55 protein-coding genes (2 of these 55 running past the window's edge) are annotated in these 56,401 nt (G+C 62.7%); 24 read left to right on the top strand and 31 right to left on the bottom strand.

The window, feature by feature from the left end; all coding sequences use genetic code 11:
* On the bottom strand, positions 1 to 1,233 hold the 5' portion of the coding sequence (locus tag CXQ94_RS01025; RefSeq protein ID WP_146070194.1) for a choice-of-anchor A family protein. 177 nt of this gene lie to the left of the window's left edge; 1,233 of the gene's 1,410 nt are visible here — the first part of the coding sequence; its start codon is at positions 1,231 to 1,233; its stop codon lies beyond the left edge, outside the window.
* A 349-nt stretch (positions 1,234 to 1,582) separates the two neighbouring features.
* Here CXQ94_RS01025 and CXQ94_RS01020 point away from each other — a divergent pair, with 349 nt between their 5' ends.
* The 3 genes from CXQ94_RS01020 to CXQ94_RS01010 all read left to right on the top strand — a co-directional run bounded on the left by CXQ94_RS01020 (position 1,583) and on the right by CXQ94_RS01010 (position 4,699).
* Positions 1,583 to 2,539: a 1,4-dihydroxy-2-naphthoyl-CoA synthase gene (locus tag CXQ94_RS01020; RefSeq protein ID WP_104086774.1), complete on the top strand. Its 957-nt coding sequence runs from the start codon at positions 1,583 to 1,585 to the stop codon at positions 2,537 to 2,539.
* 22 nt (positions 2,540 to 2,561) lie between these two features.
* Positions 2,562 to 3,728: an AMP-binding protein gene (locus CXQ94_RS01015; protein ID WP_104086364.1), complete on the top strand. Its 1,167-nt coding sequence runs from the start codon at positions 2,562 to 2,564 to the stop codon at positions 3,726 to 3,728.
* Positions 3,729 to 3,820: 92 nt separating this feature from the next.
* Entirely contained in the window at positions 3,821 to 4,699 is an 879-nt protein-coding gene (locus CXQ94_RS01010) for a 1,4-dihydroxy-2-naphthoate polyprenyltransferase (protein ID WP_104086363.1), read from the top strand.
* On the opposite strand, the gene CXQ94_RS01005 is transcribed toward CXQ94_RS01010, so the two are convergent.
* Both CXQ94_RS01005 and CXQ94_RS01000 read right to left on the bottom strand, forming a co-directional pair.
* On the bottom strand, positions 4,696 to 5,337 hold the full coding sequence (locus tag CXQ94_RS01005; RefSeq protein ID WP_104086362.1) for a TIGR03085 family metal-binding protein: 642 nt from the start codon (positions 5,335 to 5,337) through the stop codon (positions 4,696 to 4,698). The two genes, CXQ94_RS01010 and CXQ94_RS01005, sit on opposite strands and share 4 nt — an antisense overlap.
* Before the next feature lie 9 nt (positions 5,338 to 5,346).
* Entirely contained in the window at positions 5,347 to 5,667 is a 321-nt protein-coding gene (locus CXQ94_RS01000) for a DUF4229 domain-containing protein (protein ID WP_104086361.1), read from the bottom strand.
* 72 nt (positions 5,668 to 5,739) lie between these two features.
* On the opposite strand from CXQ94_RS01000, the gene CXQ94_RS00995 reads away from it, so the two are divergent.
* Positions 5,740 to 6,183, top strand: coding sequence for a PLD nuclease N-terminal domain-containing protein (locus CXQ94_RS00995; RefSeq protein ID WP_104086360.1), 444 nt, complete (start codon positions 5,740 to 5,742; stop codon positions 6,181 to 6,183).
* A 109-nt stretch (positions 6,184 to 6,292) separates the two neighbouring features.
* On the opposite strand, the gene ccsB is transcribed toward CXQ94_RS00995, so the two are convergent.
* The 5 genes from ccsB to CXQ94_RS00970 form a co-directional block, all read right to left on the bottom strand.
* Positions 6,293 to 7,378 (bottom strand): c-type cytochrome biogenesis protein CcsB, encoded by a 1,086-nt coding sequence (ccsB, locus tag CXQ94_RS00990; protein WP_104086359.1) that lies wholly within the window; start codon positions 7,376 to 7,378, stop codon positions 6,293 to 6,295.
* Positions 7,378 to 9,015 (bottom strand): cytochrome c biogenesis protein ResB, encoded by a 1,638-nt coding sequence (locus tag CXQ94_RS00985; protein WP_104086773.1) that lies wholly within the window; start codon positions 9,013 to 9,015, stop codon positions 7,378 to 7,380. The genes ccsB and CXQ94_RS00985 overlap by 1 nt, the downstream gene beginning before the upstream one ends.
* An 89-nt stretch (positions 9,016 to 9,104) precedes the next feature.
* Complete coding sequence (locus CXQ94_RS00980) at positions 9,105 to 9,860, bottom strand: cytochrome c biogenesis CcdA family protein (protein ID WP_104086358.1); 756 nt, start codon at positions 9,858 to 9,860, stop codon at positions 9,105 to 9,107.
* Between the two features lie 16 nt (positions 9,861 to 9,876).
* A complete protein-coding gene (locus tag CXQ94_RS00975; RefSeq protein WP_104086357.1) occupies positions 9,877 to 10,464 on the bottom strand; it encodes a TlpA disulfide reductase family protein in 588 nt (195 codons plus the stop codon).
* Between the two features lie 137 nt (positions 10,465 to 10,601).
* Positions 10,602 to 11,264 carry a histidine phosphatase family protein gene (locus CXQ94_RS00970; protein WP_104086772.1) on the bottom strand — a complete coding sequence of 221 codons (663 nt, stop codon included), beginning with the start codon at positions 11,262 to 11,264 and terminating at the stop codon, positions 10,602 to 10,604.
* Between the two features lie 187 nt (positions 11,265 to 11,451).
* Here CXQ94_RS00970 and CXQ94_RS00965 point away from each other — a divergent pair, with 187 nt between their 5' ends.
* The 3 genes from CXQ94_RS00965 (at position 11,452) to CXQ94_RS00955 (ending at position 13,689) form a co-directional block, all read left to right on the top strand.
* Complete coding sequence (locus CXQ94_RS00965; RefSeq protein WP_104086356.1) at positions 11,452 to 12,009, top strand: YceI family protein; 558 nt, start codon at positions 11,452 to 11,454, stop codon at positions 12,007 to 12,009.
* 108 nt (positions 12,010 to 12,117) lie between these two features.
* Positions 12,118 to 12,882: a hypothetical protein gene (locus CXQ94_RS22375; RefSeq protein WP_181034019.1), complete on the top strand. Its 765-nt coding sequence runs from the start codon at positions 12,118 to 12,120 to the stop codon at positions 12,880 to 12,882.
* A 105-nt stretch (positions 12,883 to 12,987) separates the two neighbouring features.
* Positions 12,988 to 13,689: a hypothetical protein gene (locus CXQ94_RS00955; protein ID WP_104086355.1), complete on the top strand. Its 702-nt coding sequence runs from the start codon at positions 12,988 to 12,990 to the stop codon at positions 13,687 to 13,689.
* Here CXQ94_RS00955 and CXQ94_RS00950 read toward each other — a convergent pair.
* Both CXQ94_RS00950 and CXQ94_RS00945 read right to left on the bottom strand, forming a co-directional pair.
* Positions 13,686 to 14,384, bottom strand: a complete 699-nt coding sequence (locus CXQ94_RS00950; RefSeq protein WP_104086354.1) for a redox-sensing transcriptional repressor Rex — start codon at positions 14,382 to 14,384, stop codon at positions 13,686 to 13,688. The genes CXQ94_RS00955 and CXQ94_RS00950 overlap by 4 nt on opposite strands.
* Positions 14,385 to 14,506: 122 nt before the next feature.
* The gene (locus tag CXQ94_RS00945; RefSeq protein ID WP_104086353.1) at positions 14,507 to 14,791 is read right to left on the bottom strand and encodes a glutaredoxin family protein; all 285 of its coding nucleotides are present in this window, start codon (positions 14,789 to 14,791) and stop codon (positions 14,507 to 14,509) included.
* A gap of 152 nt (positions 14,792 to 14,943) precedes the next feature.
* On the opposite strand from CXQ94_RS00945, the gene CXQ94_RS00940 reads away from it, so the two are divergent.
* A complete protein-coding gene (locus tag CXQ94_RS00940) occupies positions 14,944 to 15,756 on the top strand; it encodes an HAD family phosphatase (RefSeq protein WP_104086352.1) in 813 nt (270 codons plus the stop codon).
* Between the two features lie 135 nt (positions 15,757 to 15,891).
* Here the strand turns inward: CXQ94_RS00940 and CXQ94_RS00935 are convergent, their stop codons facing one another.
* The 8 genes from CXQ94_RS00935 to CXQ94_RS00900 form a co-directional block, all read right to left on the bottom strand.
* Positions 15,892 to 15,990 carry an AURKAIP1/COX24 domain-containing protein gene (locus CXQ94_RS00935; protein WP_074712200.1) on the bottom strand — a complete coding sequence of 33 codons (99 nt, stop codon included), beginning with the start codon at positions 15,988 to 15,990 and terminating at the stop codon, positions 15,892 to 15,894.
* 112 nt (positions 15,991 to 16,102) lie between these two features.
* The gene (locus CXQ94_RS00930) at positions 16,103 to 16,339 is read right to left on the bottom strand and encodes a helix-turn-helix domain-containing protein (protein ID WP_104086351.1); all 237 of its coding nucleotides are present in this window, start codon (positions 16,337 to 16,339) and stop codon (positions 16,103 to 16,105) included.
* 120 nt (positions 16,340 to 16,459) lie between these two features.
* Complete coding sequence (locus CXQ94_RS00925) at positions 16,460 to 16,861, bottom strand: phage holin family protein (protein WP_104086350.1); 402 nt, start codon at positions 16,859 to 16,861, stop codon at positions 16,460 to 16,462.
* Positions 16,862 to 16,970: 109 nt separating this feature from the next.
* On the bottom strand, positions 16,971 to 18,083 hold the full coding sequence (locus CXQ94_RS00920) for a 3-deoxy-7-phosphoheptulonate synthase (protein WP_104086349.1): 1,113 nt from the start codon (positions 18,081 to 18,083) through the stop codon (positions 16,971 to 16,973).
* Positions 18,084 to 18,311: 228 nt separating this feature from the next.
* Positions 18,312 to 19,775, bottom strand: a complete 1,464-nt coding sequence (locus tag CXQ94_RS00915; RefSeq protein ID WP_104086348.1) for a rhamnulokinase family protein — start codon at positions 19,773 to 19,775, stop codon at positions 18,312 to 18,314.
* Positions 19,772 to 21,811 carry a bifunctional aldolase/short-chain dehydrogenase gene (locus CXQ94_RS00910; RefSeq protein WP_258066604.1) on the bottom strand — a complete coding sequence of 680 codons (2,040 nt, stop codon included), beginning with the start codon at positions 21,809 to 21,811 and terminating at the stop codon, positions 19,772 to 19,774. The genes CXQ94_RS00915 and CXQ94_RS00910 overlap by 4 nt, the downstream gene beginning before the upstream one ends.
* A gap of 44 nt (positions 21,812 to 21,855) precedes the next feature.
* Complete coding sequence (gene rhaI, locus CXQ94_RS00905) at positions 21,856 to 23,022, bottom strand: L-rhamnose isomerase (RefSeq protein WP_181034018.1); 1,167 nt, start codon at positions 23,020 to 23,022, stop codon at positions 21,856 to 21,858.
* Positions 23,019 to 23,378 carry an L-rhamnose mutarotase gene (locus tag CXQ94_RS00900; protein WP_104086346.1) on the bottom strand — a complete coding sequence of 120 codons (360 nt, stop codon included), beginning with the start codon at positions 23,376 to 23,378 and terminating at the stop codon, positions 23,019 to 23,021. The genes rhaI and CXQ94_RS00900 overlap by 4 nt, the downstream gene beginning before the upstream one ends.
* Positions 23,379 to 23,498: 120 nt before the next feature.
* Between CXQ94_RS00900 and CXQ94_RS00895 the strand changes: the two genes are divergently transcribed.
* Positions 23,499 to 24,509, top strand: a complete 1,011-nt coding sequence (locus CXQ94_RS00895; RefSeq protein WP_104086345.1) for a LacI family DNA-binding transcriptional regulator — start codon at positions 23,499 to 23,501, stop codon at positions 24,507 to 24,509.
* Between the two features lie 109 nt (positions 24,510 to 24,618).
* On the opposite strand, the gene CXQ94_RS00890 is transcribed toward CXQ94_RS00895, so the two are convergent.
* Complete coding sequence (locus CXQ94_RS00890) at positions 24,619 to 25,659, bottom strand: LacI family DNA-binding transcriptional regulator (RefSeq protein ID WP_104086344.1); 1,041 nt, start codon at positions 25,657 to 25,659, stop codon at positions 24,619 to 24,621.
* Positions 25,660 to 25,880: 221 nt separating this feature from the next.
* Between CXQ94_RS00890 and CXQ94_RS00885 the strand changes: the two genes are divergently transcribed.
* From CXQ94_RS00885 to CXQ94_RS00860, 6 genes are read left to right on the top strand one after another with little or no spacing between them, the layout of a single operon-like run.
* Positions 25,881 to 27,212 carry an extracellular solute-binding protein gene (locus CXQ94_RS00885; protein WP_104086343.1) on the top strand — a complete coding sequence of 444 codons (1,332 nt, stop codon included), beginning with the start codon at positions 25,881 to 25,883 and terminating at the stop codon, positions 27,210 to 27,212.
* Entirely contained in the window at positions 27,209 to 28,135 is a 927-nt protein-coding gene (locus CXQ94_RS00880; RefSeq protein WP_104086342.1) for a carbohydrate ABC transporter permease, read from the top strand. The genes CXQ94_RS00885 and CXQ94_RS00880 overlap by 4 nt, the downstream gene beginning before the upstream one ends.
* Positions 28,136 to 28,137: 2 nt before the next feature.
* The gene (locus tag CXQ94_RS00875; protein WP_104086341.1) at positions 28,138 to 29,031 is read left to right on the top strand and encodes a carbohydrate ABC transporter permease; all 894 of its coding nucleotides are present in this window, start codon (positions 28,138 to 28,140) and stop codon (positions 29,029 to 29,031) included.
* 28 nt (positions 29,032 to 29,059) lie between these two features.
* The gene (locus tag CXQ94_RS00870; RefSeq protein ID WP_104086340.1) at positions 29,060 to 30,265 is read left to right on the top strand and encodes a Gfo/Idh/MocA family protein; all 1,206 of its coding nucleotides are present in this window, start codon (positions 29,060 to 29,062) and stop codon (positions 30,263 to 30,265) included.
* Positions 30,262 to 30,960 carry a ThuA domain-containing protein gene (locus CXQ94_RS00865; RefSeq protein ID WP_104086339.1) on the top strand — a complete coding sequence of 233 codons (699 nt, stop codon included), beginning with the start codon at positions 30,262 to 30,264 and terminating at the stop codon, positions 30,958 to 30,960. Before CXQ94_RS00870 ends, CXQ94_RS00865 begins: the two co-directional genes overlap by 4 nt.
* The gene (locus tag CXQ94_RS00860; protein WP_104086338.1) at positions 30,945 to 32,063 is read left to right on the top strand and encodes a Gfo/Idh/MocA family protein; all 1,119 of its coding nucleotides are present in this window, start codon (positions 30,945 to 30,947) and stop codon (positions 32,061 to 32,063) included. The genes CXQ94_RS00865 and CXQ94_RS00860 overlap by 16 nt, the downstream gene beginning before the upstream one ends.
* A gap of 16 nt (positions 32,064 to 32,079) precedes the next feature.
* Here the strand turns inward: CXQ94_RS00860 and CXQ94_RS00855 are convergent, their stop codons facing one another.
* Positions 32,080 to 33,288, bottom strand: a complete 1,209-nt coding sequence (locus CXQ94_RS00855) for an ROK family transcriptional regulator (protein WP_104086337.1) — start codon at positions 33,286 to 33,288, stop codon at positions 32,080 to 32,082.
* A gap of 27 nt (positions 33,289 to 33,315) precedes the next feature.
* On the bottom strand, positions 33,316 to 34,593 hold the full coding sequence (locus CXQ94_RS00850) for a D-arabinono-1,4-lactone oxidase (protein WP_104086336.1): 1,278 nt from the start codon (positions 34,591 to 34,593) through the stop codon (positions 33,316 to 33,318).
* A 214-nt stretch (positions 34,594 to 34,807) separates the two neighbouring features.
* On the opposite strand from CXQ94_RS00850, the gene xylA reads away from it, so the two are divergent.
* Both xylA and xylB read left to right on the top strand, forming a co-directional pair.
* Positions 34,808 to 35,998, top strand: coding sequence for a xylose isomerase (gene xylA, locus CXQ94_RS00845; RefSeq protein WP_104086335.1), 1,191 nt, complete (start codon positions 34,808 to 34,810; stop codon positions 35,996 to 35,998).
* A 3-nt stretch (positions 35,999 to 36,001) separates the two neighbouring features.
* Positions 36,002 to 37,486 (top strand): xylulokinase, encoded by a 1,485-nt coding sequence (xylB, locus tag CXQ94_RS00840; protein WP_104086334.1) that lies wholly within the window; start codon positions 36,002 to 36,004, stop codon positions 37,484 to 37,486.
* Positions 37,487 to 37,557: 71 nt separating this feature from the next.
* Here the strand turns inward: xylB and gdhA are convergent, their stop codons facing one another.
* The 3 genes from gdhA to CXQ94_RS00825 form a co-directional block, all read right to left on the bottom strand.
* Positions 37,558 to 38,898, bottom strand: a complete 1,341-nt coding sequence (gene gdhA, locus CXQ94_RS00835; protein WP_104086333.1) for an NADP-specific glutamate dehydrogenase — start codon at positions 38,896 to 38,898, stop codon at positions 37,558 to 37,560.
* A gap of 172 nt (positions 38,899 to 39,070) precedes the next feature.
* A complete protein-coding gene (locus CXQ94_RS00830) occupies positions 39,071 to 39,643 on the bottom strand; it encodes a helix-turn-helix transcriptional regulator (protein WP_104086332.1) in 573 nt (190 codons plus the stop codon).
* Between the two features lie 88 nt (positions 39,644 to 39,731).
* Positions 39,732 to 40,880, bottom strand: a complete 1,149-nt coding sequence (locus tag CXQ94_RS00825; protein ID WP_104086331.1) for an acetoin utilization protein AcuC — start codon at positions 40,878 to 40,880, stop codon at positions 39,732 to 39,734.
* Between the two features lie 163 nt (positions 40,881 to 41,043).
* Here CXQ94_RS00825 and CXQ94_RS00820 point away from each other — a divergent pair, with 163 nt between their 5' ends.
* From CXQ94_RS00820 to CXQ94_RS00800, 5 genes are read left to right on the top strand one after another with little or no spacing between them, the layout of a single operon-like run.
* On the top strand, positions 41,044 to 42,450 hold the full coding sequence (locus tag CXQ94_RS00820) for a TrkH family potassium uptake protein (protein WP_104086330.1): 1,407 nt from the start codon (positions 41,044 to 41,046) through the stop codon (positions 42,448 to 42,450).
* Positions 42,443 to 43,129: a TrkA family potassium uptake protein gene (locus CXQ94_RS00815; protein WP_104086329.1), complete on the top strand. Its 687-nt coding sequence runs from the start codon at positions 42,443 to 42,445 to the stop codon at positions 43,127 to 43,129. Before CXQ94_RS00820 ends, CXQ94_RS00815 begins: the two co-directional genes overlap by 8 nt.
* A gap of 44 nt (positions 43,130 to 43,173) precedes the next feature.
* Positions 43,174 to 43,689, top strand: a complete 516-nt coding sequence (locus CXQ94_RS00810) for a methylated-DNA--[protein]-cysteine S-methyltransferase (RefSeq protein WP_104086328.1) — start codon at positions 43,174 to 43,176, stop codon at positions 43,687 to 43,689.
* Complete coding sequence (locus tag CXQ94_RS00805; protein WP_104086327.1) at positions 43,686 to 44,213, top strand: RNA polymerase sigma factor; 528 nt, start codon at positions 43,686 to 43,688, stop codon at positions 44,211 to 44,213. The genes CXQ94_RS00810 and CXQ94_RS00805 overlap by 4 nt, the downstream gene beginning before the upstream one ends.
* The gene (locus CXQ94_RS00800) at positions 44,213 to 44,830 is read left to right on the top strand and encodes a methylated-DNA--[protein]-cysteine S-methyltransferase (protein ID WP_104086326.1); all 618 of its coding nucleotides are present in this window, start codon (positions 44,213 to 44,215) and stop codon (positions 44,828 to 44,830) included. Before CXQ94_RS00805 ends, CXQ94_RS00800 begins: the two co-directional genes overlap by 1 nt.
* 162 nt (positions 44,831 to 44,992) lie before the next feature.
* Here CXQ94_RS00800 and proC read toward each other — a convergent pair whose 3' ends face one another.
* The 5 genes from proC to CXQ94_RS00775 form a co-directional block, all read right to left on the bottom strand.
* The gene (gene proC, locus CXQ94_RS00795) at positions 44,993 to 45,829 is read right to left on the bottom strand and encodes a pyrroline-5-carboxylate reductase (RefSeq protein ID WP_104086325.1); all 837 of its coding nucleotides are present in this window, start codon (positions 45,827 to 45,829) and stop codon (positions 44,993 to 44,995) included.
* A gap of 497 nt (positions 45,830 to 46,326) precedes the next feature.
* A complete protein-coding gene (locus CXQ94_RS00790; protein ID WP_104086324.1) occupies positions 46,327 to 47,184 on the bottom strand; it encodes a sugar phosphate isomerase/epimerase in 858 nt (285 codons plus the stop codon).
* Positions 47,185 to 47,190: 6 nt separating this feature from the next.
* The gene (locus CXQ94_RS00785; RefSeq protein WP_104086323.1) at positions 47,191 to 48,177 is read right to left on the bottom strand and encodes a Ppx/GppA phosphatase family protein; all 987 of its coding nucleotides are present in this window, start codon (positions 48,175 to 48,177) and stop codon (positions 47,191 to 47,193) included.
* A gap of 90 nt (positions 48,178 to 48,267) precedes the next feature.
* Positions 48,268 to 51,018, bottom strand: a complete 2,751-nt coding sequence (gene topA / locus CXQ94_RS00780; protein WP_104086322.1) for a type I DNA topoisomerase — start codon at positions 51,016 to 51,018, stop codon at positions 48,268 to 48,270.
* A 148-nt stretch (positions 51,019 to 51,166) separates the two neighbouring features.
* Entirely contained in the window at positions 51,167 to 51,820 is a 654-nt protein-coding gene (locus CXQ94_RS00775; RefSeq protein WP_104086321.1) for a winged helix-turn-helix domain-containing protein, read from the bottom strand.
* 79 nt (positions 51,821 to 51,899) lie between these two features.
* Here CXQ94_RS00775 and CXQ94_RS00770 point away from each other — a divergent pair, with 79 nt between their 5' ends.
* Positions 51,900 to 53,204: an MFS transporter gene (locus CXQ94_RS00770; RefSeq protein ID WP_181034017.1), complete on the top strand. Its 1,305-nt coding sequence runs from the start codon at positions 51,900 to 51,902 to the stop codon at positions 53,202 to 53,204.
* Here the strand turns inward: CXQ94_RS00770 and CXQ94_RS00765 are convergent.
* A complete protein-coding gene (locus CXQ94_RS00765; protein ID WP_104086319.1) occupies positions 53,173 to 54,810 on the bottom strand; it encodes a methyltransferase in 1,638 nt (545 codons plus the stop codon). The genes CXQ94_RS00770 and CXQ94_RS00765 overlap by 32 nt on opposite strands.
* Positions 54,811 to 54,975: 165 nt before the next feature.
* Entirely contained in the window at positions 54,976 to 55,869 is an 894-nt protein-coding gene (locus tag CXQ94_RS00760) for a rhodanese-related sulfurtransferase (RefSeq protein ID WP_104086318.1), read from the bottom strand.
* A 76-nt stretch (positions 55,870 to 55,945) separates the two neighbouring features.
* On the opposite strand from CXQ94_RS00760, the gene CXQ94_RS00755 reads away from it, so the two are divergent.
* Positions 55,946 to 56,401 carry the 5' portion of a GNAT family N-acetyltransferase gene (locus CXQ94_RS00755; protein ID WP_104086317.1) on the top strand. The gene runs 261 nt beyond the window's last position, so only the first 456 of its 717 coding nucleotides appear in the window; it begins with the start codon at positions 55,946 to 55,948; its stop codon lies beyond the right edge, outside the window.

Here is a 56,401-nt window from a genome sequence, read left to right as displayed (position 1 = left end):
GACAAGGACGGGCTCTTCGGTCGTTTCCGGCTTGATCTCAGGCTTCGTGTCCGGCTTGATCTCAGGCTTCGTGTCCGGCTTGATCTCAGGCTTAATCTCTGGCTTGGTGACTTCTTCTGTCGGCAAGCCGGGCACCTTGCACCCGAACAGCTCATGCCCGATCAACGGGTAGGCGTGCATTTCACTGCCACTGCCGTTGCCCACGTGGGTAAGGTCCCCTGCAACCAAGATTCGCCCATTGGTCCCAGGCGCGGATATTTCGGTGACGCCACCGGCGGTCGGGACCAAAATGGAGCCCGGAACCTGTGCCAGGCCGCCAATCGTCACATTGCTGGCTGTTTCAAAATTCCACACCAGATTGGCAGCGATGGCGCCAAAGGCAGACTCGGCAGGAGCCGTGGCACCGGTGTCCATGGGTGTGCCGACGCCATCAAGCAAAGAGTTAAAGAACAGGCCGGCCGTCGGGCCACCAGTCACGTTGACCACCACGCGGGCACCAGAGGGAACCCCCTTCAGCTGCAAGGAAACGCTGGTCGCAGAGGTGCCCAGCGTGCTGCCGTCAACTGTGAAAACCTGTGTTGAGGACACACCGTCACCGTGCAACACCACAGACCATTTGTCCAGAACAACTGCGCCAGTGTCCGTCAATGTGGAGAACTGCGCAGAGCTTCCAATCAATGCCGTGGCCACCCCCGAGTGCTCGGATACTGCTGCGGCGTCAGGAACAGTCAGGGCGCCACCGTTGGTGACCAGTTTTCCCGTGGGGACATTGTTGGCGCCCTTGATACGTACGGCACCACCTTGGGCCGTGCGGAATCCGACGTCGATGGTTGTGCCATTGCTGCTCACATTGCCGCCCACCAGAAGCATTTCAGACCCGGGTGTGGGAACCATCCAGGACCCAACCCCCACTTCGCCAACGTTGTAGTGGCTCTGCTCCGTCTTGCTGAAATCGGCGTTGCCCATAACAACAATGCGGCCTTCGGCCTCGGCTGCAGTTCCCTTCACGGCGAAGTTGCCGCCCACAAAGATATTTGTATTGTTATCAAAGCCGGCAACGGTGCTGTTTCCCAGCCCCGGCATCAATTCGGCGCAGGAAAAGCTTCCCTCGGCATTAGCTGCTGGAACCATGGACAGAAAGCCGGCCAGGGTCAGCGCCCCGGCAAGGGTCGACGCCGTGAGGACGCCTACCCGTCGGGAGGAACTGCGTGCTGCTCGTGTACTACTTTTCAAAGAAAACTACCTAACCCTAGTGCCTTGACAATTTCGCCACCCCCAATAGACGTTGGGCAACAGCCCTCACGCTATAAGGGGGACAACCTGGCACATACTCCAAAGAATTCACGCAAGACCTGCGCTGAAATTTAGCCAAATGGACAGGACCTAGTCCGAACGGTGCATGATTGATCTTGATTTTTTCGCGCACAATGTCACGAACAACCATCAGGTACGGGTTACTTCGTTGACTAGCGATCCCGGCGATCATGAAAATGAAAATGAAAATCGCTCACGTCATTTTTCGTAACAATTGCCCTAGTTGGCGAGCAGGGCAACGCACCACCCGCCAGCTATTATCGTGAGGGTGACTAGCGAACAAAATCTCCCCGATCAGGTATCCGACATCTTCGACCCCACCAGGTGGCGCGTGGTGGAGGGTTTCAACTTCGCCGACATGACCTACCACCGCCAGGTTGAACGGGATGCCGACGGCGCCGTCACAAGGGACCTGCCCACGGTGCGCATCGCATTCAACCGTCCGGAGGTGCGCAACGCGTTCCGCCCCGGCACCGTCGATGAGCTGTACCGGGCCATGGACCACGCCCGCATGACCCCGGATGTTGCCACCGTCCTGCTGACCGGCAACGGCCCCTCCCCCAAGGACGGCGGCCACTCCTTCTGCTCGGGTGGTGACCAGCGGATCCGCGGCCGCGACGGCTACAAGTACGCAGAGGGTGAAACCACCGAAACCATCGACCCCGCCAGAGCCGGCCGCCTGCACATTTTGGAAGTCCAGCGGCTCATGCGCAGCATGCCCAAGGTGGTCATCGCCGTCGTGAATGGCTGGGCGGCAGGTGGCGGGCACTCCCTTCACGTGGTTGCAGACCTCACCATCGCCTCCCGCCAGCACGGCAAATTCAAACAAACCGACGCCACGGTGGGATCCTTCGACGCCGGTTACGGCTCGGCACTGCTGGCCCGCCAGATCGGCCAGAAAAATGCCCGCGCAATCTTCTTCCTGGCACGCGAATACTCCGCCGAGGATATGGTTCAGCTTGGTGCCGTCAACGAGGCCGTGGACCACGCAGAACTGGAAAACGTGGCCCTGGAATACGCGGCGGACATCGCCCGCCAGTCTCCACAGGCCATCCGCATGCTCAAGTTTGCCTTCAACATGGCCGACGACGGCCTGGCCGGCCAGCAGGTCTTCGCCGGGGAAGCCACCCGCCTGGCCTACATGACCGATGAGGCAGTGGAGGGCAAGGAAGCGTTCTTGCAAAAGCGCGACCCCGACTGGTCTTCCTTCCCGTACTACTTCTAATCCCCATTCTTAGGTAACCCCAGTGAACATTGAACCCCTGCTCAAAGCACTTTCCGAGGCACTCTCCGGCGAGGGCCCTGCCGTCCAAATCCAGGCACCCGCCGTTCCGGGCGGCGATCCCACTTTTACCCTGGTTTCCCGCACCGAGCTGGGACTGTCGGAGGACAGCGAGACCGAGATTGCCGCCGTCGTACTCACCTCCGGCAGCACCGGCACGCCTAAACGAACCATGCTGAGTGTTGACGCCCTGGCTTCCTCCTCCGTCAGCACGGCCATGGCCCTGCGCGGCGAGGGGCAATGGCTACTGGCCCTGCCCGCACACTATGTGGCCGGGCTCCAGGTGCTGGTGCGCTCCCTTTTCGCCGGCACCCGGCCGTGGGTCATGGACTCCAGCGACGGATTCACCGCGGAGGCTTTCACCGCCGCCGCGGAGGAACTGACCGACAACATGCGCTTCACCTCCCTGGTTCCCACCCAGCTCACCCGCCTGCTGACGAACCCGAGCGCCGAGACATTGACGGTGTTGCGCCGCTTCAACGCGATCCTGCTGGGCGGCGCCCCGGCTAGCCCGGTGCTGCTTGAGGCCGCGCGCGGTGCCGGCATCAACGTGATCACCACCTATGGCATGAGCGAGACGTGCGGCGGTGCCGTGTACGACGGCGTCCCCTTGGACGGCGTGCAGGTGGATATCCGCGAGGGCCGCATCTGGCTGGGCGGGCCCGTGGTGGCCGACGGCTACGTTGGTGGCGGACCGGCAAACCCGTTCAGCGTCGAGGAGTCCGACGGCGAGAGTGTGCGTTGGTATGAAACCGGCGACCTGGGCGAATTCGACGCCGAGGGACGCCTGCGCGTGCTGGGCCGTGCAGACGACGTGATCATTTCCGGCGGGCTGAAGATTTCCGCGGCCGCCGTGGTCGCCGGGCTGCACCAGGTTCAGGGGGTTCGGGAGGTTTACGTGGGAGCGGTTGACTCCCACGAATGGGGCCAGCAGGTGGCCGCCGTGGTGGTGGGTTCGGGCACGCCCGAGTCCTTGCGCGCTGCGGCGGCGAGTTTCCTGGAGCCGCACATGCTGCCAAAGACTGTGGTGTTCGTCTCCGCCCTGCCGCAACTGTCGACCGGAAAACCTGATAGGAAAGCCATTTTGACGTTGCTGGCTGACGCTGCAGTTGCTGGGACACCAGCAAACTAGTCACAAACGGGCACAATAGAAACAGGCGCGCCTTCCCCAGCAATGAGCTGGGGAGCGCCAAGCCTGTTCACCCCCAGATGAGGAGTAGTGCTGTGGCCACTGTAGGTCAATGGATTGAAGGTGCCCGCCTGCGGACACTTCCGATGGCTGTCGCCCCCGTGATCATTGGTACCGCTGCGGCCTACGACCTCGGCGCCATTCACTGGGGCCGTGCCGTCCTGGCCGCCCTGGTGGCCCTGTTGCTACAGATCGGCGTGAACTACGCCAACGACTACTCCGACGGCATCCGCGGCACCGACGAGGTCCGGGTTGGCCCCTTGCGACTGGTGGGTTCCGGCGTAGCGAAGCCTTCCCACGTAAAAATGGCGGCCTTCACGGCGTTTGGATTGGCCATGCTGGCGGGCCTTGCCCTGGTGCTGCTCTCCCAAGCCTGGTGGCTGCTGCTAGTTGGCGCCGGTGCAGTGCTAGCCGCCTGGGGGTACACGGGCGGCAAAAACCCGTACGGGTACATGGGGCTCGGAGACGTATTTGTGTTCTTCTTCTTTGGCCCTGTGGCAACCCTGGGCACCACGTACACCCAAGCCGGTCAGGTGAGCCCGGCGGCAGTTCTGGGCTCCATTGCCACCGGGCTGATCGCCGTCGCACTTCTGATGGCAAACAATGTCAGGGACATCCCCACCGACAGCGAAGTTGGCAAGCGGACGCTCGCAGTGCGGCTCGGTGACCGCAATGCCAGACTCAGCTACGTCCTGATGCTTGTACTTTCTCTGGCGATCATGATGCCTCTGGTGACCACCAAACCGTGGATCCTGCTGGTGCTGTTGCTGATTCCGTTCATGCTCATGCCCAGCTGGATCATGCTCAAGGGAGAGCAGCGCAAAAGCTTGATTCCGGTGTTGAAGCAGACGGGCTTGATCAACTTGGGCTTTAGCATCCTGTTCGCCGCCGCCATGGTGCTGACAGCGCTCTAACCGTTGCGGCCGACCCACGCCGTGAACGCCGACACTGACTCATCCGTGCCGGTGATGTGGACGTCGGCCGCGGCACGGCGGCCGCTGAGATAAAGTGCCAGCTCCACCGGCTCAGCTGTGATCACGACGGCGTTCTCACCCTTGCGGACCACCACACCTTCGCTGTCAGGGCGGGCAACGCTTACGCCCACGGGGCTGGCACGGTAGCTCAACTTAGCCATCAACGGCAGGTGCTTGAAGAGTGCTGTCAGCTCGGCCTCCGGTAACACACGGGGTTCCACGGGGCCGGCTCCCCTGCGGGCGTCCTCGTGATGAACAACGTATTCCAGCAGCTGCCCGGCATCACCCAGCCAGGTCATGGGGTTCAAGGCGCCTGTTCCAGCAGCAAATTTAGCCAGCAGGGCCTGATAGCCTTCAGTGGTTTGTGCCGTTGCCACCAGGGCGCTGAGCTGTTTCTCGTGGCCCGGCTCGGCCTTGCCCGCCACGTCCATGAGCCGGCGCCAAGGCATATGTTCGCGTTGCACCAGATGGGCCAGCAGCCTGCGCACGTTCCAGCCCTCACACAGGGTGGGCGCCTCGGGATCTGCCATGCGGAAAGTATCCACAAGGGCCGTCCGCTCCGTTTCCATCCAGCGCATGAGTGGTCCTTAGTCGGCGGTGCGGGTTTTTGGCATCTGGTCGGCGTCCACCTGGATGTCGGGGTTGGAATCGATGAGCGAATCCTCGGCCTGCGCGTCCGCAAGGGCACCGGTGGACTGGGTGGTGGTGGCGTCGGGGGCCAGGCGCTCGGCAATGACGGCGGTTGCGCCGTCGCGCTGCTTGCGTAGGAAGATGAAGCTGACCAGGAAGGCGCACAAGGCCGCGATCAACGCCGATGTCAGCGGGCTGAATTGCAGCGCAAGATTGGCGATCAAAAAGAACGCCAGAAAGAGGACACCGCGGATCAGGGAGTATTTAAAAAAAGCCACGACTCCAGCTTAGTCGGTGAAGCTGAACGTCTCCCGCGAACGGGGATTAGGCCGTCGGCGGTAGAATAAGGCATGCGTTATATCCCAGTGATCTTCGGTGTTGTTCTCATTATCTATGGGCTCATCGACTGCCTTCGCAGCGAGCCGTCTGAGGTCCGCAGCATCCCCAAACCTGTCTGGGTCCTGGTGATAGTGCTCCTCCCGCTCATCGGGGTCATCCTCTGGTTCTTCTTCGGACGGCCCCACTACGCGCCCGCAGCGTCCGCCCGGTCCGGCTCCGTTGGCCGCCCCGGACCGCACCGCGCACCCGCCCCCGTGGCCCCGGACGACGATCCAGAATTCCTGCGCAACCTCGGGGTGTCGAGGGAACAGAAACTTGAGGCCGAGCGGCTGCGCAAGCTACAGGCTGGCATCGAAGCCCGCGAGGCCAAACTCCGCGAGCAGGAACTTCACGAGAAGAAGCAGCACGACGACAAGCTCCACGAGGATCACCCCAACGACGAGCCCAAGCACTAGCACTAGCACTAGCACTAGCACTAGCACTAGCGGTGAGTGTACAGATATGGCGACTTCCCGGCCGGGAAGTCGCCATATCTGTACACTCACCGCAGCTCAAACCGCGGTGTTAGCTTCCCACACCTGCGTAGGAGTGAAGGCCGGAGAAGTACACGTTCACAATAGTGAAGTTGAAGACGATGCATAGGTAGCCCACGATCGACAGCCAGGCTGCACGTGTGCCGGTCCAGCCGCGGGTGGCGCGGGCGTGCAGGTACCCGGCGTAGACAACCCAGATCACGAACGACCAAACTTCCTTGGTGTCCCAACCCCAAAACCGGCCCCAGGCCTTTTCGGCCCAAATGGAACCGAACATGACCGTCACAGTCCAGCCCACAAAGGCGATTCCGTTGATGCGGTAGGACATGTTTTCCAGGCTCAAGGCGTTGGGCACCAGGCGCATTACCGGCGCCTTGTCCGGCTTTCCGGCGGCGATGGCGGACTCGCGGCGGGCCTGGAACAGTTGCAAGACCGACATGGCGAAGGTCAGTGTGAACAATGCCGAGGACATGACGGCGATGGAGACGTGGATGACCAGCCAGTAGCTCTGCAGGGCCGGTACCAGGTGTCCCACGGGTGTCCAGAAGGAAACGGACGCGGCCGTGATCATCACCAGCACCAGGCCAATGACGAAGGTGCCCAGGAAACGCAGGTCCCGGCGTGTCAGTACCAGCAGGAAGATCACGACAACGGCAAAGCTGCCGGTGGTGCAGAACTCGTACATATTGCCCCACGGCACTCGCCCTGCCGCCACACCGCGGAACACCACTGCCAGGCCCTGGACAATCACAGCAACAATGGTGATCGCCACAGCTATCCTTGCAACCACCCGCTTTTCCTTGCCGTAGCGCATGGAATCGCCGGCTGTGATGCCGTCAGAACCTTCATGGGTCTTGCTGCTGGGGCGGACACCCCGGTCAAGCGGGCCCGCGCCCAGATCCTGCCCAACAGTTTTGGACGTTGACGCTGCGGCGGAAACGAGTTGCCTTGAGTCGGCCGTAGAAGCGGAGGTTTCCGCCGTCAAACCGGCCTTGGCCGCCTTGCTGAAGGTAAAGAGGTCCCAGGCGAAGGCACCAAAGGCAATCAGGTAGGCCAAACCGGCCATCAGCATGAATTGCTCGCTGAGCAGGCCAAGGGCCTCGTTGATCTGTGGCATTACTGATCCTTACTTGCCGCGGCGGCGCCGGATTCGGCGTCGGAATTATCTAGTTCATCTTTATTGGAGGATTGTTCCCGGACACCATCATCCGCTTCGGAGTCCACCGACACCAGCCATTTGGCGTGCAAAGCCTTATTGATGGCCGCAGATTCCGCCGCGAGACGGTGGTCCTCTCCACGGGCCAACAGGCCAAACTCGACCATGGTGCGGCCATCCGGGTGGTTGCCGGTGCGGATCCAGACGCGTCGTCGGTTCAGGAACAGGGACGCCATCAGGCCCAGCACGGCCAGCACGGCAAACACCAGAACGTAACTCTGACCCGGGTCGTGACGAATGTCCAGGGCGGCGAATCGCTTGATGCCGTCGAAGCTGATGCTGCCGTTACCGCCCGGCAGCGTGTAGCTCTGGTTCGGCACCAGCACGATGCCGCCCGCGGCCAGTTCACGGCCATTGATCTGGGCCAGCTTGGAGGTGTCTAGTGTGTAGACGTTGCGCGGTACACCGTTATCCAGCCCCAAATCACCGGTGTAGGCGTTCAGGCTCAGCTGCGGGTTGAAGGGGTCGGGGTCAGAACCGTAGGAGACACCCTTGTCGTCAACGAGTGCTGTTGGCAAGAAGAAACCAACAAATCCAAGTTGGTTAGGCCTGGCATCGGGGACCTTGATGACCACCAGGGAGGTGTAGGCGCCGTCGGTGGGGATGGTGACCACGGGGCCTTGGAAGGCGATGTTGCCCTTTCCGTCCTTGACCGTGACAACCGGGGCGTAGCCGTTGCCCACCAGGTATACGTTGGTGCCGCCGATGGCAACGGGGTCATTGACCTTCAGTGTTTGCTGCTTGGCTTCGGCGCCGGTCTTGTCCTTGGTGGTCAACGTGGCGGTGAAGTCGATCGGCTGGCCGTAGTGGGCCTCGGTTTCCCTGTCGTACTTGACCACCAGCTTGTCCAGCTGAAGCGAGTAGGGGCTTAGGCGGTCGTCACTGAAGTTCGCACCGGGTGTGAAGGTGTCGTAGCCGACCGGATTATTGACGAACGTTTCACCCTCAACCAGCACGCGCTGGCCGCTGTAGCCGAAAAGGCCGCTGACTCCGACGGCGGCGAGCACACCGAGGACGGAGATGTGGAAGACCAGGTTTCCGACCTCTTTCAGGAAGCCGATCTCGGCCCCCACCGAGGGTCGTTCCGTGTCTAGGTCGCGCACGTCCACGCGGTAGCGGCGGGACTTCAGGACGGCAGCGGCGTCCTTGACGGCTTGTGTGGCGTCAATACCGCTGCCGGCGGGGATTTCCACCGTGCCATATTCGGCCAACCGGGAAAGTCGTTTCGGCGTGCGCGGCGGGGCCGACCGCATGGCCTTCCAGTGGATCTTGGCCCGCGGCAGCACACAGCCCACCAATGAGGTGAACAGCAGCAGGTAGATGGCGGCAAACCACGGAGAGGAGTACACGTCAAAGAGCCTGAACCAGTCCATGATGGGGCCCGAAACAGGATTATCTTTGAGGTAGGCCGTCACGTTGGAAGCGTTGGAAGATCGCTGTGGGAACAAGGATCCCGGCACGGCGGCGACAGCCAGCAAAAGCAGAAGCAACAAGGCGGTGCGCATGCTTGTCAGCTGGCGCCAGGCCCACCTGAGCATGCCGACAAATCCCAGCTGGGGCAGCACCACATCATCGCCGGCAGGCTTCTTCTTGGCGGCCCGAGGCTCTTTCAAGGAGTTCTCTTTCATTAGATTGGCAATCTCACTTCATTGGCAAACCAAAACTGCAATTCATTGATCCAGGTGCCCCACAGCCCTGTGACCATCAACAAGCCCAAAACAATCAACATGCCCCCGCCAAACCATTGCAGGCCGCGGCGGTGTTTGCGGAAAAAGGCCAGGGCGCCCAGGCCCCGACGCACGCCCAGGGCAATGAGCAGGAACGGCAGTCCCAAACCCAAACAATAAACAAAGGTCAGCAAGGCGCCCTTGGCCGCACTTGAACCGTCGGAAAATGCCAGTGCCTGTACGGCGCCCAGTGTTGGTCCGGTGCAGGGCGCCCAGCCCAGTCCAAAGGTTACGCCCAGAACCGGGGCACCCCACAGCCCCGCCGGGGGTTTCGCATGGATCTTGGCCTCTTGCTGGAACCAGTTCATTCCACCCAGGAAGACCACACCCAAAATGATGACAACAACCCCGAGGATCTGCGTCACCCAGGCCGCATCCGGGCCTTTCAACCATGCGCCCAGCTGCCCAAATACGGCGCCGATCAGCATGAAGACAACAGAGAAGCCAAGAACAAACAGCCCAATACCGGCAAACATCCGCCCGCGCCGCTGGTTTTCAAGATCGGCTCCAGTCAACCCGCTCACGTAGCCCAAATAGCCGGGCACCAGCGGCAGGACGCAGGGCGAAAGGAAGGAAACCAACCCGGCCAGCAAGGCAACGGGCATGGCCAGCAGCATGGAGCCACTGAGCACTGTCTCTGCGAACGGATTATTCACGCCTGCCTTGCAGCCCTTACTGCTCTGCCAGGGCTGAGGCGATCAAGGCCTTCAAGGTGCCCTTCTCGGCGGTGCCAAGAATACGGGCCGATACGCGGCCCTTTTTGTCCAGTACCAAGGTGGTGGGGACTGCCTGGGGCGGCACAACCTTCGACAGGGCCAGCAGCACGCCGCCGTCCTTGTCGATGATGCTGGGATAGGTTAGCTCAAACGTGCGTTCAAACGCCTCGGCAGTTGCCTTTTCATCACGCACATTAACGCCGTAAAGCTTCACACCTTGGGGGGCGAATTCGGTGTAGAGGGCTTGCAGGTCCGGGGCTTCAAGACGGCAGGGGGCACAGGCCGCATACCAAAAGTTCAAAATTGTCACGTTGCCCGGGAAGTCCGCTGAATTCACGGTGGTCCCGTCAAAGAGCTTTCCGGTGAACTCCACCGGTGCCGAACGCTCTGCTGCGGCGTACTCGGTCACGGAACCGTCACCGGCAATATAGTTTTTGTTGTCCCCCGCATTGGCCTGCTGGGACAGCGGGTCCTTGGAGGTGCATGCAGCAAGTGCCAGGGTCAGTGCTGCGCCACTTGCGGCCAGCAATGACCTGCGGCTCATGGAGGAAGTCACTCTAGTTGTCTTTCATCGTGCATGAATCCAGCGCTGTGGCACTGTTGTTTTGTTTCAGTTTGAATTTCTACATTACGTCGAAAACATGTCCGGGGGCTACCCCAGGGGCGATTCCCAGGCCTTTCTCAGGCTCCGGGGGTGGTCGCTGCCCCTGGCAGCAGGACGGCGGCAGGCTCGCTGTAGCTAACGTCGACCACGTCATCGCCGTCGAACGTCAGGCTGGTCAGGGAGGCTAACGTGCATTCGCGGTTGCGGGGATCGTGCCACAGGCGCTTGCCTTCGGCGCTGCGCCGGGTGGCCCAGATAGGGAGCTGGTGGCTGACCATGATGGCGGCCGCACCGTCTCCACCAATTTCGAAAGCACGACGCCGGGCATCCCGTGCCGCTTCCATCATGCGCTCTGCTTGGGCTGCGTAGGGCTCACCCCATGACGGGCGCAACGGGTTCGTGAAGTAGCGCCAATGCTTGGGCTTGAGCAGTTCGCCCTTGCTGACCTGCATGCCCTCGAAGTGGTTCTCGGCCTCAATGATCCGCGGGTCAGTGACAATCTCCAGCCCCAGGGCCGCTGCAGTGGGCGCCGCCGTTTCCTGTGCCCGCGTCAGGGGTGAGGCCACAAGATAGACCGGAGCGCCGCCGTCGGACGCCTGGGCCTTGAAGTGCTCGGCCACCATGTCCGCCATGGCCCGGCCACGGTCGGAGAGATGAAATTCCGGAAGCCGGCCGTACAGGACACCTTGGGGGTTAAATACCTCACCATGGCGCAGAAGATGAACAGTGACTCGGGGCATGTGACCAAGTTTCTCAAAATTACGCATCAAGACGTTAATCAGGGAACTCACAGACTTGCCGAGCACAGTTGAAAAAAGTTTCACAAAGAATTTCTGCAGCCGGGAATAATAGATGCAAACGCATGCTTATACCCCGTGAAGGATTCCCGACAAGGGCGATCCACCGCATTCCCACTAGGAGCAAACCATGAGCGCAACCACCATTGAATCAACCGGACTTGCCGCTGGCATCTGGAACGTCGACGCATCCCACTCCGAGGTTGGCTTCACCGTCCGCCACGCAGGCATCTCCAAGGTCCGCGGCAAGTTCACGGAACTGGACGCCACACTGACTCTCGGTGAGACACTGGCCGAATCATCCGTCTCGGCAACCATTCAGGCTGCGAGCTTCAGCTCCGGCGACGCCAACCGCGACGGCCACGTCCGCGGCGCCGACTTCTTCGACGTCGAGACCTTCCCGACGCTGAGCTTTGTTTCCTCCGCCGTCTCCGGCGATGCCGAGGAGTTCGAGCTCACGGGCGAACTGACCATCCGCGACATCACCAAGACTGTCACCTTCACGGGCGAATTCAACGGTGTTGCTGTTGACCCGTTTGGCGCCACACGCGCCGGCTTTGAGGCCACCACCGTCATCAGCCGCAAGGAATTCGGACTGACGTGGAACGCAGCCATGGCCGCCGGCGGCGTACTGGTCTCGGACAAGGTCACCATCACCTTGGACGTAGCCTTCGTCAAGGCCGACTAGGACCATTTTCCTTTAGGCAAAGTGCCGGTTCACCCATCACGGTGAACCGGCACTTTTTTGCGTTCGGATCCCTATGCAGCCGCGAATTGGCGGACTAGTGTGATCGCTATGAGCACCCCTAATGAGTACCCAGATCCCGAGCAACCCGGCTCGCAACCGCCCCCTGACGGTTATGGTTCGCAGCCGGCACCCAACGCTCCCCAGAACCCAAACCCCGGATATCAGGCACCCCCGCCCGGCTATCAACAGCAGCCACCTCCCGGCTACCAGCAGCAACCGCCACCCGGGTACCAACAGCAGCCACCTCCGGGCTACCAACAGCAACCGCCACCCGGGTACCAGCAGCAACCGCCGCCCGCGGGTCATGCCTCGTTTGAAATGCCCAACGACTGGCCCAAGGACATGCACTCGGTCATGCCAGCGAGCGGATTCTCCGGGTTGTTCAAGGTGGCCGGCCTGCCGCAGCTATTGAAGATCTCCTACATCATCTGGCTCGTGACGGCCGGCGTCTGGCTGCTGTTTACTCTGTTCTTGTTCATCGGTTCGCTGTTCGCCCTAGGCGCCAGCGACGATTCCTTCCTTGGAATCACAATTGCCGGAAGCGGTGCACGCATGCGCGCCGACGGTGTCAGAGGGATCATTGCCGCCATTATTTCCGTGGTTCTGATCGCCGTACTGCTGCTGTGCCTGCTCAAACTCAAGGAAGGCATGCAGTGGGCGCGGATGGTGCTGTCGGCCATCGCGGTGCTGAGCATCGTCATGGTGTTCTTCGGCGCCAGTGGCGGACTCCTTGGAATTGTGGCAACAATCCTGATGTGGCTGCCCGAGTCCTCGGCCTGGCTCACGGCCCGTTCCAAAGGCGTCACCAGCTAGTTCCGTTCAGGGAGGTCGCGTAGGGTTTAGTACAAGCCCTACGCGGCCTCTTTGCCGTGCCCGCGCCGGAGTTGCCACTTGCACCGCTAACGAAAGGCCCCTGCCATGACCACACCTGACGAGCAACCTCAAGAGCGGCCCGCCAACGGTCACCAGCCGGGCAGTTATGGTGAGATCGCTCCGGGCGTTCCCCGGTACGGCCAGTACGCGCCGGAGGGTTGGGTCCCGCCGTCGGCCGCGCCCAGCGGATCCAACGACGCCGGCGCATCCCACGGCGCATACCCGAACCCGGTGTATCCCGGATTCCAGGGCGGTCCAGGGCCGATCGCAACCCAAACGCACTATGCCGCACCGAAACAGGTGGTGGTCGCGTGCAGGCTCATCACCATAGCGGGGGCATTTCAGGCCGTGTCGGGGCTGTTGTTGCTCCTGGTGTTAATGCTGCCGTCGGTGCGTGCCAGCATGATCGACACCTTGAAAGCGGCCCTGCCCAACGATCCGGCGTACGCCTCAATGCTGGCCGATGACTCCATGATCTCCTCGCTTCTGGTGTCCGCCGCCGTGATCAGTTTGGTGGCTGCCGCCATCTACTTCTGGCTGGCCGCCAAGATTCGCAGGGGCGCAAATTGGGCACGAACCACGGCCTTGGTGCTGGCTTGCATCTCACTGCTGGCCTTGGTGCAACCCAATATCTTCACCATCATCCAGATTGGCCTCGGTGCCGGTGCCATGATCGTGCTGTACCGCTCCCCTGCCAAGGAGTACTTTGCCCAGCGCAACCCGGGCGGCGGTCCGCGCGGATACTAGGCGCCGGGGCGCTCCTCTTCCAGGCCCGGCGCCTGGAGGCGTTGGGCGTGGTAGGCCAGTATTTGCAGTTCGGTGGCCATGTCTACTTTGCGTAAGTTGACGTAGTCCGGCACGCTCAAGGCAACGGGGGCGAAGCTGAGAATGCTGTGCACGCCAGCGTCCACCACCCGGTCGCACACCGATTGCGCCACCACTGCCGGCAGGGCGAGCACCACCATGTTGGCACGTGTTTTTGCCAAGACCTCTTCAAGATCGGCTGCGTCGCTGACCCGCAGCCAGCCAATCTCGGTTCCCACCAGCATCTGATCGGCGTCAAGCAACGCCACCACGTCAAAGCCGCGAGATTCAAAGCCGGCGTACCTAGCCAGGGCTCGGCCCAGGTTGCCGGCGCCAACAATGGCGACCCGCCATTCGTGGGTCAGGCCCAGCGCCTGTGCTATCTTGCGGCTCAGGTGCGCCACCTCGTACCCAACACCGCGAGTGCCGTAGGAGCCCAGGTAAGAAAGGTCTTTGCGGACGTTGGCCGAACCCACGCCCGCTGACTCGGCAAGTGATTCCGAAGATACCCGTTCGACGCCGTCGGCCAACAGTGCGTTGAGCATGCGCAAATACAGCGTCAGGCGCGATACCGTGGCAGGCGGCAGCTGCCGAGCGGCTTCGGTCGCCGGTTCTTCCGGGTTCTGCGCTGAGGTCAAAGTGCTACTCCAAGTTCTCCTGCAAGGCCGTACGAAGGCGAGGCAATAAGTGTCGCAACCCGCCGCCGTCGGCCATTATCCACTGTATGACCTGGCCGTGGCATAGCCAAAGCCAACGCCATTTATGGCGTCCTGGGGCAGGGCCCGGCCATGGCGTTACTTAAGACGGTGTGCAGCCGGACCGGGTCGATGTGCCAAAAGTCTCGCTGCACCCCGTCAACGAGTACTACCGGGATCTCCTCGCCGTAGCGCTGTGTGAGATCCGGGTTGCCATCAATGCCAACTTCAGTCCAGGGCAGGCCCAGCTCCTGCGCAACCCTGGCAACCACGTCGCGGGCGTCCTCGCACAGGTGGCAACCGGATTTGGTGATCAATTCCAGGCGGGGCACGTTGAGTTCGGGATTCATGCCTCTAACCGTACTCAAAGGCACGCAGCCGCGCACTCGGACCCGGGCGGCAGCCGCCCCAAAGGGAACAGGGCGGAAAAGTTTCACAGCTGTTAACGGCGCCACAGGCGGCGCAGCAGGCGCTCCCGCTAAGGATTGACTAGAATCAATTCATGCCCGACGTGACTACCAACAGTGCCGAGGCCGCCTCGACCGCTGCGCAGCATCAGGGCGAGGCCGCTTTCTTTGACGTGGACAACACCCTCATGAAGGGCGCCAGCTTGTTCCATGTGGCCCGAAAAATGTACCAAAAGAAGGCTTTCACTCTCCGTGACGTCGCCGGCTTCGCGTGGAAGCAGGCGAAATTCATCCTGCGCGGGGAAAACATGAACGACGTCCACTCCGTTCAGGATTCGGCGCAAAAAATTGCCGCCGGTATCAGCGCCGACTTCATCCGCCAGCTGGGTGAGGAAGTCTACGACGAGATGATCGTGTCCAAGATCTGGCCCGGCACCCGTGCCCTGACGCAGGAGCACCTCAAATCGGGCCGGCAGGTGTGGCTTGTCACCGCCACCCCGGTGGAAGTGGCCGGCGTCATCGCCGAACGCCTGCACCTGACCGGGGCCCTGGGCACCGTGGCCGAGATCGAGGACGGCATCTACACCGGCAAGCTGGTGGGAGAGATCCTGCACGGGCCCGCCAAGGGCCGCGCAGTGCGTGAGCTGGCGGAGACACAGAACCTGGATCTGAGCCGCTGCTGGGCCTACAGTGACTCCTACAATGACATCCCGCTACTGACGGCCGTGGGGAATCCTGTGGCCGTCAACCCGGACACTAAATTGCGCCGCCATGCCCGTGAACACAACTGGCCCATCTACGACTACCGCTCCGGACGCCGCGCCGCCACTCTTGGCTTGCAGGCGGCCACCGGCGTGGGCGTGGTCTACGGCCTCTGGAAGGGTATTGCGTCCATGCGGCGCAAATAGCCAACCCCGCCCAAAACCTGTGGCGCAGTGCTAGCCAAGTGCCCGCCGTCGTACTCCACACCAGCGTGGATTGGCACCTTAAAACAAAGCACCCGCACACCAAAATGGTGAACGGGCGATTGCATGAAAGAAGATTTACTTCTTATTGCGACGCTGGTGACGCGTCTTGCGAAGCTGCTTACGGTGCTTCTTCTTGGACATCCGCTTGCGGCGCTTCTTGACTACTGAACCCATGAAAGTTCCTCACAAACTGCATAGAAGGCCTCAAGTGAGGCCCAAACGATTAGGTCGACCGATCGCAGGAATCGGTCAAAGCCGAAAATGGATCTTTCCTAGACTACCGTGCCTACCCGGTCTGCGCCGAACCGGGGGCCATATGGGACCCAGTACCGTCCACGACGGCTGACTTAAGGAAGCTCTCGACGGCGTTTGCCGGGACACGGTAGGACCTGCCAAAGCGAACCGCAGGGAGTTCGCCGGCGTGCACCATACGGTAAACGGTCATCTTGGAAACGCGCATGAGCTCGGCGACTTCTTGAACAGTCAAGAAGTTCACATTGGAGAAGTTTTGCTCCTGCGACATTTTCCTTGGGTATCCGTTTCCGCTATTGGTGGGGTGCTGGAGCCTTAATTTTGGCCCTGCGCCTTATCAGGCTAACTCTAGAGCCTGCTGGGGCCAATGTGAACGACTTTGTGTCGCGGTTCAGGCCAGCTTGGCGCGGGCCTGGCGCTTTGTCCACCAACGGTCGATGATGAAGATCCCCAGAATCCAGCCGCCCAGCGCAGTCACTATCCAGACCAGCAGGGGCGCCACAACCCACGCGACCACACCGTCGATCCGCAAGCCCCCGGGAAAGAGGCTCGCAATCCAGAGTGCGAGCAGGGTCGAGACGATTCCAATACCGCCTAGAACGGCAGTGGCATATTGCCGGGCCATGTTGAAGACAAACGGGGCCAAAATGGCCTGGGCAACGGTAAATACGGCGACGGCCGTGATCAGTCCGCTGGCGCTGAGGTGGACCCCGTCGATGAGCCAGGCCGCCAGAAGCAGGGCAATCAGCGCATCCACCAGATTGATCGCCGTACGCAATAGAAAACGAATCATCGAAAAATCCATTCTGTCCGGCCGCAGCCCGATCTGGCAGGGAGCCCCGGGTCCCCATCCGTTTCGCGCAGGAAGCGCAACGCCAGCCTAGCAAACCCTCAGGTCTGCGCTAGAGGGACTGCGCGCGACGGTTGCGGGAGCTGCGGGCCAGGTTGGCGAGCACCTCGGCCGTGACGGACCAATCCATGCAGGCATCTGTAACGCTCTGACCGTACGTGAGCTGCGCGGTTCCTGCCGCAACCTCCTCGACGTCAAGCTTTTGCGCACCGCCCACCAGGAAGCTTTCCAGCATGATCCCGGCAATGGCATGGGCGGAGGCGTCGCCGGCCTCAAGCTGCGCACCAATTTCCAGGGCGACCTCCGCCTGCCGGTGGTGGCTCTTGCCGGAGTTGGCGTGGCTGGCGTCCACGATCAGGCGCGGGTTAATGCCGGCCTTTGCGGCCTGCGCTGCTGCGTCCTGGACGTCGGCTGCGCCGTAGTTCGGGCCCTTGCGTCCGCCACGCAGAATCATGTGCGTGTCCTGGTTGCCGGCGGTGCTGACGAGGGAGGCGCGTCCCTCGCCGTCGATGCCAAGGAAGGACTGCGGCGCGCCGGCTGCCTGGCAGGCGTCCAGGGCCACCTGCAGGTCCCCGTCGGTGCCGTTCTTGAAGCCAATGGGCATGGACAGCCCGGAGCTGAGCTGGCGGTGGATCTGGCTTTCGGTGGTGCGGGCCCCGATGGCGCCCCAGGAGATTAGGTCAGCGGTGTACTGGGGGCTGATCGGTTCAAGGAATTCGGTTCCGGTGGGCAGTCCCAGCCGGGCCACCTCAAGGAGGAAGTCGCGAGCCATCTGAAGGCCCTGGGCCACGTCGTGGCTGCCGTCGAGGAGCGGATCGTTGATCAGACCCTTCCAACCCACTGTGGTGCGCGGCTTCTCGAAGTAGGCGCGCATGACGATCAGCAGGTCTTCCTCGTGCTCGGCGGCTGTGGCGGCCAGGCGGCGGGCGTAGTCCAGTCCGGCCTTCGGATCGTGGATGGAGCACGGGCCCACCACCACCAGCAGGCGGTCATCGACGCCGTCCATGATGGCCCGGACCTGGTCACGGCCACGTTCGACGACGTTGCTGGCGTGGGCGTCAAGGGGCAGTTCGGCGGCAAGTTCGGCCGGGGACGGCAGCGCCGTGAACTGGCTGACGCGCAAATTTGAGGTGCTGGATGAGGTGGTGGCTGTGGTGGCGCTCATATGCGGGATTCCTTATTTGGGCTGGAAGCGAGCCCCTTTTCAGAAACCCGCCGGAAATGGCGAAGGACAGAGAAAGATTCTCTGTCCTGTTGGCTCTGAAGGTAATTGGATGCGTGTCAGTTAGACGCGGGCCCCTCCAGAGCCAACGAAAAATACGCATACCAACGGTTTGTCATGCTCACACCATAAGCCGGTTCCTGCCGTGACGCCAAATCGGGCTTCTTCGCATCACACCGTTGCGGGGCGGTAGTGGACGCCCGGATGGCTGACGGCCACCATGTGCCGCAACCCTGCCAACGATTCCGGCGCCGCACCGGCAGCCCGCGCCTGGATCAGCACATTGCCCAGCGCCGTTGCCTCCACCGGCCCGGCAATGACGGCCAGCCCGGTGGAGTCGGCCGTGAGCTGACACAGGAGCTTGTTTTGCGAGCCGCCGCCCACAATATGGATGACTTCCACAGGCTGTCCCGATATCCCTGCCGCGTCCCGCACGGTGCGGGCGTAGGCGGCCGCCAGGCTGTCCAGGATGCAGCGGACCACCGCGGCGGGCCTGGTTTCCAGTTCCTCTCCCGATGCATGCACCGCCGCCCTAATACGTTCTGGCATGTTTCCCGGGGCGATGAATTCCACGGAATCGATGTCTATCAGCGGCCCGCCGCCGGGTTCCGCAGCGGCCTGCTCTAACAGCGTGTCCAGCTGGCAGATCTGGGCCAAGGATCCGGCACTGGACGCTTCACCCGCCCAGCTGCGCAGGGATTCGCTGAGCAGCCATAGCCCGCCAACGTTACGCAGGTAGCGGATAGTCCCGTCCACGCCTCGTTCATTGGTGAAGTTCGCCAGCCTGCTCGACTCCGAAAGGACGGGCCCCTGAAGTTCCACACCGACCAGCGACCAGGTGCCCGAGGAAATGTAGGCGAAGCCCTGGGTGACCGCTGGTACGGCGACGACGGCGGAGGCTGTGTCGTGCGAGCCGACGGCCACCACCGTGGTTGCCTCCCCCAACCCGGTCCGCGCCGCGATGGCTGGCAGCAGCGTCCCGAGGGTTTCCCCAGGCTGGATGAGGGGCGGAAACAGCACCGCGGACAGATCCAAGGCCGAGAGGAATTCTGTGGCCCACTCCCCCGCCACCGCGTCAAACAGCCCGGTGGTGGAGGCGTTGGTGGCCTCGGTACGGCGCACCCCCGTGAGTTTGAAGGCCAGGAGATCGGGGATCAAAAGCGCTTGCTTTCCGGCCAGATCCGTCTCGGTGGCCAATTGATAGACGGTGTTGAACGGCAAGTGCTGCAGACCGGTGGTGGCGTAGAGCAGTTCCGGGCTGATGCGTTCGTGGACGTGGGCGACTGCCCGGGAGCCACGGCGGTCCCGGTAGCTGAACGGCGGGCCGGCAAGGGTGCCGTGGGCATCAACTAGGCCGTAATCCACCGCCCAGGTGTCGATGCCAACACTGGCGATGCGGTTTCCGGATGCGGCTGCAAACTCCGCGGCACGGCGCAGCCCCACCAGAACCTCTGCAAACAGCCCATCGAAGTCCCAGCGCAGGCCCCCACCCGCTTCGATAACGCCGTTGGGGAAGCGGTGCACGACCTCCAGCGACACCTCACCACCACCGGTGCTGCCCACGATGATGCGCCCCGAGGACGCACCGATGTCGATCGCCACGAACAGCGGGGTTCCACTTCCCGGGCCCGTCATCGCATGAACGCTGCGGCCACGCCAGCGTCGACGGGGATGTGGAGTCCGGTGGTGTGGGAGAGTTCGGCGCTGGTGAGTACGGCGGCGGCGTTGGCCACGTTTTCCGGCAACACCTCGCGCTTGAGCAGGGTTCGCTGGGCGTAGTACTCCCCCAGCTTCTCCTCATCCACCCCGTACACGGCGGCTCGCTTGGCACCCCAACCCCCGGCAAAAATTCCGGAGCCGCGGACCACGCCGTCGGGGTTGATGCCGTTGACGCGGATCCCGTACTCGCCCAGTTCGGCCGCAAGCAGGCGCACCTGGTGAGCTTGGTCGGCCTTGGTGGCCGAGTAGGCAATGTTATTCGGCCCGGCAAACACCGAGTTTTTCGAGGAAATGTAGATGATGTCCCCACCCATATCCTGCTCGATGAGCACCTTCGCGGCGGCCTTGGAGACCAGAAACGAGCCCTTCGCCATGACATTGTGCTGCAGATCCCAGTCCTTCTCGGACGTTTCCAACAGCGGCTTGGAGATGGACAGGCCGGCATTGTTCACCACCAAGTCCAACCCGCCGAAGGCCAGCACGGCCGCATCCACCGCGGCCTGAACGGCCGCCTCATCGGTCACATCGGCCCGGATGCCGATCGCCACATCTTCTCCACCCAGCTCGGCGGCAACGGCCTGGGCCGCCTCAAGGTTCAGATCGGCGATGATAACACAGGCACCCTCCGCCGCCAGGCGGGTCGCGATGGCCTTGCCAATGCCCGACGCCGATCCCGTCACCAGGGCGATGCGTGTGGCGTGCGATTTGGGCTTGGGGAGGCGGGCCAACTTGGCCTCCTCCAGCGACCAATATTCGATCCGGAACTTCTCGGCCTCGTCGATCGGCGCGTAGCGCGAGAGCGCTTCCGCACCGCGCATGACGTTGATGGCGTTGAGGTAAAACTCCCCCGCAACCCGTGCAGTCTGTTTGTTGGCCCCGTAGGAGAACAAGCCCACGCCCGGCACCAGCACGATGGCCGGGTCCGCGCCCCGCATTGCAGGGGAATCGGCCACTGCGTTGCGCTCGTAGTAGGCAGCGTAATCCACCCGGTAGTCGGCGTGGAGTTCCTTCAGGCGCGCAATTGATTCCTTGACGGACGCACCGGCGGGCAGATCGAGGATGAGCGGATTGACCTTGGTGCGCAGGAAGTGGTCAGGGCAGCTGGTGCCCAGGGCTCCCAGACGCGGATGCTCGGCCGAAGCCAGGAACTCCAGCACGGCGGCGTCGTCACTGAAGTGGCCCACGGCGGCGTTGTCGGTGGAGGCGAGCCCCCGGATGGTCGGTGCCAGTGCAGCAGCCTTCGCATGACGCTCATCCTCGGGCAGTGCCCCGTAGCCGGGCAGTTCCGGGCCGAACGGGTCCAGGCGTCCGTTGGCGTCGATGTACGCCTGTGCGGTTTCAATGATCCACAGCGAATTGGCTTCGGCCTCCTCGCTGGTGGCTCCCCAGGCGGTGATCCCGTGACCGCCCAGGATGGTGCCGACGGCGTCGGGTTTGTTTTCCTTGATCGCGGCAATGTCCAGACCTAACTGGAAGCCGGGGCGGCGCCACGGCACCCACGCCACCTTGTTGCCGAAAATCTTCGCGGTCAGCTCCTCGCCGTCCGCCGCCGTGGCAATCGCAATACCGGCGTCCGGGTGCAGGTGATCCACATGGGCCGCGTCGACCAACCCGTGCATGGCCGTGTCGATCGACGGCGCGGCACCGCCCTTCCCGTGCAGGCAGTAGTCGAACGCGGCCACCATCTCGTCTTCCCGCTCTACCCCCGGGTAGCTGTTGACCAGGGCGCGCAGACGGTCCAGGCGCAGCACGGCCAGCCCCGGCTCCGTCAAAGTACCCAGGTCGCCGCCGGAGCCCTTGACCCACAGCAATTCCACCGGCTCACCTGTGACGGGGTCTTTTGCGGTGCCCTTAGCGGAGGTGTTGCCACCGGCGTAGTTCGTAGTGCGTTTGTCCGCACCCAAACGATTCGACCGGCCGATCAGCTCGGCCACCGTGGCGGCCCCCGTCAGCGCACTGGCGGGTGCCGCCGTCGTGCTTGTTGAATGATTCACTCTCATGCTCCCCATCCGGCCTGGGTGCCGCCCACGCGTTCGTCGTTGATTTGTTTCTGGTAGCCGCTTGCGGCAAAGGCGGCCAGCGGATCTGCGGGCAGGTCGCGGGCCTCACGCCATGTGGCCAGGGCTGGGCGAACATCTGTGTAGAAGGCGTCGGAGAAGATCGCGTTTGCACCCAGCACATCACCATTGTTCTGGGCCTCGGTGAGTGCCACACGGTCCACGAGGAGGGCGCGGGCGGTCATTTCCTGCACGTTGAGCACGGAGCGGATCTGGCCGGGGATCTTTTCCTCCAGGTTGTGGCACTGGTCCAGCATGAGCGCCACGTTCGACGCCGGTCCCAAGCCGTCGCCGCGGATGACCTCGTACATGATGCGGAAAAGCTGGTAGGGATCGGCGGCACCGACGATGAGGTCATCATCTGCGTAGAAGCGGGAGTTGAAGTCAAAGGAGCCAAGTTTGCCCAGGCGTAGTAGTTGGGCCACGATGAACTCGATGTTGGTGCCCGGCGCGTGGTGCCCGGTGTCCAGGCATACCAGGGCTTTCTCCCCCAGGGCCAGGGTGTGCGCGTAGGAGGTTCCCCAGTCGGGAACGTCGGTGTGGTAAAAAGCCGGCTCAAAGAACTTGTATTCGAGCACCAGCCGCTGGTCATCGCCCAGGCCGGCGTAGATCTCCTGTAGAGACTCCGCCAGGCGGTCCTGGCGTCCTCGAATGTCGCCCTGGCCCGGGTAGTTGGTGCCGTCGGCCAGCCAGATCTTCAGGTCCCTTGAACCGGTTGCATGCATGACCTCAATGCACTCAAAGTGGTGCTCGATTGCCTTCTTGCGGACGGCAGGATCCACGTGCGTCAGCGAGCCGAATTTGTAATCGTCATCCTGGAAGGTGTTGGAGTTAACGGTACCCAGGCCAACTCCCAGGCTTGCCGCATAGCTGTTCAAGGCTGCGTAGTCATCGACCTTGTCCCACGGGATGTGCAGGGCCACCGACGGAGCCAGCCCCGTAAGTTTGTGTACCTGGGCGGCGTCGGCGATCTTCTCAAAGATGGTGCGGGGAGTTCCCGGTGTACCAAAGACCTTGAAGCGCGTGCCGGAATTGCCGTAGGCCCAGGAAGGAACCTCAATGGCCAGTTCTCCGAGACGCTCAAACGCTGTTGTCATGTCCGTCATTTCATCTGTCCTTCGCTTGTGGGACCGGCCTCGGCCAGCTGTTGATCAAGATTGAAAACCTCTTCCATCACCATGAATCCGTTGTCCGGGGCGGTTTCGGATGCGGGAAACAGTGCCGCCATCTCCGTCTGCCACCGGGCGTTTACCTCGGTCAGGGCCATGCGTGCCCGGATCTCGTCCAAGTCATCGCAGTCAACAATCCCGATCAATAGCCCGTCGTCACCCAAATGCAGCGTGTAGTTTTCCCAGCCGGCAGCCTCGAGCGCGGTCAGCATCTGCGGCCAGACCTCGGCGTGCCGTTGCCGGTACTCATCGAGGAACTGTGGATCGACCTGTGACCGAAAACAGACTCGCATAAGGTTTCCTTCTTTTGAAACGATTCATTATTACGATTCAAAGTACTCTGGACTTTGAGTTAATGTCAACCATTTCCCGGCGGAAGTCTTCATCCTCGGGATCCGAAGCGGAGCTTTCACATGCGGGCAGCAAGCATCAAGGACGTCGCCAACCACGCAGGGGTGGCCGTGGGGACTGTCTCAAACGTCCTGAACTACCCGGACCGGGTAGCCCCCCAAACGCGAGAAAGGGTTTTGTCCTCAATCTCGGATCTGGGTTTTGTCCGCAACGACGCCGCCCGGCAACTCCGGGCCGGGCGTAGCCGCACCATCGGCCTCATAGTCCTAGACATCGGCAACCCGTTCTTTTCTTCCCTCTCGCGAGCAGCGGAGGACGCCGCCGCCACGGGGGGACGCGCCGTCGTGCTGGGAAACAGCGGCCACGACGCCCAGCGAGAATCGCACTACCTGGACCTCTTCGAGGAGCAACAGGTCCAGGGTGTGCTCATTTCCCCGGTGGCCAATGTTTCCGAGCGGCTGCGGGCACTCACCGCGCGCGGCACCAAGGTAGTACTGGTGGATAGCCGGGCGGATGACGGAGGGTTCAGCTCCGTCTCGGTGGACGACGTCCAGGGCGGCCACCTGGCCACCAGGCACCTACTGGAGCTGGGTCGGCGCAAGATTGCCTTTATCGCCGGGCCGCAGAGCCTTCGCCAAGTACGGGACCGGCTCGAGGGCGCGCGGCAGGCCGTTGGCGAGTTCCCCGACGCCACTTTGGAAGTTCTCGATGCCGCCGAGATGAGCGTCCTAGCGGGACGGACCGTCGGGGATCTGCTGGTAGAGCGCGGGCTGGCGGAGCTGCCTGACGGGGTATTCTGCGCCAACGATTTGCTGGCGTTAGGTCTCATGCAGTCGCTGACCATGCTGCACACCCTGCGCATCCCCGAGGACGTGGCCCTCGTGGGCTATGACGATATCGACTTTGCCGCCTCCGCCATAGTTCCGCTGACCTCAATTCGGCAGCCCGCCGCGCTGATCGGCCAGACGGCCATTGAACTGCTGCTTGAACAGCTGGAATCCGAAGCCACCGTCCCGCGATCGGTCGTCTTCAAGCCCGAGCTGGTAGTGCGGGGCAGCACCAGCGGAAAATGACCGGTTCGAAAATCGCGCCCGCTCCCCGCTGTCGCTACCGCTCTACTGGGCGCGACAACGGGGAACGGGCGCGGTAATCCACCAACGCCTGCCACCCCACGTGGAACCCTCAACGGGGCCGCGGCGGGGCCGTGGAATCGCGAACGACCAACTCCGTCGCCAGTTCCATATGAGGGGAATCGAGACTCTCATCCTTGGCCAGACGCAAGACAGCCCGCAATGCAGCCCTACCCATCTCCTGCAACGGCTGGGCAACAGAGGTCAGTCTCGGCAGGGTCTGCTCGGTCAGCGGGGTGCCGTCAAAACCCACCAGACTCAGGTCCTCGGGGATGCGCAGGCCCAGACGTCGCGCCTCCTCCAAAACCCCCAGCGCGGTGGCATCGCTGGCGGCAAAAATCGCTGTCGGAGGCTCCTCGAGAGCCAGTAGCTCAGAGGTGCCTGCCCGGCCGAAGTGCTGGTTAAATTCTCCGGTCAGGACATAGTCGGGTCGGGAAGTGATGCCGTGAGACATCAGTGCCGCCAAGTAGCCGTGAAGGCGGGCAACACTACATTCGGCAGCCGCTGGCCCCCCCAAAAACGCGATCCTGCGATGCCCCAACGCAATGAGGTGCTCCGTGGCGGCCTTGCCACCGGCCCAGTTGGTAGCCCCCACACTGATATATCCACTCCGCGGCGGATTCAGCGGATCAATCACCACCACGGGGATGTTTCGCCGCCTGAAGGAATCCAATTGCTTGTCGGTCATCTCGGAGGTCACCAGAATGAGGCCCGTACGTCCGGACTCCACCATGCGCTGGGCCCACTCCTCATGATTTGCCCGGTGCAATTTTGCTGGGGTGACGTTGCCAACCACGACGTCGACGTCCTCGCTGGCGGCAAAGTCAAGGATTCCCGTGAGGATCTCCATGGAGTACTGGGTGTTCATCCCGTCAATGACCAGGTCCACCATGGCCGGCCCGCTGGACCTGGTCCGACGTTGCGCCGGCGATTCATAACCGAGCTCAGCCAGTGCCGCCTGCACGCGGGCCCTCGTGTCCGCAGCGACGTCGTCACGGCCATTGATCACCTTGGATACCGTGGGCGCCGAAACCCCAGCCAACGCGGCCACCGTGGCCAAAACCGGCTTCGCCGGCGATTTAGTTACGCGCATCTTGTCCCGACTTTCCGAAATATTTCAGTGACTGAAGTGTGCCGGATTGAGTAGGCGACAGTCAAATCTCCAAAAATAATGCTTGACGTGTGATTGACATCACGGCTACATTTTACTGACTTGCAGAATTAATTGCGAAATATTTCGAAGATTTGTCATTCGTTGTTTGCCGTCAGCATTCCCCTCGGTCAAGTACTGGCCACTTTTCAATGGAGATAAGAATGGAACACAAGCCCGCGTCCCGCCGATCATTTCTGGCATTTGCCGTCGTCACTCCCCTCGCCGCCTGGGGGCTCACAGCCTGCGGCACCTCGGGCCCCGGCGGAGGTGCCGCAGGATCCAGTTCTGCCAGCATCTGGTCCCTGACCGGTGCCCCCGGAGAGACCATCCGCAAAGACACCGTTGACGTCTTCAACAAGGCCAACCCGGACAACCAGATCAAGCTCACCTTCTTTCAAAACGACGCCTTCAAGACAAAGATCAAGACGGCCATCGGCGCCGGAGAGGCGCCAACTATGATCTACGGTTGGGGCGGCGGCGGATTGAAGACGTACGCCCAGGCCAACCAAGTCATCGACCTGACCGCCTGGTTGACCGAGAACCCGAAGGTCAAGGATCGGCTCTTCCCCTCTGCGTTTGGTGCAGCCACAGTCGACGGAAAGATCTACGCACTCCCCAACGAGACGGTTGCCCCGATTATTTTCTTCTACAACAAGGAGCTCTTCGCCAAGGCCGGGGTCCAGCCGCCTAAAACGTGGGACGATCTGATGAGCTTGACAACGACATTCAACGACATGGGCGTGGCGCCGATCTCGCTCGGTGGCCAGTCGCGCTGGACGTCCATGATGTGGCTGGAGTACATGTTTGACCGGGTTGGGGGCCCCGAGGTGTTCAATGACATCTTTGCCGCCAAAGCCAATGCGTGGTCCAACCCGGCGGCCCTCGAGGCCCTGACAAAAATCCAGGACCTTGTAACGGCGAACGGCTTCATCAAGGGCTTCTCCTCGATCACCGCCGACTCCAACGCCGACCAGGCGCTGCTCTATACCGGCAAGGCCGCCATGATGCTGCACGGCGCCTGGACTTACGGCGGCATGAAGAACGACGGCGGCGACTTCGTTAAGAACGGCAATCTCGGCTGGGTAGACTTCCCGACTGTTGCCGGCGGCACCGGTGACGCCAAGAACACCACCGGCAACCCGGGGCAATACATGTCCATCTCGGCCAAGGCGTCAGGAGAGGAACAGGCGAGCGCCAAGAAGTTCTTCGCCGAAGGCCTACTCACCCCCGCCGAGGTCACCGCGTGGATCAAATCGGGCGCCGTGCCGATCGTCACCGGCATCGAGGACCAGCTCGCCGCCACCGACGACAAAGACTTCTTGACCTATGTCTACAACCTGGCCAAGGATGCACCGAACTTCCAGCAGTCCTGGGACCAGGCACTGAGCCCCACCGCAGCGGAGGCACTGCTCAATAATATTGACCAGCTGTTCACCAAGTCGATCACGCCGGAGAAATTCGCCAGCAACATGAATGCGACGCTTGGCCAATGACCTCCACCACCACTCTCCCCGGCCAGCGCAGCGGCGCCAGACGGCAGCGCAGTAATGCCACGGGCCCACTGAACTGGCTCGTCGTGCCTGCACTGATCCTTTTCCTCGTTTTCGCCATCGTGCCGCTGGTTGGCGTGTTGCTTCTGAGCTTCACGAACTGGGATGGCATTGGGGCTATCACGTTCGCCGGTGTGGCCAACTGGCTGCGGGCAATCGCTGACCCCAAGATGTACCACGCTCTGGGGCTGACGTTTGTCATCATGGCCCTGTCATGGGTCATCCAAACGCCCATCAGCCTTTTACTGGGCGTCTTCACTGCCGGCTCACAAAAGTACCGGGCCCTGCTGGCAGTCCTGTATTTCCTGCCACTGTTGCTGTCCTCTGCCGCCATTGCCATCGCCTACAAGGCCCTGCTGGATCCAAACTTTGGCTTGGCCGCCGGCCTGCACCTGCCATTCCTGGCGCAGGACTGGCTCGGCCAGCCGCAGCTGGCACTCGGCGTCGTGATCTTTGTGGTGTCCTGGCAGTTCATTCCCTTCCATACCCTCATTTACCAAGGCGGCGTACGTCAGATCCCCCGGTCACTGTATGAGGCAGCGGAGATCGACGGCGCGGGCAGGGTCAAGCAGTTCTTCTACATCACGGTGCCGCAACTGAAGTACACCATCATCACTTCCTCCACCCTCATGGTGGTCGGGGCGCTGACCTACTTCGACATGATCTTTGTGATCACCGGCGGCGGGCCCGGGAATGCGACGCGAAACCTTGCCCTGGACATGTACCTCACCGGCTTCATGGCGAACCAAATGGGTCAGGCCAGCGTCATTGCAGTCGTCTTGGTGGTCCTGGGGCTTGGCCTGGCCCTGCTGCTGCAACGGCTGGGCGGCAAGGACAATAACGGCAGCCAATTGGAAGGCATGTAACCATGACAACAACCTTGTCCAAGCCAGCCCCTGCGCCCGCCACAAGTCCCACCCGGCAGCCCACCCGTTTTGGCCGCCGGGTCCGGAAGCTAAACCTCCCTGCCGGTGCTGCCGGCTGGATTTGGCTGGCCGTGATCATCATCCCGATCTACTACATCCTCATCACCTCCTTCAAGAGCCAGGCCGGCTACTTCAGTCAGAACCCCCTGGCTCTGCCGTCAAACCCGACACTTGAGAACTACAAGATGGTGATCGCTAACGATTTTGGCCGCTACTTCCTCAATAGCGTCATTGTTACCTTGGGGGCCACCGTGCCGGCCGTGGTGTTTTCGTTCATGGCGGCGTTCGCGATCGTGCGTGGCTCCGGCCGCTTCCTCAAAAGCGTCAATGCCTTGTTCCTGATGGGGTTGGCCATTCCACTGCAGGCCACGATCATCCCGGTCTACCTGCTCATCATCAAGATGAACTTGTACGATTCGCTGCTGGCCCTGATCCTGCCCTCGATCGCCTTCGCCATCCCACTGACAGTGCTCATCCTCTCTAATTTCATCCGAGACGTACCGAATGAACTGTTCGAGTCAATGCGCCTGGACGGTTGCTCCGAATGGCAGACCATGTGGCGGCTGGCGCTGCCGTTGACAAAACCAGCCATCGTCACAGTTGCCATCTACAACGGGCTGGGTGTCTGGAACGGTTTCCTGCTACCGCTGATCCTGACCCAGAGTCCTGAGCTGCGGGTGCTGCCACTGGCGTTGTGGAGCTTCCAGGGACAGTACTCGGTCAATATTCCGGCCGTGCTGGCATCGGTGGTGCTGACCACCTTGCCCATCCTGGTGCTCTACGTGATCGGCCGACGCCAGCTACTCAGCGGGCTAACCGCCGGCTTCAGCAAATAATCCACACCTAGATAAGGACCCATATTTCATGCCGACGGAGCAAAAACCTGCCTTGCGGGTGGGGATGGTTGGTTACGCCTTCATGGGCGCCGCCCACTCTCATGCCTGGCGCAACGCGCACCGCTTCTTTGACCTGCCTCTCACCCCGGAACTGACGGCCATCGCCGGACGTAACCGGTCCGCCGTTGACCATGCTGCCCAGAAGATGGGCTGGGCCTCCACCGAGACGGACTGGCGGGCCTTGATCGAGCGCGATGACATTGACCTCATCGACATCTGCACCCCTGGCAATACGCATGCCGAGATCGCGATCGCGGCACTGCAGGCCGGCAAGCATGTGCTGTGCGAGAAGCCGCTCGCCAACAGTGTCCCGGAAGCTCAGGAAATGACGGAGGTGGCCGCGGAAGCCGCCCGAAACGGTGTGTTCGCCATGTGCGGCTACTCATACCGTCGCACCCCGGCACTGGCGCTCGCCCAACGCATGGTGGCGGAGGGCCGGCTGGGCACTATCCGCCAGGTCCGCGCGCAATACCTGCAGGACTGGCTCTCCGATGAAAACGCTCCCCTGACCTGGCGGATGGACAAAACCAAGTCCGGCTCGGGCGCGCTGGGCGACATTGGTGCGCACAGCATCGACGCCGCCCAGTTCGTGACGGGGCTGAACATCACCGGCGTCTCGGCACTCCTGGAAACATTCACCAAGGAACGCCCCGTGAGCGGGGAGTTGGTGGGCTTGGGTGGGCACGGCGAGGTCACAGCGGACACCGAAATGGGCCCCGTCACCGTTGATGATGCGGCCCTGTTCACGGCACGGTTCGACGGCGGTGCGATCGGGATCTTTGAGGCCACCCGCACCGCTCTGGGCCGGAAGAACGCGAATCGTTTGGAGGTCAACGGCACGCTCGGTTCCGTGGCGTTCGACTTTGAGGACATGAATTTCTTGCAGTATTACGACGGCACGGACACCGAGGATGTGCGCGGTTTCCACCGCATCATGGTCACCGAACCCGTGCACCCGTACGTCGGCAACTGGTGGCCCGCGGGCCACGGGCTCGGCTACGAGCACGGCTTCACCCACCAAGTGGTGGACCTCGTGAACGCACTGGGCAACAAAACCCAGCCCACGCCGTCGTTCTCCGAGGCCCTGCGCGTCCAACGCGTCCTGGCCGCCGTGGAGAAAAGCGCCGCCAACAACAGCCAATGGACCACCACCAACCAAGAGGAAACTCCATGACGACTTCGAAAAACGCACTTGTGGTGCGCGGCGGCTGGGACGGACATCAACCCGTCGAGGCCACCGAACTGTTTATCCCGCACCTGAAAGCCAACGGTTTCACCGTCCGGGTCGAGGAGAGCCCGGCCGTCTATGCCGACGCCGACTACATGGCCGGCGTGGATCTCATTGTCCAGTGCAACACCATGACCACCATTGAACCGGCGGAGTTCAACGGCCTGCGCGACGCCGTTGAGGCCGGCACGGGCCTGGCCGGCTGGCACGGCGGCATCGCCGATTCGTACCGCAACAACTCGGACTACCTGCATCTGATCGGCGGCCAGTTCGCCTGCCATCCGGGCAAGCACGCCGATGAACTCGTCGGCGAGCAGTCCGATAACTACGTTCCGTACACCGTCACCATGACTCCGGCGGCCGCCGCGCACCCCATCACCGAGGGGATCGGCGACTTTGACCTGGTCACCGAACAGTATTGGGTGTTGACCGACAGTTACATTGACGTGCTGGCCACCACCACCCAGAAAGTGCGTCCCTGGGACCCCTGGCACCGCGAGGTCATCTCCCCGGCGATCTGGACCAGGCAGTGGGGTAAGGGCAAAATCTTTGTGGCCACTCCCGGCCATCACGTGGACATTCTTGAAGAGAGCAACGTCAAAACCATCATCGAAAGAGGCATGCTGTGGGCCAGCCGTTAAACACTTTAAGAATTGGCATCGTGGGCTGTGGCAACATCATCGCCCAGTATTTGGCGACGTTCCCGACGCTGGAAACGCTCAAACTGGTGGCCGTGGCCGATCTGGATCTTGCCCGGGCCCAGAGTGTCGCGGCGGAGCTGCCCGGTGTTCGGGCGCTGTCGGTGCAGGAGTTAATGGACGACGACGAGGTGGACTTGGTCTTGAACCTCACCATCCCTGCCGCGCACGCACAGATCGCCCTGGCCGCCATTGCTGCCGGCAAACACGTCTACGGTGAGAAGCCGCTGGCCGCCACCTCGACTGAAGCCGCAGCCGTGTTGGCGGCCGCCGCGGCAGCCGGCGTCATTGTTGGGTGTGCCCCGGACACCGTTTTAGGCACGGGCACACAGACCGCACGGCGGGCTATCGACGACGGCCTGATTGGCAAGCCCATCTCGGCCACGGCCACCATGATGTGCCCCGGGCACGAGCGCTGGCACCCGAACCCGGACTTTTACTATGTTCCAGGGGGCGGCCCGCTGCTGGACATGGGCCCCTACTACGTCTCCGCTCTGGTGACGCTGTTGGGCCCGGTCAAATCTGTGATCGGCGCCGCCAGTCACACCCGTGACGCCCGGGTCATCTCGACCGGCCCACGCACTGGGGAGCAGATTCCTGTCACCACCGACACTCATGTCAGCGGTATCTTGATCCACGAGTCCGGGGCCCTCTCGACCCTGGTGATGAGCTTTGACGCGGTAGCCACGGCGTCCTCCAACATTGAGATCCACGGCGAGAGCGGGTCCTTGATTGTGCCCGATCCCAACCGTTTTGACGGCGAGGTGAAGCTGCATAGCCTCGGCAATGACAGCTGGGAAACGCTTCCAGTTTCGGCTGGCTACGTGGATGCTTCCCGGGGCATCGGCCTCCACGATCTCGCGCTAACCGCCGCAGGGCAGGAACCACGGGCTGGCGGAAAATTGGCGTTCCATGCCTTGGAGGTCATGGAGTCGGTGCTGCGTTCAGCCCACACCGGTCAGCTCGTCACCATCGAAAGCACCTGCGCTCGCCCGGAGTCCGTGCCACTCACTGAACCGGCACTCGTCAGCACCGTAAACGGCTAACTTACTGCTGGCCGGCTCAGCGAGCTTCCATGAAGCCCGCAGGGTCGGCCAGTAATGCCGCAAAGGCTAGTTCCGCCGCGCCCACCATCATCAAATCAGCTCCCAAAGCTGCCGGATGGATGGTGACCTGGGCGCCCGGCTCCCGCATGGAGCGAGCAGATACTGCCGCCAGCAGCTGCTCCGGAGCGGCCGAGTACAGGGCGGCCAGGAAACCGTCCAGCACCACAGCTTCCGGGTTAAAGACGTTGACCACGTTGCCTATTGCTGTGGCCAGATGGGCAATCTGCCGGTCCACTTCGGCTGTCACCGCCGGATCCTCGGTGGCACGCAGGGCGCGGGCCAACGCGGCCGGATCACCGGCGTCGAGCTTAAGGGCGGCAAGCAGCGGAGCCTGGCGCACCTCGGTCTCCAAACACCCAAACGCACCGCAATGGCAGCTGATGCCGTCGCTGCGCACCAGCGTGTGGCCAATCTCGCCCGCATATCCCGACACCCCCGTCAGTAACCGGCCGTCGGCCACAATGCCACCGCCGATCCCGCTGGCACCACCGTTGAGGTAGATCAGATTCGCAATTCCTGTGGCCGCGCCAAAAGTCATCTCGGCTTCAGCTGCCAGGGAGGCGTCGTTGGCCACCCGGACCCGATATCCGGTCGCCGCGGCCATCATGTCCGCCACCGGCTCGTTATGCCAGTCCAGGTGCGGGGCGTGACGGACCACTCCGTCGACCCCGGTGACCAGGCCGGGCACGGCGACCCCCACCCCCACGACGCGGTACTGCGCATCAAGTTCCCCGCGCATCCCGGCAATCACAGCCGCGGCAATGTTGACCGCCTCGGCCGCCGTGGGAATCCGCTGCGTGGGGTAACGAATCTTCTTGAAGACCCTCCCACCGAGCCCCACGAGACCGATGGTTACCGCGTCAATCTCCGGGTTGACGGCCAAGGCCGCCACAGCGGGATTGGGGTGGACCTCCGGGCTCGGGCGACCCACCTGAGCTTCCCCCTCCGGCGCCGCTTCGTAGAGGAGGCCCTGGGCGGCAAGAGCGGCTATCAAGACACCCACTGTTGACCTGTTCAACCCCGTCAGCCGCGTCAATTGCGCACGGCTCAGGGAGCCATGGCGGTGGACCAAGGTCAGAATCCGCCCCGGGCTACTGGCCGGGCTCCCGGATCGGGCAAGCTCAGTACCCGGTTCGGGGTTTTTCGGCGTTTCTGCGATGGGCATGACCCCATTTTCTCTCATGAGCGCCCTTTACTGGCCAAGGACGGTCCGGTTCAAGAAGTCGTTGCGGAATTTCCCTGTTGGGTCTAGGGATTTTGCGAGGGCCGTGAACTGGTCAAATTTGGGGTACAGCGGGGCCAGGTCGCCGGCCTCGGAGGAGAAAACCTTCCCCCAGTGCGGCCGGGCGTCAAACGGCGCAAGTGCCTCCTCGATCAGCGGTAACACGGCCTCTACGCCCCCTTGATCCAGCCGCCAGGTGAAATGCAGGCCAATGCCGTCGCGGCCATAGTTGGGGCTCAACCACAGGTCATCTGCGGCAATGGTGCGGATCTCGGCCACCAGCAACAACGGCGAAATAATGGCCGAGAGCTGGCGCATGGCGGTGATGGCCGCACGGGCATGCTCGCGGGGCAGCAGGTATTCGCTTTGGATCTCATTGCCGCTGCTGGGCAGGTAGTCCATGCGGAAGTGCGAGAGCCGGTCCGAGCTGTTCCCGGCGACACCTAGTTGCGGGGTGCAGTTCACGGCCGAGACGCCCGGCAAAGGATGCATTTGCGCCGTTGCCGCCGTGCCACCAAGCAACGACGCCGGATACTCCTCCGTGCGGCCGTCACCTTGGCGCTGCTTAAACCAGGCTTGCCCCACAGTGTCCCCTCGCCAGTCCGTAAACAGGCTCACGGAGTAGGCGCGGGAGGTGAGATCGTCAAAGTTTTCCAGGACAGCATCCCAAGGCAGGTCCGTGTACACGTGCTGAGCCACCATGAAGTCGGCTTCGATCCGCAAGGTCACCTCCGTGAGGATCCCCAGCATGCCCAAGCCCACTACATAGGCGGCAAAGTCGGGAGTCTGCTGGCGACTGACGGTATGCAGTCCGCCGGCAGCGTCCACGAAGCTCAAGCCAACCACCGCTGTGGCCAGGTTTCCATTGCCGTCCCCCGAACCATGGGTGGCAGTGGCAATAGCGCCGGCAATGGAGATGTGCGGCAGGGAGGCCAGGTTGTGCAGCGCATAGCCCTGACGTTTGAGCTCGGCCGCGAGTACGCCGTAGGTGGTTCCGGCACTGGCGGTGACGGTGCCAGCCTCGGCATCGATGCGAATGTTGGGTTCCAGCGCGGTCAGGCTCACCAGCACGCCGTCGGAGTCAGCCAAAGAGTTAAAGGAGTGCCGGGAGCCAAGCGCCCGCACCGCTGAGGCCCCGGCCACCAAGGACCGGAGCTCCTCGAGTGTTGTTGGAAAGTGGATCTCCGTGGCCCCGTAACTGTAATTTCCGGCCCAGTTCCATTCGAGAGTGTCTTGTTTTACTGTCATGGGTCACTCCATTCGTGCTGCACGCCTCGTTAATATGATGTGAAACACAACATAACAGCTTTCATGGCTCAACATCTACCCCCATCAAGCGTCGATAGTAGGTTCATTGCTCTGAAATCTATTCGCGAAAAGGGGTTGACACAGCAGAAAAACCCAATATGTTTGAGTACAGAACTTATTAACTGTGACCGCCACCACAAATCGGAGAACTACTATGACACTCGAGCCCACTCGCGACGACAAATTTTCCTTCGGCCTCTGGACAGTGGGCTGGGAGGCTGCTGACCCGTTCGGCTCCGCTACCCGGCCACCCTTGGACACCGTGGAGGCCGTGAACAAACTCAGCGATCTGGGCGCCTATGGCCTGACCTTCCACGACAACGATTTGTTCCCCTTCGACGCGACACCCGCGCAGCGCCAGCATGAGATCGACCGGCTCAAGGGTGCCCTGGACGCCACCGGCTTGATCGTGCCCATGGTCACCACCAACTTGTTCACCCACCCGGTCTTCAAGGACGGCGGCTTCACCAGCAATGACCGCGGCGTCCGCCGCTTCGCTCTGCGTAAGGTCATCGAGAACATTGATTTGGCCGCCGAGCTCGGTGCCGAGACGTTCGTCATGTGGGGAGGGCGTGAAGGCAGCGAATACGACGCCGCCAAGGACATCCGCGGCGCCTTGGCACGCTATCGTGAGGCAGTAAATCTGCTCGGTGACTACGTCACTGATAAGGGCTACAACATCCGCTTCGCCATTGAGCCCAAGCCGAACGAACCCCGCGGAGATATCCTGCTGCCCACCGTGGGACACGCCCTGGCCTTCATCGAAACTCTGGATCGCCCCGAACTGGTCGGCGTCAACCCGGAAACCGGCCACGAGCAGATGGCCGGGCTGAACTTCACCCACGGCATCGCTCAGGCCCTGGACCAGGGCAAACTGTTCCACATTGACCTCAACGGCCAGCGCGGCATCAAGTTTGATCAGGACCTGGTGTTTGGCCACGGCGACCTGCAAAACGCCTTCTCCTTAGTGGACTTGCTGGAAAACGGTGGACCGAACGGCGGCCAGACCTACACCGGCCCGCGCCACTTCGACTACAAGCCCTCCCGCACCGAGGACATCAACGGTGTCTGGGACTCCGCAGCCGCCAACATGCGCACCTACCTGCTCCTGAAGGAACGTGCCGCAGCTTTCCGCGCCGACCCCGAGGTCCAGGCAGCCCTACTCGCCTCCCGCGTCCAGGAAATCAACGAGCCCACCTTGGACCCGGGCGAAAGCTACGAGGCGCTGCGGGCGGACAAGTCCTCCTACGAGGACTTCGACACGGAAGCCTACTTCGGCGGCAAGGGCTTCGGCTTTGTGAAGCTCCAGCAGCTGTTCATCGAGCACCTGCTCGGGGCCCGGTAACCCATGACACTCGTTGCCGGCGTCGACTCCTCGACTCAAAGCTGCAAGGTCCTGATCGTCGACGCCGGCACCGGACAAACAGTCCGTACAGGCAAGGCCTCCCATCCTGACGGGTCCGAAATTGCCCCGTCACACTGGTGGGAGGCCTTGCTTGAGGCCCTTGACGACGCCGGTGGACTCACCGATGTCTCCGCCATCTCGGTGGCGGGCCAACAGCACGGCATGGTCCTCTTGGACGCCGACGGCCGCGTTCTTCGCGATGCCCTCTTGTGGAACGACACCCGATCCGCCGGGGCAGCCGATGATCTCGTCGCCGAGATAGGGGCGGCGGACCTGGCCCAACGATGCGGCTCGGTCCCGGTGGCCTCATTCACCATCACCAAGATCAGGTGGGTGCGCGACAACGAGCCGGCTCTTGTAGACAAGGTGGCGGCCGTTGCACTCCCCCACGACTGGCTTTCTTGGCGCCTGCGTGGCTACGGCCCTGCGGGGGAAAGCCCGCTGGGACCGAATCTAGATCAGCTGGTCACCGACCGTTCCGACGCCAGCGGCACCGGCTACTGGTCGCCCCACACCGAATCGTACGACCTAGGGTTGTTTGAACTGGCATTCGGCCGCTCGGCATGCGAGGCGGCGCCGAGTCAGAGTTCCACGGCTGGCGCGCGCGCTGCCGGCGCGATCATCCTGCCCAAGGTCGCGGCGCCGTCGGCAGTGGTTGGCACCATCCACCCCAGTCTCTGTGAGGGTCCCGGCGGGACCTCGATCAAAGTCGGGGCAGGCGCGGGCGACAACGCGGCGGGCGCACTGGGACTGGGTGCTGTACCCGGTGACGTGGTGGTTTCAGTGGGTACCAGCGGCACGGTCTTTGCCGTCAGCGAGCACCCCGATGCTGATACCACCGGGACCATTGCTGGCTTTGCCGACGCCTCTGGCGCCTACCTCCCGATCGTCGTCACCTTGAATGCCGCCCGTATTCTCAGTACGACGGCGGAGCTGCTCGGCGTTGACTTCGACGAGTTTGCCAGGCTGGCCCTGGCAGCAAAACCCGGCAGTGCCGGCGTCGTTCTTGTCCCGTATTTTGAAGGCGAACGGACACCGAACCTGCCCGACGCCACGGCGAGCTTTCATGGCTTGAGTATCGCCTCGACGACGCGGGAAAACATTGCCCGGGCATCGATCGAGGGCATGCTGTGTGGACTGGCTGGCGGGCTTGCCGCCATCCAGGCGGCGGGCATGGCTGTTACCAGGATCCTACTGATTGGCGGTGCCGTGCAAAACACTGCCGTCCAAGTGGTGGCCGGTCAGGTGTTCGACGTCCCCCTGGTGGTGCCCACGCCTGGGGAATATGTGGCCCGTGGGGCGGCCGTCCAAGCGGCCTGGAGCCTGAACGGCACGCGGCCCGACTGGGCGTTGGAGAGCATTGCTTCTCCTCCGGCGGATCATCGAGCCGAGATCCTGGCGCAGTACCGGACCGTCGCCGGGGTCTAGCTGAATAACAAAAGCACCCTTGCGCAGCGTCTGGGACGCCGGGCAAGGGTGCTTTTCTATATAGCTGGAGGCTAGATCAGGCCCTGGGCCAGCATGGCGTCGGCAACCTTGACGAAGCCGGCGATGTTGGCGCCCACTACGTAGTTGCCGGGGGAACCGTAGGTGTCGGCCGTTTCGGCGCAACGGTCGTGGATGCCGACCATGATCTGGGTCAGGCGAGCCTCGGTGTGCTCGAACGTCCACGCGTCACGGCTGGCATTCTGCTGCATCTCCAGCGCGGAGGTGGCCACGCCACCGGCGTTGGCTGCCTTGCCCGGGCCGAACAGTGTGCCGGACTCCTGGAACACGGCGACGGCGCCACTGGTGGAAGGCATGTTGGCGCCTTCGGCGACGGCGATCAGGCCGTTCTTGACCAGCTTGGTGGCTGCTTCGGTGTTGAGTTCGTTTTGCGTGGCGCAAGGAAGCGCAACGGTTGCGTTGACGTCCCAGACGGAACCGCCCTCAACGTAGCTGACGGAAGCGCCGCGACGAACAGCGTATTCCTTCAGGCGTCCGCGCTCTTTTTCCTTGATCTGGCGCAGGAGGGCAACGTCAATGCCGTTCTCATCCACGATGTAGCCGGAGGAGTCCGAGCACGCGACGACGTTTGCGCCGAGCTGCTGTGCCTTGGCGATGGCGAATGTGGCAACATTTCCGGAACCGGAAACCACTACGCGCTGGCCATCGAAGGAGGTGCCGCGGGTCTTGAGCATCTCGTTGGCGAACAGGACCGTCCCGAAGCCGGTGGCTTCCGGACGAACCAGGGATCCGCCCCAACCAACACCCTTACCGGTCAAAACACCGGATTCGTAGCGGTTGGTGATGCGCTTGTACTGGCCGAACAGGTAACCGATTTCGCGGCCACCAACGCCAATGTCGCCTGCCGGAACGTCGGTGTACTCGCCGATGTGGCGGTACAGCTCCAGCATGAAGCTCTGGCAGAAACGCATGACTTCGGCGTCGGACTTGCCGCGAGGGTCAAAGTCGGAACCGCCCTTGCCGCCACCGATCGGCATGCCGGTGAGAGCATTTTTGAAGATCTGCTCGAAACCGAGGAACTTCACAATGCCCAAGTACACGGAGGGGTGGAAACGCAGTCCGCCCTTGTACGGGCCAAGGGCCGAGTTGAACTCAACGCGGAAGCCGCGGTTGATCTGAACACGACCGGCGTCGTCCATCCACGGCACACGGAAGATGATCTGGCGCTCGGGCTCGCACAAGCGCTGAAGCACGGCGGCATCAACGAATTCTGGATGCTTATCCAGAACCGGGCCAAGGCTTTCAAATACTTCAAGTACTGCCTGGTGGAATTCTTTTTCCCCGGGATTACGGGCTAAAACTTGCTCCCGGATGGCTTCGAGCCTGGTATCCATGAGTCTCCTGAAAAGGGTGAGGCGCTAAGAAGTAGCGCATAAATATGCTCACTTGCAATTTTCCAGTCAGGGGAGAACTTAAGCCAATTTTTCTTACCCATCGAGACCGCACGCATGATCGTGCATAAATGAACCAAGCAGCGGGCCATTTGGGAGCCGCCCGGTCCTCGGATCAGTCCTTGCGGCGCCTAAACGAGGGCAGGTTGGCCAGCAAGTCCGCCGCCTTGTTGGCGGCCCTGCCCACACTTCGGGTGATCTGCTGTTGCACCGTGCCATCGCTCTCCACAGAATGGGCGACGACGGTGGCCTCGGCCGGGCGACCCGCCACAGCCGGTACGAGCTCCCTCACAACGGCGTCCTGGGCTGGCGGTGCGGGAACCACGGCCGTGCGGGGATTCACCGCGGGGGTACGCACGGGCGCCGCCTGCTGCGGCACGGAGGCGGCCGGCACAGTCGCCACCACGGCCTCGGCGCTATCGGTGAATCCGGCGCCCAAGCCGTGGAGCCACTCCGAGACCAACGCCAACGGTGCGGTGTTGATGCTGTAGAAGCGCTTCTGCCCCTGCGCCCGCATGGTCACCACGCCTGCCTCACGCAGAACGCGCAGGTGCTTGGAGACTGTGGGCTGGGAAACACCCAATTCTTCAACCAGCTGCCCTACCGCCTTGTGCTCCTTGGCCAGTGAGGCCAAGATATCGCGACGGGTTCCTTCGGCAATGACAGCAAATACTTCTTCGACAACCATGCCACTACCCTAGCGACATATTCCCCTCACGGCATCTTCGGCGGTTTTAGTCACGGCATCCACTGAATCGTTGGGCCACAAGTGGGGATCAGTCGAACCAGGGGTCCAGGCCGTAGAGCGGAAAGATTTCCTTGCGCGTGGCCATGACCGAGCGGTCCACGGCGTCGGAAGGGTTGTAGCCAACCTCCCACGACCTCCACCAAGTATCGGCGTCCTCACCCATCAGCAACGGGGCAACCTTGCCGTATTGGTCGCGCACGTAATCGCGCCACGGTTCCGGCACAGGGGTGCGCAGCGGCACCGGGCGCCCGGCCACAATGGCCATCAGATGCGACCATACCCGTGGCACCACGCCAATGATGTTATAGCCTCCGCCACCGGTGGCAATCCAGCGGCCGCCGCACACCTTGTCCGCCAACACGGCAATGCTCAGGGCGGCCTCACGCTGGGCGTCGATGCTGGTGTTCAGGTGCGAGAGTTCGTCGTCGCGATGGGAGTCGCAGCCGTGCTGGCTCACGATGATCTCGGCACCGAAGGCTTCCACTAAGTGGGGCACCACGGCGTGGAAGGCTCGCAGCCAGCCGGCATCCCCCGTTCCGGCGGGGAGGGCGACGTTCACCGCCGTTCCTTGGGCATCCGGACCGCCAATGTCCTTGGCGAAGCCCGTGCCCGGGAACAAAGTCAACCCTGATTCATGGAGGGAAATGGTCAGAACCCGGGGGTCGTTCCAGAAGATGTCCTGGGTGCCATCGCCGTGGTGGGCATCAATGTCGATGTAGGCAACCTTGGAGACGCCGGAGTCCAGCAATCGCATGATGGCCATGGCGGCGTCGTTGTAGATACAAAAGCCCGAGGCCTTCTCGCGTGAGGCATGGTGCATGCCGCCGCCAAAATTCACGGCCCGCACGGCCGTCCCAGAGATGATGGCCCTCGTCGCCACCAACGATGCGCCGGCCAGCCTGGCGCTGGCCTCGTGCATCCCGGCAAATGCGGGGTCGTCTTCGGTGCCCAGCCCGCGGTCCGGATCGCTGCGCGTGGGGTCCTCCCCCACCCGTCGCACCGCAGCAATGTAGTCGCGGCTGTGGACAGCGGACAGCTCATCCTCGGACGCCACGTAGGAGGCCTCGACGGTGACCTGAGGCAGGTCAAAGATTCCCAACTCCTTGGCCAAGGCAGCCGTCAACTCCAGCCGCTTGGGTGACATGGGGTGCTGCGGACCGAAATTGTACGCAGACATGGCCGCATCGCAGACTATGCTTGTCGGGACGGCTGCTGGCCCGGAGCTGGCTAATGATGACATCCATCACAGGCTATCTAACTCCGGACGCCTTTGCCCCACTGAAACCAGCAACACCGCACAATGATGATTTTTAACACGGGTAGGAGGGACAACACAGCCGTTGGCCACTAAACCCATCCAGCCCGCAATTACCCACAGTTGGCCACTGGCCTCCGTGGCACGTGTCCGCGACTTTGTTGACAGGGTTGCCAACAGCTCCCCCGCCAGGCTCGCGCTGATTGTGTTCGCCTTGGTCATCCTGGCCTTTACCCTGGCACTGTCCTTGCCGGCCGCCGCCCGTGACGGCCAGTCAACCGCGTTCCACGATGCCTTGTTCACCGCCGTCTCGGCTGTTTGCGTCACCGGCCTGACCACAGTTTCCACGGCCCTGCATTGGTCCTTCTTCGGCCAGCTGGTGATCCTGATCGGCATCTTCGTGGGCGGTTTGGGCATCCTGACATTGGCCTCTCTGATGTCCTTGATGGTCAGCAAGCGCCTGGGCGTCCGCGGCAAACTGATCGCCCAGGAAGCCATGAACGCCGGGCGCCTGGGCGAGGTCGGTACCTTGCTGCGGATCGTCATCAGCACCTCCGTGGCCGTGGAGATCGTCCTTGCCCTGGCTATGGCGCCGCGCTTCCTGATCCTGGGCGAATCGCTTCCCCAGGCCATCTGGCATGCGGTGTTTTACTCCATTTCGGCTTTTAACAATGCCGGATTCACCCCGCATTCCGACGGCGTGGTGCCCTATGAGGCCGATCTGTGGATCCTGGTTCCATTGATGATTGGCGGCTTCATTGGAAGCCTTGGCTTCCCCGTCATGATGGTCCTGCTGGTCACCGGCTTCCGCTTCAAGAAGTGGACGCTGCACGCCAAACTCACCATCCAGGTCTCACTCATGCTGCTGGTGGCCGGTGCACTTATGTGGGGTGCCATGGAGTGGACCAATCCTGCCACCATCGGTTCGATGAGTGTTGGGGACAAGATCACCCACTCAATTTTTGCCTCGGTCATGACCCGCTCCCTGGGCTTCAACCTGGTGGACATGAACGCCATGCACTCCTCCACCATGCTGCTCACCGACGCGCTCATGTTCGTCGGTGGCGGTTCCGCCTCCACCGCCGGCGGTATCAAGGTCACCACCTTGGCCGTGATGTTCTTGGCCATTGTGGCCGAGGCCCGCGGCGACACCGACGTGAAGATCTACGGCCGAACCATCCCGCAAGGCACCATGCGCGTTGCCATCTCCGTGATCATGATGGGCGCCACGTTCGTCATGATTGCCACCGGCCTCCTCCTTGCCATCTCCGGCCAGAGCCTGGACCGGGTGCTGTTCGAAACCATCTCGGCCTTCGCCACAGTGGGCCTGAGCACGGGGCTCAGTGCCGAGCTTCCGCCGTCGGGCGTGTACGTTTTGTGCGCCATGATGTTCTTTGGCCGCGTTGGCTCCATCACCCTCGCCGCAGCCCTGGCCCTGCGCCAGCGCCGCCAACTTTTCCACTACCCGGAAGAAAGGCCGATCATTGGCTGAGAAACTCGATTCCAACAACCGTCCCCCACACAATTCGCCCGTCTTGGTGATTGGTTTGGGACGTTTTGGCGCTGCCACGGCGCACCAGCTGGTCAAGCAGGGCCGGGAGGTCTTGGCCATTGAGCGAGACCCTGCCCTGGTGCAAAAGTGGGCCGGTGTCCTCACCCATGTGGTGGAGGCCGACGCCACCAACATTGATGCGCTGCGCCAGCTCGGCGCGCAGGACTTCAGCTCCGCCGTCGTCGGCGTGGGTACTTCCATTGAATCCAGCGTCCTCATCACCGTGAACCTGGTGGATTTGGGGATCGCGCACCTGTGGGTCAAGGCGATCACGCAGTCGCACGGGAAGATTTTGACCCGAATTGGCGCCAATCACGTCATTTACCCTGAGGCCGACGCCGGTGTCCGCGCGGCGCACCTGGTGGGCGGGCGCATGCTGGACTTCATCGAGTTCGACGACGATTTTGCCATCGTGAAAATGTACCCGCCGAAGGAAACCCAGGGGTTCACGCTGGAGGAATCCAAGGTGCGCTCAAAGTACGGCGTGACGGTGGTGGGTGTGAAATCGCCGGGCGAGGACTTTACTTACGCGCAGCCCAGCACCCGGGTGACGAGCCGAGACATGCTCATCGTCTCCGGCTATGTTGACCTGCTGGAACGCTTCGCCGCCCGCCCCTGACCTCACGTTTTCGGTCCGGCGCGCGTCTACAGTGCATGGAGGTAATGACAATGCTCAAGCACACGGTTTTTGATTCACCTGTGGGCCTTTTGACAGCTGTTGCGAACGACGCCGGTTTGGCCGCCGTGTACATGGCCGAGCACAAGCGCCGGCCTGCTCAGGAGACGTTGGGTGAGCGGGTTGCCGCCTCCGACTGCGAGGTCCTGGCGGCGACGGTGGCGCAGCTCGGCGAATACTTTGACGGCTCACGGACGTCGTTTTCGATTCCGCTGGCACCTGTTGGGAACCCTTTCCAGCACCGGGTCTGGGCGGCCCTGCGCGAGATCCCGTACGGCGAGCTACGCAGCTACGGCGACTTGGCCGCCATGCTCGGCGATAGGAACTTGGCGCAGGCTGTGGGCTCGGCGAACGGCCGCAACCCGATCAGCATCATCGTGCCCTGTCACAGGGTGGTGGGGGCGGATGGTTCACTGGTGGGTTATGCCGGCGGGCTGCCTCGCAAGCAGTTCTTGCTTGAGCTGGAATACCCGAGCCGGACACACACCGAAGCGTTGTTTTGAGCCCGCAGCCGCCTTTTGAAGTCCTGGTCGCCAGCCACGGGGCCGTCGTATTGCGCGTCTGCCGCGCCCTGGCCGGGCTTCAGGACGCGGATGACGTCTGGCAGGAAACGTTCCTGGCGGCGTTGCGCGCCTACCCGTCCTCGGCAGATGTCAGGAACTGGGAAGCCTGGCTGGTTACCATTGCACGCAACAAGGCAATGGATCACCACAGGAAGACGGGGCGCCTGCCTATTCCTGACGGCGATGACGCCCTCGAAGCGACAGGCACCGTGGCCGGCTCCGGAGGGGACGCCGTCGTCCATGCCGTGGAAGCTGGCGAGACTGCCGAGCAGGTGTGGGCAGCGCTTGCCAAGTTGCCACCCAAGCAGCGCGAGGCGGTGGTTTACCACCATTTGGCGGGACTTGCCTATGCCGATGTGGCGCCTTTGCTGGGCAATTCCGAGGCAGCCGCGCGCCGGGCCGCCGCGGACGGCATGAAGTCGCTACGGGCACATTTGGTGCAGGACCGAGAGGATTTTTCGTGATGGAAACCCACACAGCAGCAGCCCTTCCACCCGAGTTGGCGGCCCTCACCACCGGAGACGCGGACGCCCTGGACCGCCTGGGCGCACAGTTCCGGGCGGCGGCGGCGGCCGATGACCTGGTAGATGTGGCGTATCGCGTCATCGACTCCCCCGTCGGATCCTTACTGCTCGCCGGGACGGAGCGCGGCCTGGTTCGCGTGGCGTTTGCCCGCGAGGGGCACGATTCGGTGCTGGAATCTCTGGCCGCCAACGTCAGCCCGCGCATCTTGCTGGCACCGGCACGTTTGGACGACGCGGCGCGGGAACTTGAGGAGTACTTTGCCCAGCGGCGCCAAGTATTTGACCTGCCGCTGGATTTCCGGCTGGCCACCGGGTTCCGGCGCGAGGTGCTGGCCCATTTGCCCGACATCGGGTACGGCCACACGGCCAGTTACGCCGCCGTCGCCGCACTGACGTCCAGCCCGCGGGCCGTGCGGGCTGTCGGCACGGCCTGCGCCCGCAACCCGTTGCCGCTGGTGGTGCCGTGCCACCGCGTGATCCGCTCCGATGGCAGCTGGGGCGCCTATTTGGGTGGAGTCGACGCCAAGGCGCTGTTGCTGGGCCTAGAAGCCGCCTAGCCCCTTCCGACGCCGTATCACCTTTGGCGCATTTTTCCCGAACGCCGTATCACCTTTGGCTTGAATTTCCCGAACGCCGTATCACTTCCACTCATGCCGGCTCGGGCGCTGCCTGTTTGGTGATACCGCGTTCTCAAAAAGTGAACCAAAGGTGATACCGCGTTATTGGGCGGAGAGCTCTTGGGTGATCTGGGCAGCCCGGGCGGCGGCAGCCTTTGCGCCAGCCAGCACGATGCCCGGCAAGCCTTGGGCGTCAAAGGTGGCGATGGCCTGCTCCGTGGTGCCATTCGGGCTGGTGACGCCGCGGCGCAGCGTGGCGGGGTCGGCACCGGGCTCGGCGAGCATCAGGCCCGCACCGGCAACGGTTTCGCGGGCCAGGACCCGTGCAATGTCAGCCGAGAGGCCAAAGTCCTCGGCCGCCGCTGCCATGGCCTCCGCCAGGTAGAACGCGTACGCGGGGCCCGAGCCGCTGATGGCTGACACCGCGTCTTGCTGGCTTTCGGGAATATCAAGCACGACGCCGGAGCCATCGAAAATCTCGTGGGCGGCGGCCAGGTGGAACTCATCAACGCTTGTTCCGGCCGACAGGGCCACCACACCGCGACCCACCTTGAGCGGGGTGTTGGGCATGGAGCGGACCACGGGCTGGCCGGGATGCAACGCGCCTTCCAGCTGGCCTAGGGATACTGCTGCGGCAACACTGATGACCACCGCCTGAGCGTCCAAGTGGGGAGCGATTTCGCGACACAGCGCTGCAGTCCCCACCGGCTTGACACCCAGAATGACGACGCTGGCGCCGGCCACTGCCTGGGCGTTGGCGTCGGGCTCCTCGTTGGAGGCCATGGCAGTCACACCGTGGAGCTGGGCTAGTTCCTCCGCCCGTTCCGGCCTACGAACAGTCACTGTAACCGACGCTGGTGCAGTCCCGGCTGCGAGCAATCCCGTCAGAATCGCTTCGCCCATTGAACCGCACCCTAGAAATACAATCTTTTTGCTCATGCCCTCAGTCTTTCCTCTCCTGGCGCTTGCACGCAACCGAGGCACGTGTCCGCGCGCCCTATCGCAACCATCTTCGGCTTTGACAGGTAATTCCCAGTACCACGGCGGTGTTTGCCCAGAATAGGCCCTTACAGTTTTTATTACCTCATAGAGGTGCGAGTGATGAAGGTCCACCCGGTGTTTACACCCGTTGGACCGGGCGCCGGAAGCGGCTAGGTATCCCCCAATTCCTAGCAAGGCTTCCGGCGTTTCCTCGTTAAGTCACGCCGTCGCAACACCGTCAATGCTTAATGGTGAATGCACAGCTGGCACCCTGACTATTCCCAATCAGGGCCCCTATTGTTTTAAGTACCTCATAAGGGTGCGAGTGATGATCGGACTGGCCTTGTCCTGAAGACCAGTCAAATCGCCGGAGAACTTGCCAGTGTTTCCCCCCATCCACTGGCCACATGTTCCCCGGCGATTTCACTTTAAGGCAAGTTTGCGAACCCTCAGCCCTATGGCAGGGTCTGGCCTAGGTGTACGCGGGCAAATTCGAGGGTTTCGGCGAGCCATTCCTCGCGCTGACCGGCGCCCTTGGCCTTGCGAGTGGAAATTTCTGCCACCACGGCTCCGTCAAAACCGTTGTTGGCGATGTGCTGGAGCACCTCGACGCATTCCTGAGTGCCATGGCCGGGAATCATGTGCTGATCCTTGGTGGAGGGCGAGATGCCGTCGGTGAGGTGGATGTGTCGCAGCCGCCCGCCCAGGGCCTTGACGGCGTCCAGACTGGATGCACTGGCGGTGGCGGCGTGGGAGAAGTCCCAGGTGACGTCCTGGTAGTCCTGCCCTACCGGGTCCCAGTGCGGCAGGTAGGCGAGTGCCTCGCGCCCGCGCACGCGCCACGGGTACATGTTTTCCACGGCGATGCGGATGCCGAAAGCGTCGGCAATATCCCGTACCCCGTGGGCGAATGTGTCTGCGTAGTCATTTTGCCAGCGGAATGGCGGGTGCACCACCACCACCTCGGCGCCCACGTCGACGGCCATTTGGGCTGAGCGCTGCACCTTGTTCCAGGCACTCCCCCACACTTGTTGGGTGAGCAGGAGGGTGGGTGCATGGATGGCCAGGATGGGCTGGTCGTACCTTTGCGCCAAGGCATTGAGCGCGCGGGCGTCCTGGCTGTCACCATTGTGAGTCACCAGCACTTCGACGCCGTCGTAGCCGAGGTCAGCGGCCACCGCGAATCCGTCATGGACGGAGAGCGGGTACACGGAGGCAGTGGACAGGGCCACCGGAATGTGGCGCTTGGGGCCCGGTGACACGTCCGCCGTCGGGCCTTGGGAATCGGTGGAATCGGCTGCTGAGTTAGTCATGACCGCCTAAGGTGTTGCCGAGTTTGTCAGTTTTCCGACGTGCGCCGGCGGATCCAGCGGGCCATCAAAGACCAGCTGGTCCAGGCGGCGCAGGATCAGGCCCTCACGCAGCGCCCAGGGACTGATCTGCATCGACTGGACCTTGAACATCTCAAGCGCCGTCTGGGCCACCAAGGCACCAGCCAGCACCTGCTGGGCGCGCGCCACGGACACCCCCGGCAGGTGCAGTCTGTCGGCGGAGGACATTGCGGCGAGCCGCTGCGACCAGAGGCCAAGGTCGCTGAGGTGGAGTTCGCGCTTGACGTACGGCCCCATGGACGACGGCGCCGCCCCCGTAATGCGGGCCAACGCCCGGAACGTCTTGGAGGAGCCTGTGACGATGTGCGGGGTGCCCAGCTTTTGCGTCGCCACCACCGCTTCCTTCATGGTGGATTTGATGTGCTTGCGTAGTTCCTTAACGCTCTTGGCCGTGGGCGGGTCCTCGATCAGCCAGTCGCGGGTAAGTCGCCCGGCACCCAGCGGGACGGAATGGGCAAGGTCCGGGAGCTCATTGGCGCCCTGGGCGATTTCGAAGGACCCTCCGCCAATGTCAAGGTTCAAGATGGTGCCGGCACCCCAGCCGTGCCAGCGGCGTACGGCAAAAAACGTCATGGCGGATTCTTCGTCGCCGGTCAGTTCGGTCAGCCTCACGGTGGTCTCGTGCTGAACTCGTTCCAGCACGGCGGCACCGTTGGTGGATTCGCGAATGGCCGAGGTGCAAAACGCCAGCAGGTCCTTGGCCCGGTGCTTGGCTGCGAACTCCCACGCTTCAAGGATGAATTCGATGAGTTCGGTTTGGCCCTCGTCGGTGATGTTGCCGTCATCGTCGAGGTACTGCACCAGGCTCAGCGCGCGCTTGTGCGACGCGTACGGCACAGGTTTGGCGCCGGGGCGCGCGTCGACCAGCAGCAAGTGGACGGTGTTGGAGCCGATGTCGAGCACGCCTAATCTCATGTGCCCATTATTGCTCGATTGTGCCGTGCTGGCGTTAACAACACTGCCCGGTCTCGGAATCCGAGACCGGGCAGTGTTCAAGCAGGTGGACTATTTCTTGGCAGCAACCTTTTTCTTGGCCGGCGCCTTCTTGGCCGGAGCCTTGGCTGTGCGCTTGACGGGGCCGCGTTCGCGCTTGTCGGCCAGCAGTTCGATGGCGATTTCGCGGGTCAGCTCTTCAACATCGGTGCCGCGCGGGACGGTGATGTTGGTGACGCCGTCGGTGATGTACGGGCCAAAGCGGCCCTCCTTCACCACGATCTTCCTCTCGGAGACGGGGTCGTCGCCGAACTCGGCCAGCGGCGGCACGGCGGCGCGGGCGCCACGCTGCTTGGGCTGGGAGTAGATTTCCAGCGCCTGCTCCAGCGTGATGGTGAAGATCTCCTCTTCGGTGCCAATGGAACGCGAATCGGAGCCCTTCTTCAGGTACGGGCCGAACCGGCCGTTCTGAACGGTGATCTCGTTACCTTCGGCGTCTGCTCCGAGCACCCGCGGCAGGCTCATGATGTCCAGGGCCTGCTCAAGGGTGACGGTGTCCACGGTCATCGTCTTGAACAGCGATCCGGTGCGCGGCTTGACCTTAACAGGCTTCTTCGGCGGCTTCGGCTTGCCGTTCTTGTAGTACTCAACGGGCTGGTTGGCGATTTCCTCGTCCGTCATGTCCGGAATCACTTCGGTGACGTAAGCACCGTAGCGGCCGTTCTTGGCAACCACCGTGTGACCGCTGACCGGATCAACACCCAAGACGCGTTCCTCCGGCGCCGCGGTCTCCATGAGTTCTTGCGCCTTAGCGGGCGTGAGCTCGTCGGGGGCCAGGTCCTCTGGCACGTTGGCCCGGGCCGCCTCAATGATCTCGCCGGTCTTGGGGTCCACCGTGGGCACGGTGCTTTCCAGGTACGGGCCGAACTTACCCACGCGCAGCACCAGGGTGTCGGTGATGGGCATCGAGTTGATCTCACGGGCGTCAATCTCACCCAGGTTGTTCACAATGCTTTGGAGTCCGACGTCGTCGCCCTCACCAAAGTAGAAGTGCTTGAGCCAGTCGGAGCCCTGCTCCTGGCCGTTGGCGATCCTGTCCAGTCCTGTTTCCATGCCTGCCGTGAACTCATAGTCCACGTAGTCGGTGAAGTGCAGTTCCAGCAGGCGCACCACGGAGAAGGCGATCCAGCTCGGCACCAGGGCTGAGCCCTGTTTGCGCACATAGCCGCGGTCCATGATGGTGGAGAGCGTGGAGGCGTAGGTGGAGGGGCGCCCGATGTCGCGCTCTTCCATTTCCTTGGTCAGCGACGCTTCGGTGAAGCGCGGCGGCGGGGACGTCTCGTGGCCGTTGGCCGTGACATCCGCTGCCTTCAGGGCGTCCTTTTCCTTGACATTGGGCAGGCGGCGGTCCGAATCGTCGGAGTCGTTGCGGGACTCGTCGCGGCCTTCCTCATAGGCAGCCAGGAAGCCGCGGAAGGTGATGACAGTTCCGGAGACCGAGAACTCGGCGTCCTGCCCATCCGTTGAGGTCGCACCCAACTTGATGGTCGCCGTCGAACCCTTGGCATCAGCCATCTGGGAGGCGACGGTGCGCTTCCAGATCAGCTCGTAGAGCTTGAACTCGTCGCCTCGCAGGGCGCTGGCCACTTGGGCGGGGGTTCGGAAGGAGTCACCGGCGGGGCGGATGGCCTCGTGGGCTTCCTGCGCGTTGGAGCTCTTGTTCGCGTAGACCCGCTTGGTTGCCGGGATGAATTCGGGGCCGTACAGCTCGGAGGCCTGCTTGCGGGCGGCGTTGACGGCCTCATCGCTCAGGGAGGACGAGTCCGTACGCATATACGTGATGTAACCGTTTTCGTACAGGCGCTGGGCGGTCGACATGGTCGACTTGGAGGAGAAGCGCAGCTTGCGCCCTGCCTCCTGCTGGAGGGTCGAGGTCGTAAACGGCGGGGCGGGACGGCGCGTGTAGGGCTTGTGCTCCACGGAGCGCACAGCAAAGCTGGAATCCTGCAGGCCTTCGGCCAGGGCCTTGGCGGCTACCTCGTCCAGGTGGGCAACGTTCTTGCCTGTCAGTTCACCCTTGTCGTTGAAGTCGCGGCCGGAGGCGACGCGCTTGCCGTCCAGGGCTGCCAGCTTGGCGTTGAACGGTTCTTGACCGTCTACGGGGCTGAACGTGCCGAACAGGTCCCAGTAGCCTGCGGAGCGGAAGGCCATGCGCTCACGCTCACGCTCCACCACCATGCGGGTCACCACGGACTGCACACGCCCGGCGGAAAGCTTGGGCGCGACCTTGCGCCACAGCACCGGGGACAGCTCGTAGCCGAACAGGCGGTCAACCACGCGGCGGGTTTCCTGGGCGTCCACCAGGTCGGTATCCAGCTCGCGAAGGTTGCCTAGGGCGCGTTGCAGCGACTCCTTGGTGATTTCGGCAAACGTCATGCGGTAAACAGGCACCTTGGGCTTGAGCACCTCAAGCAGGTGCCACGCGATGGCCTCACCCTCGCGATCCCCATCAGTTGCGAGGTAAAGTTCGTCGGCGTCCTTGAGCTGCGCCTTGAGCTCTGCCACCTTCTTCTTCTTATCCGGTGAGATGACGTAGTACGGCTTGAAGTTGTTCTCAAGATCGACGGCGAACTTGCCGATCGAGGACTTTTTCAGCTCCGCGGGGAGCTCGGAAGGCTGCGGCAGGTCGCGGATGTGCCCAATGGATGCTTCGACCACGAAACCCTCGCCAAGGTACTTGGCGATGGTCTTGCTCTTGGCAGGGGACTCTACGATTACGAGCTTTTTGCCGGTCTTCGGCTTGCTGGCTGCCTTGCTTGGCACGGTACTCCTACAGGGAATGAAAGGTGGACGGACGGCGTCCCCAAGAGCCTAGTTCACCATATTTTTGACCCAAACGCGTATTGCGAAAGATTCCGATGCCGGAATCGGAGGCCTCAAACGCCGTCCAAAAGGAGGACCAGCTACGTTCCTAGGGCTCAATCTTCGCGGATCTAGGAACCTCGGGCACAAAGATCATGGTTGCGTGCATGTGCCGAGCACCACTGCCAGCGGGTGCGCCGGCATCGAGCTCATCCTCGGCCGCATCGCTGAGCACTCGGTACTTCGCAGACAGCTCCGCGTAGTCCCTGCCGAATTCTTGCGCCTGCGCCTTGGTCAGCAGGTATTTGCTGTTCTCCACCAGGATGACCTGCTTGTCAGGGCTCTCCGTCGCGTCGGCATTTTGGAGGGCGCGCACCACCCGATCGCGGGCTGTGCCGAGGGTGACGTCGACGAAGGAGGAGTTGACCAGCTCGGAGGCCATGCCAATGCCGCCGACGTTCAGAGTGTCCCCTGCCGCCCGCCAGTACCGTTCACGGCCATCGCCGGCAGTCTCGGCCCGCACGACGTAGCCCCATCTTTCCAATGCCCTTAGGTGGTAGCTCATGGCACTGGGTGTCAGGCCAAAGCGACCGGCCAGTTCCGTGGCGGTGTGGAGTCGTCGCGAGCTGAAGAATTCATCGATCACTTCCATCCGCACCTTGTGCGCCACGGCCCGGATCGCGAGCGGGTCAGTAATTGTTACGACAACACGGTCATCTCCGGGTTCCTGCACGGGTTTGTCCGGTTTGCTCTGGGCGCTCATAGGGCCAGCATAGCCAAAATCTGAAACAAATGCTTGACATTATTAATTCTGAAGGACTACCTTCACAATTATGAAAGATATGTTTCAGAACGCGCCGAACCCATCCCCCAAGTTGTTGCACAGCCGGGATTTCGTCATCGCCACCTCGGCGCGATTTGCCGCCGCCGTGGGCTATGGCGCTGTGGTCGTTTCCATCCTGCTGGAGCTGCAAACCACCGTTTCGGGGCCCGCGGGGGTCTGGGCCGTGACGGGGTTCCTTCTTCTGTCCACCATTCCGATGGTCTTGGTGGCGCCTTGGGCTGGCCGCTTGGCCGACACTCGGGATTCCCGTGTTCTGGCCGTCACCACGTCCCTGGTCAGCGCCGGCGCCGTCGTCGCGATGGCCCTGGCTCTCGCGTGGCTGCCGAACTTCATGCCGGCACTGATTGTCCTGATCGTGGTGCTGGAGACCGCCCAGGCCGTCGCGGCACCTACCTGGTCGGCCCTACTGCCGCGTATTGTCGGTGAAAAGCAGACCCCGCGGGCCCTGGGAACCATGCAGGCCACGCTGATGCTGGCACAGCTCGCCGGGCCCGCGGTGGGCGGAATCTTGGTGGGTACCGGCGGACTCGCGCTGAGCTTTTGGCTGGCCGGTGGCTGCTACGGGCTGCTGGCAATAGGCGCAGTGGCCATTCGGACGCGCCGCTCACCTTCTTTGAGGCACGACGGCGTCACTCCCCGCCTGCTCGACGGTCTGCGCGCCCTGAACAAGGACATGTTGGTATGGGCGGCCCTGATCGGAGTGTTGTTTGTGGTTCTGGCCGCGGAAGCGATCAACATCTTGCAGATCTTCCTGGCGCGAGAGACCTTGGGCGCATCGGCGGCCGAGTACGGTTTCCTGGCAGCAGCCATGGGTGCGGGCCTTGTAGCCGGAGCATTGCTAGCTGGTCGGATAACCACCGAATCGATGCGGGTTACCGTGTTTGTCATCAGCATTGCCGGGACGGCGGCAGGCCTGATTCTGATGGGCACCGCCCCCGGCATGGGGCTGCTCTACGCCTACAGCGTACTGGTGGGCGGCTGGATCGGGGCACTGAATGCGACCTTCGGGGCACTGCTGGTGCTGCGTACGCGCGAGGAGCAACGGGGCCAGGTTTCAGCCATGACGAACGGCCTCACACGCGCTGTCTCGATCGGTTCGCTGGGGTTGGGCGGATTGCTTGGCAGCCTGTTCACCCCGAGAGCGGGATTCCTGGTCTGCGGTTTCGCCACGCTGGCCGTCGCCCTGGTCCTTGGAGTCGTCATGTCCAAGGTGCGGCGGACAGCAGTGGCTGATGCCGGCGAAACCCCGTCCCCGGGGCTCGCCGAGGCAGTCAGTCCGCAGGGAGCAGGAATCCGTCCCTGACCAGGTTGCGCACCTCTGCGTGCAAGGACGAGGCAAACTCCTCATCGTCGCGTTCCAGCAGGGTGGCCAGCGCCCCGATGAGGGCGCCGACACTCAGCTCACCGTCGCTCGCGGACACAAAACCTGCCAGTTCGGTGCTGAGCAGATTGGTGCGGCGCAGCCCTGCGCCCTGACGCAGCAAGATCACCCCGGGGTGTTCCGCCCCCGGCTTTTGGTGGCGCTCTTCGGTCACGTCCTCGGCCACGGTGAGGTACTCGTCCAGGATGCTCTCGTGGCTGTCCAGCCATTGTTCGCGTTCCAGGGCGGCCGCAAGGTGTGGACCCACCGGCTGTTCGATCGGGTACAGGATTTCCTCGAAGCGGGTGCTCGATGAGAAGGCTTCACCTGTCTGCGTTTCGGGGCGGCGCAGCAGGATGTAGCCGAACCCGATCCCGGCCACCTTGCGGGAGGCAAAGTCCAGCAAGTAATCCTCGTAGGCGTCGGCATAAGCTTGCTGGTCGCGGCCCTGCGAGGCGTCTTGCAACCATGTTTCGGCGTACCCGCCGGGGCTCACCTGTTCACGCTGGATGAACCAGGCCTGCACGCCATCTTGCACCCACTGTCGGGGCCGGGCGGCCCACTCGAGGGAAGAATCGGCGTCGTCGGGGTCGCTTTCGGTGATCTCCCAGTTGCCGAGCATCTGCGCCAGCCCACCCGGGGTCAGCACCGACGGCAGCTCACGGACCAGGGTTTCGACGATCGCGTCCCCTGCCATCCCGCCGTCGCGGTAAGTGAATTGCTCGGCGGAACGTTCTCCCCTGTGCCGGGGGGTGATGACGAACGGAGGATTGGAGACAACCAGGTCAAAGCGCTCGCCCGCGACCGGCTCCAGGAGGCTGCCCAGGCGCAAGGAGATGCGGGCGTGCGGGTTTTCCGGGTCAAAGTCGGCGGTGGTCAGGCCGAGGGCGCCGGCGTTGAGCATCAAGTTAAAGCGAGTGAACGCCAGTGCCCGGGCGGAAATGTCCGTGGCCACCACCGAGCTGGCGTGGTGGAGCAGGTGGAAAGCCTGGATCCCGCAGCCGGTGCCCAGATCCAGCGCCCGGCCCACCACGCGGCGGATGGTGCTCTGGGCCAGTGTCAGCGACGCCTGGCCGATCCCCAGAACATGGTCCTTGCGGAGCACTCCGGGGCGTTGATGCGCGCCGAGGTCGCTGGCCACCCACAGTTCTGTGTCTTTCTCCCCGGGGGTGGCTGCTGGCCAGCCGTAGGGGCGCAGATCCACGGCGGCCCGGAGGAGGGCGGAGTCGTGCGCGGACTCGATGAGGCCCAGGGCTGCGAGGTTGTCCAGGCCGATCGTGGGCAGCGCCTTCGCCAGGGCCCCCGGGGTGACGTTTTCGGCCAACAGCCACAGCCGGACGACGACGGCCAGCGGCTCCGTGTTCCCCTTCAGTTCCAGCGCGGCCGGCACGGTCTGATCCCGGCCCAGCGCCTGGTTGGCTTGATCGCCCAGAAGCCCCGCCACGCCGTCGACCGTGTAGTTGATGGCGGTCAGATCCGCTGCGAGGGACTCGAGAAGAGCCGGGTTGTCGCTGCGTGGGGCGTCCGAGATGGTGGCAAAGTCAGTCATGCCTCAAGCCTAGCGAGTCCCGGACCCTCCGATCATTGGGCCCACGGGCGCGAGGAACCCGCTGCGAGCTTGCGATCCCCGCGAACCATTGGGCCCACGGGCGCGAGGGACCCGCTGCGAGCTTGCGATCAGTGGGAGCTTGCAAGCAGTGGGAGCGCCCGGGGATTAGTCGGTGCAGCCTTGCGGGCATTGCAACGTCTCCGGGGCACTGGCACACTCGGCGCAGTAGAGGTTCAGGTTGCGGCAGCTGGGATTGGAGCAGTTTTCAAACTTGTTACTGGGGCTTTGGCAGCGGATGCAGTGTCCGATTTCTTTTGCCTCGTCGCTGAATTCCATGTGCATGCGTTTGTCGAAAACGTACAGCGAACCTTCCCACAGGCCCTTGTCCTTGAAGGTTTCGCCGTAGCGGACGATCCCGCCATCCATTTGGTAGACCTCTTTGAAGCCGCGGTTGACCATGAGCGAGCTGAGGACTTCGCATCGGATGCCGCCGGTGCAGTAGGTGACCACCGGCTTGTCTTTGAGGTTGTCGTACTTGCCGGAGTCCAGTTCTTTGATGAAGTCGTGGGTGGTGGCGACGTCTGGAACCACTGCGTTCTTGAACTTGCCGATCTGGGCCTCAAAGGCGTTGCGGCCGTCAAAGAACACCACTTCCTCGCCGTTGGACTCTTTGGCTGCGACGAGCTCGTGGAGCTCCTCCGGTTTCAGGTGGACCCCGCCACCGACCACGCCGTTCTCGTCCACTTTGAGTTCGCCGGGGGCACCAAAGCTGACGATCTCGTCGCGGACTTTCACGCTGAGGCGGGGGAAGTCCGCGCCCGTGCCATCAGACCATTTGATGTCCATGTTCTTGAATCCGGCGTATTCGCGCGTGGTTTTCAGATACTGCTTGAGATCTTTGATGTCGCCGCCGACGGTGGCATTGATGCCGTCCTTGGACAGCAGGATCCGCCCCTTGAGCCCGAGTTTCTCGCACAGCGCGCGTTGCCAGAGCTTCACCGCTTCCGGGTCAAGGATGGGGGTGAAACCGTAAAAGAGCACAATCTTGTTCAAAGCCACGTATTTAAGCGTACTTTGTACCGCCAAATGCCCCCTATGAGTGGGAGCAGCTATCGTCCGGGCATAGGCTTGAGTCATGACATCCGGCTCCACTGACCTTCAGGAACGGCTAGACGCCTGGTTTGCCGGTTGGACGGCGCTCAGAAGCTACGCCACCGCCCGTGAGGCCGGCTATCACGCGGCTTTGCGCATGGACCGCAGCGGCGACTGGGAGTACTTTATCTGCGAGCCCGATCCCGAGACTTTTGCACGGGTTGCCGCCGTCGTATGTCAGTCAGCGAATAGGGCCCTGAGTGTTTTGGGCCCGGATGTGCACGGCTATGTGAAGCAGGCTCATGCGGCGGGCATGGGCATGCTTTCCACCTCCGAGCAGATGATGCTGGTGAGGATGGATGGCCAAGACAACCAGGACCCTTTCCTCAATGATCCCGACTTAACGTTGCAGGTGACACGGATGGGCGGACGACGGGCAGCATCCACTTGCCAGGCCCGTTACAGCGCCTCGATCGTCAGCGACGATACGGTGCTAGCT

It is taken from the genome of Arthrobacter sp. GMC3, assembly GCF_002929305.1.
Lineage (GTDB): Bacteria > Actinomycetota > Actinomycetes > Actinomycetales > Micrococcaceae > Specibacter.
The sequence above is the reverse complement of the archived record's forward strand: the minus strand, read 5'-3'. Positions and strand labels throughout refer to the sequence as shown.

Coding starts and splice junctions, on each gene's coding strand:
- CXQ94_RS01005 (WP_104086362.1), bottom strand. CDS start 5,337: ATGCGCTGGATGGAAACGGAGCGGACGGCCCTTGTGGATACTTTCCGC.
- CXQ94_RS00995 (WP_104086360.1), top strand. CDS start 5,740: ATGCGTTATATCCCAGTGATCTTCGGTGTTGTTCTCATTATCTATGGG.
- ccsB (WP_104086359.1), bottom strand. CDS start 7,378: ATGCCACAGATCAACGAGGCCCTTGGCCTGCTCAGCGAGCAATTCATG.
- CXQ94_RS00985 (WP_104086773.1), bottom strand. CDS start 9,015: ATGCTCAGGTGGGCCTGGCGCCAGCTGACAAGCATGCGCACCGCCTTG.
- CXQ94_RS00975 (WP_104086357.1), bottom strand. CDS start 10,464: ATGAGCCGCAGGTCATTGCTGGCCGCAAGTGGCGCAGCACTGACCCTG.
- CXQ94_RS00970 (WP_104086772.1), bottom strand. CDS start 11,264: ATGCCCCGAGTCACTGTTCATCTTCTGCGCCATGGTGAGGTATTTAAC.
- CXQ94_RS00965 (WP_104086356.1), top strand. CDS start 11,452: ATGAGCGCAACCACCATTGAATCAACCGGACTTGCCGCTGGCATCTGG.
- CXQ94_RS22375 (WP_181034019.1), top strand. CDS start 12,118: ATGAGCACCCCTAATGAGTACCCAGATCCCGAGCAACCCGGCTCGCAA.
- CXQ94_RS00955 (WP_104086355.1), top strand. CDS start 12,988: ATGACCACACCTGACGAGCAACCTCAAGAGCGGCCCGCCAACGGTCAC.
- CXQ94_RS00945 (WP_104086353.1), bottom strand. CDS start 14,791: ATGAATCCCGAACTCAACGTGCCCCGCCTGGAATTGATCACCAAATCC.
- CXQ94_RS00940 (WP_104086352.1), top strand. CDS start 14,944: ATGCCCGACGTGACTACCAACAGTGCCGAGGCCGCCTCGACCGCTGCG.
- CXQ94_RS00935 (WP_074712200.1), bottom strand. CDS start 15,990: ATGGGTTCAGTAGTCAAGAAGCGCCGCAAGCGGATGTCCAAGAAGAAG.
- CXQ94_RS00930 (WP_104086351.1), bottom strand. CDS start 16,339: ATGTCGCAGGAGCAAAACTTCTCCAATGTGAACTTCTTGACTGTTCAA.
- CXQ94_RS00925 (WP_104086350.1), bottom strand. CDS start 16,861: ATGATTCGTTTTCTATTGCGTACGGCGATCAATCTGGTGGATGCGCTG.
- CXQ94_RS00920 (WP_104086349.1), bottom strand. CDS start 18,083: ATGAGCGCCACCACAGCCACCACCTCATCCAGCACCTCAAATTTGCGC.
- CXQ94_RS00915 (WP_104086348.1), bottom strand. CDS start 19,775: ATGACGGGCCCGGGAAGTGGAACCCCGCTGTTCGTGGCGATCGACATC.
- rhaI (WP_181034018.1), bottom strand. CDS start 23,022: ATGACGGACATGACAACAGCGTTTGAGCGTCTCGGAGAACTGGCCATT.
- CXQ94_RS00900 (WP_104086346.1), bottom strand. CDS start 23,378: ATGCGAGTCTGTTTTCGGTCACAGGTCGATCCACAGTTCCTCGATGAG.
- CXQ94_RS00895 (WP_104086345.1), top strand. CDS start 23,499: ATGCGGGCAGCAAGCATCAAGGACGTCGCCAACCACGCAGGGGTGGCC.
- CXQ94_RS00890 (WP_104086344.1), bottom strand. CDS start 25,659: ATGCGCGTAACTAAATCGCCGGCGAAGCCGGTTTTGGCCACGGTGGCC.
- CXQ94_RS00885 (WP_104086343.1), top strand. CDS start 25,881: ATGGAACACAAGCCCGCGTCCCGCCGATCATTTCTGGCATTTGCCGTC.
- CXQ94_RS00880 (WP_104086342.1), top strand. CDS start 27,209: ATGACCTCCACCACCACTCTCCCCGGCCAGCGCAGCGGCGCCAGACGG.
- CXQ94_RS00875 (WP_104086341.1), top strand. CDS start 28,138: ATGACAACAACCTTGTCCAAGCCAGCCCCTGCGCCCGCCACAAGTCCC.
- CXQ94_RS00870 (WP_104086340.1), top strand. CDS start 29,060: ATGCCGACGGAGCAAAAACCTGCCTTGCGGGTGGGGATGGTTGGTTAC.
- CXQ94_RS00865 (WP_104086339.1), top strand. CDS start 30,262: ATGACGACTTCGAAAAACGCACTTGTGGTGCGCGGCGGCTGGGACGGA.
- CXQ94_RS00855 (WP_104086337.1), bottom strand. CDS start 33,288: ATGCCCATCGCAGAAACGCCGAAAAACCCCGAACCGGGTACTGAGCTT.
- CXQ94_RS00850 (WP_104086336.1), bottom strand. CDS start 34,593: ATGACAGTAAAACAAGACACTCTCGAATGGAACTGGGCCGGAAATTAC.
- xylA (WP_104086335.1), top strand. CDS start 34,808: ATGACACTCGAGCCCACTCGCGACGACAAATTTTCCTTCGGCCTCTGG.
- xylB (WP_104086334.1), top strand. CDS start 36,002: ATGACACTCGTTGCCGGCGTCGACTCCTCGACTCAAAGCTGCAAGGTC.
- gdhA (WP_104086333.1), bottom strand. CDS start 38,898: ATGGATACCAGGCTCGAAGCCATCCGGGAGCAAGTTTTAGCCCGTAAT.
- CXQ94_RS00830 (WP_104086332.1), bottom strand. CDS start 39,643: ATGGTTGTCGAAGAAGTATTTGCTGTCATTGCCGAAGGAACCCGTCGC.
- CXQ94_RS00825 (WP_104086331.1), bottom strand. CDS start 40,880: ATGTCTGCGTACAATTTCGGTCCGCAGCACCCCATGTCACCCAAGCGG.
- CXQ94_RS00810 (WP_104086328.1), top strand. CDS start 43,174: ATGACAATGCTCAAGCACACGGTTTTTGATTCACCTGTGGGCCTTTTG.
- CXQ94_RS00800 (WP_104086326.1), top strand. CDS start 44,213: ATGGAAACCCACACAGCAGCAGCCCTTCCACCCGAGTTGGCGGCCCTC.
- proC (WP_104086325.1), bottom strand. CDS start 45,829: ATGAGCAAAAAGATTGTATTTCTAGGGTGCGGTTCAATGGGCGAAGCG.
- CXQ94_RS00790 (WP_104086324.1), bottom strand. CDS start 47,184: ATGACTAACTCAGCAGCCGATTCCACCGATTCCCAAGGCCCGACGGCG.
- CXQ94_RS00785 (WP_104086323.1), bottom strand. CDS start 48,177: ATGAGATTAGGCGTGCTCGACATCGGCTCCAACACCGTCCACTTGCTG.
- CXQ94_RS00775 (WP_104086321.1), bottom strand. CDS start 51,820: ATGAGCGCCCAGAGCAAACCGGACAAACCCGTGCAGGAACCCGGAGAT.
- CXQ94_RS00770 (WP_181034017.1), top strand. CDS start 51,900: ATGTTTCAGAACGCGCCGAACCCATCCCCCAAGTTGTTGCACAGCCGG.
- CXQ94_RS00765 (WP_104086319.1), bottom strand. CDS start 54,810: ATGACTGACTTTGCCACCATCTCGGACGCCCCACGCAGCGACAACCCG.